Source organism: Clostridium sp. TJA085 (assembly GCF_058310235.1).
This window is the reverse complement of sequence record NZ_JBZEEZ010000001.1, coordinates 57,672-115,342: the sequence shown is the minus strand read 5'-3', so window position 1 is coordinate 115,342 and position 57,671 is coordinate 57,672. Positions and strand designations below refer to the sequence as shown.

Annotated in this window: 52 protein-coding genes (2 of these 52 cut by a window edge); 3 read left to right on the top strand and 49 right to left on the bottom strand. The window is 28.3% G+C overall.

Features of this window, described 5'->3' with window-relative positions; translation table 11 throughout:
* The 13 genes from AC4FQW_RS00570 to gpr form a co-directional block, all read right to left on the bottom strand.
* Positions 1-417: the 5' portion of a 16S rRNA (uracil(1498)-N(3))-methyltransferase gene (locus AC4FQW_RS00570; RefSeq protein ID WP_491146773.1), read on the bottom strand. 333 nt of this gene lie to the left of the window's left edge; only the first 417 of its 750 coding nucleotides appear in the window; its start codon is at positions 415-417; the stop codon falls past the left edge of the window.
* Positions 418-435: 18 nt separating this feature from the next.
* Positions 436-1,377: a 50S ribosomal protein L11 methyltransferase gene (gene prmA, locus AC4FQW_RS00565; protein WP_491146772.1), complete on the bottom strand. Its 942-nt coding sequence runs from the start codon at positions 1,375-1,377 to the stop codon at positions 436-438.
* A gap of 199 nt (positions 1,378-1,576) precedes the next feature.
* Positions 1,577-2,713 (bottom strand): molecular chaperone DnaJ, encoded by a 1,137-nt coding sequence (gene dnaJ, locus AC4FQW_RS00560; protein ID WP_303128464.1) that lies wholly within the window; start codon positions 2,711-2,713, stop codon positions 1,577-1,579.
* Between the two features lie 109 nt (positions 2,714-2,822).
* Positions 2,823-4,679: a molecular chaperone DnaK gene (gene dnaK, locus AC4FQW_RS00555; protein ID WP_491146771.1), complete on the bottom strand. Its 1,857-nt coding sequence runs from the start codon at positions 4,677-4,679 to the stop codon at positions 2,823-2,825.
* A gap of 72 nt (positions 4,680-4,751) precedes the next feature.
* On the bottom strand, positions 4,752-5,363 hold the full coding sequence (gene grpE, locus AC4FQW_RS00550; protein ID WP_303128458.1) for a nucleotide exchange factor GrpE: 612 nt from the start codon (positions 5,361-5,363) through the stop codon (positions 4,752-4,754).
* Between the two features lie 23 nt (positions 5,364-5,386).
* On the bottom strand, positions 5,387-6,418 hold the full coding sequence (gene hrcA / locus AC4FQW_RS00545) for a heat-inducible transcriptional repressor HrcA (protein ID WP_303128456.1): 1,032 nt from the start codon (positions 6,416-6,418) through the stop codon (positions 5,387-5,389).
* Positions 6,419-6,590: 172 nt separating this feature from the next.
* A complete protein-coding gene (hemW, locus tag AC4FQW_RS00540; RefSeq protein WP_303128454.1) occupies positions 6,591-7,715 on the bottom strand; it encodes a radical SAM family heme chaperone HemW in 1,125 nt (374 codons plus the stop codon).
* A gap of 103 nt (positions 7,716-7,818) precedes the next feature.
* Positions 7,819-8,259 (bottom strand): hypothetical protein, encoded by a 441-nt coding sequence (locus AC4FQW_RS00535; RefSeq protein ID WP_303128451.1) that lies wholly within the window; start codon positions 8,257-8,259, stop codon positions 7,819-7,821.
* Positions 8,260-8,341: 82 nt separating this feature from the next.
* Entirely contained in the window at positions 8,342-8,617 is a 276-nt protein-coding gene (locus AC4FQW_RS00530; protein WP_303128448.1) for a hypothetical protein, read from the bottom strand.
* Positions 8,618-8,742: 125 nt separating this feature from the next.
* The gene (lepA, locus tag AC4FQW_RS00525; protein ID WP_491146770.1) at positions 8,743-10,548 is read right to left on the bottom strand and encodes a translation elongation factor 4; all 1,806 of its coding nucleotides are present in this window, start codon (positions 10,546-10,548) and stop codon (positions 8,743-8,745) included.
* 127 nt (positions 10,549-10,675) lie between these two features.
* A complete protein-coding gene (locus tag AC4FQW_RS00520; RefSeq protein ID WP_303128443.1) occupies positions 10,676-11,047 on the bottom strand; it encodes a sporulation-related protein NgaS in 372 nt (123 codons plus the stop codon).
* A 70-nt stretch (positions 11,048-11,117) separates the two neighbouring features.
* Positions 11,118-12,176: a stage II sporulation protein P gene (locus AC4FQW_RS00515; RefSeq protein WP_491146769.1), complete on the bottom strand. Its 1,059-nt coding sequence runs from the start codon at positions 12,174-12,176 to the stop codon at positions 11,118-11,120.
* A gap of 70 nt (positions 12,177-12,246) precedes the next feature.
* Positions 12,247-13,221 (bottom strand): GPR endopeptidase, encoded by a 975-nt coding sequence (gene gpr, locus AC4FQW_RS00510; protein ID WP_303128439.1) that lies wholly within the window; start codon positions 13,219-13,221, stop codon positions 12,247-12,249.
* Positions 13,222-13,394: 173 nt separating this feature from the next.
* Here gpr and rpsT point away from each other — a divergent pair, with 173 nt between their 5' ends.
* Positions 13,395-13,658: a 30S ribosomal protein S20 gene (gene rpsT / locus AC4FQW_RS00505; RefSeq protein ID WP_024615134.1), complete on the top strand. Its 264-nt coding sequence runs from the start codon at positions 13,395-13,397 to the stop codon at positions 13,656-13,658.
* Positions 13,659-13,768: 110 nt separating this feature from the next.
* Here the strand turns inward: rpsT and holA are convergent, their stop codons facing one another.
* From holA to AC4FQW_RS00445, 12 genes are all read right to left on the bottom strand, one after another.
* Positions 13,769-14,803, bottom strand: a complete 1,035-nt coding sequence (gene holA / locus AC4FQW_RS00500) for a DNA polymerase III subunit delta (protein ID WP_491146768.1) — start codon at positions 14,801-14,803, stop codon at positions 13,769-13,771.
* A 23-nt stretch (positions 14,804-14,826) separates the two neighbouring features.
* Entirely contained in the window at positions 14,827-16,521 is a 1,695-nt protein-coding gene (locus AC4FQW_RS00495) for a ComEC/Rec2 family competence protein (protein WP_491146767.1), read from the bottom strand.
* A gap of 55 nt (positions 16,522-16,576) precedes the next feature.
* The gene (gene spoVAE / locus AC4FQW_RS00490) at positions 16,577-16,930 is read right to left on the bottom strand and encodes a stage V sporulation protein AE (RefSeq protein WP_491146766.1); all 354 of its coding nucleotides are present in this window, start codon (positions 16,928-16,930) and stop codon (positions 16,577-16,579) included.
* Positions 16,931-16,949: 19 nt separating this feature from the next.
* Complete coding sequence (gene spoVAD, locus AC4FQW_RS00485) at positions 16,950-17,984, bottom strand: stage V sporulation protein AD (protein ID WP_491146765.1); 1,035 nt, start codon at positions 17,982-17,984, stop codon at positions 16,950-16,952.
* 7 nt (positions 17,985-17,991) lie between these two features.
* Positions 17,992-18,429 carry a stage V sporulation protein AC gene (gene spoVAC / locus AC4FQW_RS00480; protein WP_303128594.1) on the bottom strand — a complete coding sequence of 146 codons (438 nt, stop codon included), beginning with the start codon at positions 18,427-18,429 and terminating at the stop codon, positions 17,992-17,994.
* Positions 18,430-18,566: 137 nt separating this feature from the next.
* Positions 18,567-19,322, bottom strand: coding sequence for an RNA polymerase sporulation sigma factor SigF (sigF, locus tag AC4FQW_RS00475; protein WP_491146764.1), 756 nt, complete (start codon positions 19,320-19,322; stop codon positions 18,567-18,569).
* Positions 19,323-19,331: 9 nt separating this feature from the next.
* Entirely contained in the window at positions 19,332-19,766 is a 435-nt protein-coding gene (gene spoIIAB / locus AC4FQW_RS00470) for an anti-sigma F factor (protein ID WP_491146763.1), read from the bottom strand.
* Positions 19,767-19,781: 15 nt separating this feature from the next.
* Positions 19,782-20,117: an anti-sigma F factor antagonist gene (gene spoIIAA / locus AC4FQW_RS00465; RefSeq protein ID WP_303128591.1), complete on the bottom strand. Its 336-nt coding sequence runs from the start codon at positions 20,115-20,117 to the stop codon at positions 19,782-19,784.
* A 155-nt stretch (positions 20,118-20,272) separates the two neighbouring features.
* Entirely contained in the window at positions 20,273-22,561 is a 2,289-nt protein-coding gene (locus tag AC4FQW_RS00460; protein WP_491146762.1) for an AAA family ATPase, read from the bottom strand.
* A gap of 174 nt (positions 22,562-22,735) precedes the next feature.
* A complete protein-coding gene (gene deoC, locus AC4FQW_RS00455; protein ID WP_303128417.1) occupies positions 22,736-23,410 on the bottom strand; it encodes a deoxyribose-phosphate aldolase in 675 nt (224 codons plus the stop codon).
* A gap of 90 nt (positions 23,411-23,500) precedes the next feature.
* The gene (locus AC4FQW_RS00450) at positions 23,501-24,556 is read right to left on the bottom strand and encodes a DNA polymerase IV (protein ID WP_491146761.1); all 1,056 of its coding nucleotides are present in this window, start codon (positions 24,554-24,556) and stop codon (positions 23,501-23,503) included.
* Between the two features lie 3 nt (positions 24,557-24,559).
* Entirely contained in the window at positions 24,560-25,528 is a 969-nt protein-coding gene (locus tag AC4FQW_RS00445) for a DUF4003 family protein (RefSeq protein ID WP_491146760.1), read from the bottom strand.
* A 320-nt stretch (positions 25,529-25,848) separates the two neighbouring features.
* Here AC4FQW_RS00445 and AC4FQW_RS00440 point away from each other — a divergent pair, with 320 nt between their 5' ends.
* Positions 25,849-26,262: a hypothetical protein gene (locus AC4FQW_RS00440; RefSeq protein ID WP_303128408.1), complete on the top strand. Its 414-nt coding sequence runs from the start codon at positions 25,849-25,851 to the stop codon at positions 26,260-26,262.
* Positions 26,263-26,294: 32 nt separating this feature from the next.
* Here the strand turns inward: AC4FQW_RS00440 and AC4FQW_RS00435 are convergent, their stop codons facing one another.
* Both AC4FQW_RS00435 and AC4FQW_RS00430 read right to left on the bottom strand, forming a co-directional pair.
* Positions 26,295-26,585, bottom strand: a complete 291-nt coding sequence (locus AC4FQW_RS00435) for a Dabb family protein (protein WP_303128407.1) — start codon at positions 26,583-26,585, stop codon at positions 26,295-26,297.
* Between the two features lie 92 nt (positions 26,586-26,677).
* Positions 26,678-29,233, bottom strand: coding sequence for a calcium-translocating P-type ATPase, PMCA-type (locus AC4FQW_RS00430; protein WP_491146759.1), 2,556 nt, complete (start codon positions 29,231-29,233; stop codon positions 26,678-26,680).
* A gap of 153 nt (positions 29,234-29,386) precedes the next feature.
* On the opposite strand from AC4FQW_RS00430, the gene AC4FQW_RS00425 reads away from it, so the two are divergent.
* The gene (locus AC4FQW_RS00425; RefSeq protein WP_303128404.1) at positions 29,387-31,027 is read left to right on the top strand and encodes a putative manganese-dependent inorganic diphosphatase; all 1,641 of its coding nucleotides are present in this window, start codon (positions 29,387-29,389) and stop codon (positions 31,025-31,027) included.
* Positions 31,028-31,070: 43 nt separating this feature from the next.
* Here AC4FQW_RS00425 and AC4FQW_RS00420 read toward each other — a convergent pair whose 3' ends face one another.
* The 22 genes from AC4FQW_RS00420 to mnmH all read right to left on the bottom strand — a co-directional run.
* Complete coding sequence (locus tag AC4FQW_RS00420) at positions 31,071-31,709, bottom strand: HAD-IB family hydrolase (protein ID WP_491146758.1); 639 nt, start codon at positions 31,707-31,709, stop codon at positions 31,071-31,073.
* 123 nt (positions 31,710-31,832) lie between these two features.
* Positions 31,833-33,023, bottom strand: coding sequence for a pyridoxal phosphate-dependent aminotransferase (locus tag AC4FQW_RS00415; protein WP_491146757.1), 1,191 nt, complete (start codon positions 33,021-33,023; stop codon positions 31,833-31,835).
* A 15-nt stretch (positions 33,024-33,038) separates the two neighbouring features.
* Complete coding sequence (locus AC4FQW_RS00410; protein WP_303128400.1) at positions 33,039-33,860, bottom strand: PHP domain-containing protein; 822 nt, start codon at positions 33,858-33,860, stop codon at positions 33,039-33,041.
* A gap of 120 nt (positions 33,861-33,980) precedes the next feature.
* Positions 33,981-34,370, bottom strand: coding sequence for a DUF1292 domain-containing protein (locus AC4FQW_RS00405; protein ID WP_491146756.1), 390 nt, complete (start codon positions 34,368-34,370; stop codon positions 33,981-33,983).
* Positions 34,371-34,512: 142 nt separating this feature from the next.
* Positions 34,513-35,223, bottom strand: a complete 711-nt coding sequence (locus AC4FQW_RS00400) for an MIP/aquaporin family protein (protein WP_303128398.1) — start codon at positions 35,221-35,223, stop codon at positions 34,513-34,515.
* A gap of 89 nt (positions 35,224-35,312) precedes the next feature.
* Complete coding sequence (gene dhaT, locus AC4FQW_RS00395) at positions 35,313-36,470, bottom strand: 1,3-propanediol dehydrogenase (RefSeq protein ID WP_303128397.1); 1,158 nt, start codon at positions 36,468-36,470, stop codon at positions 35,313-35,315.
* Positions 36,471-36,514: 44 nt separating this feature from the next.
* Positions 36,515-36,946, bottom strand: coding sequence for a GlcG/HbpS family heme-binding protein (locus AC4FQW_RS00390; protein WP_491146755.1), 432 nt, complete (start codon positions 36,944-36,946; stop codon positions 36,515-36,517).
* 18 nt (positions 36,947-36,964) lie between these two features.
* A complete protein-coding gene (locus tag AC4FQW_RS00385) occupies positions 36,965-37,480 on the bottom strand; it encodes a cob(I)yrinic acid a,c-diamide adenosyltransferase (protein WP_491146754.1) in 516 nt (171 codons plus the stop codon).
* An 18-nt stretch (positions 37,481-37,498) separates the two neighbouring features.
* Positions 37,499-37,861: a glycerol dehydratase reactivase beta/small subunit family protein gene (locus AC4FQW_RS00380; RefSeq protein WP_303128393.1), complete on the bottom strand. Its 363-nt coding sequence runs from the start codon at positions 37,859-37,861 to the stop codon at positions 37,499-37,501.
* 6 nt (positions 37,862-37,867) lie between these two features.
* The gene (locus AC4FQW_RS00375; RefSeq protein ID WP_303128392.1) at positions 37,868-39,700 is read right to left on the bottom strand and encodes a diol dehydratase reactivase subunit alpha; all 1,833 of its coding nucleotides are present in this window, start codon (positions 39,698-39,700) and stop codon (positions 37,868-37,870) included.
* Between the two features lie 23 nt (positions 39,701-39,723).
* Positions 39,724-40,146: a diol dehydratase small subunit gene (locus AC4FQW_RS00370; RefSeq protein WP_303128391.1), complete on the bottom strand. Its 423-nt coding sequence runs from the start codon at positions 40,144-40,146 to the stop codon at positions 39,724-39,726.
* 21 nt (positions 40,147-40,167) lie between these two features.
* The gene (locus tag AC4FQW_RS00365; protein ID WP_303128387.1) at positions 40,168-40,743 is read right to left on the bottom strand and encodes a propanediol/glycerol family dehydratase medium subunit; all 576 of its coding nucleotides are present in this window, start codon (positions 40,741-40,743) and stop codon (positions 40,168-40,170) included.
* A 17-nt stretch (positions 40,744-40,760) separates the two neighbouring features.
* On the bottom strand, positions 40,761-42,425 hold the full coding sequence (locus AC4FQW_RS00360) for a propanediol/glycerol family dehydratase large subunit (protein ID WP_491146753.1): 1,665 nt from the start codon (positions 42,423-42,425) through the stop codon (positions 40,761-40,763).
* 249 nt (positions 42,426-42,674) lie between these two features.
* Positions 42,675-43,430, bottom strand: a complete 756-nt coding sequence (locus AC4FQW_RS00355) for a response regulator (RefSeq protein WP_491146752.1) — start codon at positions 43,428-43,430, stop codon at positions 42,675-42,677.
* 5 nt (positions 43,431-43,435) lie between these two features.
* Positions 43,436-44,689: a sensor histidine kinase gene (locus AC4FQW_RS00350; protein WP_491146751.1), complete on the bottom strand. Its 1,254-nt coding sequence runs from the start codon at positions 44,687-44,689 to the stop codon at positions 43,436-43,438.
* 177 nt (positions 44,690-44,866) lie between these two features.
* A complete protein-coding gene (nifJ, locus tag AC4FQW_RS00345; protein ID WP_303130911.1) occupies positions 44,867-48,379 on the bottom strand; it encodes a pyruvate:ferredoxin (flavodoxin) oxidoreductase in 3,513 nt (1,170 codons plus the stop codon).
* 297 nt (positions 48,380-48,676) lie between these two features.
* Positions 48,677-49,735 (bottom strand): undecaprenyldiphospho-muramoylpentapeptide beta-N-acetylglucosaminyltransferase, encoded by a 1,059-nt coding sequence (murG, locus tag AC4FQW_RS00340; RefSeq protein WP_491148124.1) that lies wholly within the window; start codon positions 49,733-49,735, stop codon positions 48,677-48,679.
* Between the two features lie 49 nt (positions 49,736-49,784).
* Positions 49,785-51,551 carry a single-stranded-DNA-specific exonuclease RecJ gene (gene recJ, locus AC4FQW_RS00335; RefSeq protein ID WP_491146750.1) on the bottom strand — a complete coding sequence of 589 codons (1,767 nt, stop codon included), beginning with the start codon at positions 51,549-51,551 and terminating at the stop codon, positions 49,785-49,787.
* Between the two features lie 14 nt (positions 51,552-51,565).
* Positions 51,566-52,111, bottom strand: coding sequence for a DJ-1 family glyoxalase III (locus AC4FQW_RS00330; RefSeq protein ID WP_491146749.1), 546 nt, complete (start codon positions 52,109-52,111; stop codon positions 51,566-51,568).
* 28 nt (positions 52,112-52,139) lie between these two features.
* Positions 52,140-55,046: a DNA topoisomerase IV subunit A gene (locus AC4FQW_RS00325; RefSeq protein WP_303128377.1), complete on the bottom strand. Its 2,907-nt coding sequence runs from the start codon at positions 55,044-55,046 to the stop codon at positions 52,140-52,142.
* A gap of 20 nt (positions 55,047-55,066) precedes the next feature.
* Positions 55,067-57,016, bottom strand: coding sequence for a DNA gyrase/topoisomerase IV subunit B (locus AC4FQW_RS00320; protein WP_303128374.1), 1,950 nt, complete (start codon positions 57,014-57,016; stop codon positions 55,067-55,069).
* 13 nt (positions 57,017-57,029) lie between these two features.
* Positions 57,030-57,671 carry the 3' portion of a tRNA 2-selenouridine(34) synthase MnmH gene (gene mnmH / locus AC4FQW_RS00315; RefSeq protein WP_303128372.1) on the bottom strand. 396 nt of this gene lie beyond the right edge of the window, so 642 of the gene's 1,038 nt are visible here — the last part of the coding sequence; its start codon lies off the right edge, out of view; its stop codon occupies positions 57,030-57,032.

Here is a 57,671-nt window from a genome sequence, read left to right as displayed (position 1 = left end):
TTTACTTTGCTTACAAGCCTCAAGTGCTATTCTATTTAATCTATCTAATTTTTTAAAATCGCCTTTTAATTTTACATCAACTCTATCAGTAATTAAAGGAACAAATTTTGTTATTCCAAGTTCTGTTCCTTTTTGAACTATTAAATCCATTTTTTGCGCTTTTGGCATCCCTTGAAATAAAACTATTTCAATATTACTTTCATTATTTAAATCTAACTTTTTAACTATATCTAAAATTACTTCACTTTTTGTAACTTCATTGATTTTAGCTAAATACTCTGTTCCATTACAATCATTTAAGACTACCTCTTCACCTTCTGAAAGTCTTAAAACTTTATATATATGCTTAACATCATCACCTATTATTTTGGCATAATCTCCAAATACATACTCTGATGGTGTAAAAAACTTATGCATTAAATAATCACCTAACCTTTATTTTGATTTTGCAATTATGCAGTTCCATTCTCCGTCTTTGTTAACTTTAATTACTTCAAAACCACTTTCTTCAAGCTTAGATGTAACCATATCAACTCTATCATGAATTATACCTGATGTTATAAATATTCCACCTTCTTTTAAAACTCTCTTAACATCATCTATTAATATACATATTACTTCTGCAATAATATTAGCTACAACTATATCAGCTTTCCCATCTATAACTTCAACTAAGTTTCCATAAAGAACTTCTATATTATCTAAATTATTGTATTCTACATTTTCCTTTGCTGACTCAACTGCAACTGGATCTAAATCTACCCCAATAGCTTTTTTAGCTCCAAGCTTAGCTGCAGCTATTGCAAGAATTCCTGAACCTGTTCCAACATCAAATACTATACTATCTTTTTGAACATATTTTTCAAGTGCTTGTATACACATTCTTGTTGTTTCGTGGTCACCTGTTCCAAATGCCATTCCCGGATCTAATTCTACAACTAATTCTCCATCTTTTTGTTCGTATTCTTCCCATATTGGTTTTACAACTATTTGGTCTCCAACTTTAGATGGTTTATAATACTTTTTCCAATTATTTGCCCAATCTTCTTCATGAGTTTTAGAAACTTCAACTCTTCCTTCTCCAACGTTAAAGCCCATATTTCTTATTTCTTCTACTTTCTCTTTAACATATTTAACAACTTCATCTATGTTGTCTTCTTCTGAAAAATATCCTTTTACAACAGCAAATTTACCTTTATGTTCTAAAACATTTATATCTGCAAAATCCCAAGTTAAAGGACCTTGTTCTCTACCTAATATGTCATTTGGATCTTCAACTGAAACTCCTTTGCAATCTAATATGTAAAAAATCCCTTCTATTGGCTCAAGTGCCTCACTTGTTGTAATAACTTTTATCTCTATCCATGATCCTTCCATGAAAATCATTCCTTTCTAATATGTCACTAATAAACTAATAAATAATTTTAACCTTTTTCTTAAGATTATGTCAAGGTTACTACTACCAATATATAAAATACTTTAAATTACATTTATCAATAGGTTATAAAATATCTTTTTAACAATTTATATATTTATATTACAAAAAAGGCTACTTAAAATAGTAGCCTTTTTAGATTTATTTAAATAAATCTCTTAATCCTTTTTTATGATGCTCTTTTCCATCTACCTTTTCTCCTGATGCTTCCATAAACATCATTAAAGCTTCTTTTTGCTTTTCATTAAGCTTTTTAGGAATATCAACTATTACTTTTACATATTGATCTCCTCTTCCGCCTCCATTAACTCTAGGAACACCTTTTCCTTTTAACCTAAATAATGTTCCAGATTGAGTTCCAGCTGGAACTGTATACTTAACATTTCCATCTACAGTTTCAACAGTTATCTCAGTACCTAAAGCTGCTTTAGCCATAGATACATGAGTATCAACATATATATCTATTCCTTTTCTTTTAAACTTAGAAGATGCTGATACAATTATATTAATATAAAGATCTCCTGCTGGACCTCCATTAGTACCATCCTCACCTTGTCCTCTAAGTGGAATTACATTTCCTGTATCTACACCTGCTGGTATATTAACTTTTATTTTTCTATGCTTTCTAACTTTACCTTTTCCTTTACATGTTTCACATGGTTCTTCTATAATCTTACCTGTTCCATGACATTGATCACATGTTGTTGTGCTTACGAAACTTCCAAGAGGTGTTTGTCTTTGAACTCTAATTTGTCCTGTTCCATGACAAGTTGGACATGTTTTTGGTGTTGTTCCTGCTTTAGCACCTGTTCCATGACAACTTTCACAATTTTCACTTCTTGTAATTGATATTTCTTTTTCTACGCCTTTTATAGCTTCTTCAAATGTTAGTCTTATTGTATATTCAATATCGGCTCCTCTTCTTGGTCCATTATTTCTAGCTGAACTTCCGCCACCGCCTCCAAAGAATGAATCAAATATATCTCCGAAGCCTCCGATATCTGAAAAATCGAAACCTCCGAATCCACCTGCTCCTGCTCCAAATCCACTTCCATCAAAATCAGCTGTTCCAAATTGATCATATCTAGCTTTTTTCTCTGGATCTGAAAGTACTTGATAAGCTTCATTTATTTCCTTAAATTTTTGTTCTGCTTCAGCATTTCCTTGATTTTTATCAGGATGGTATTTTATAGCTAGCTTTCTAAAGGCCTTTTTTATTTCTGCATCACTTGCACCCTTTTGTAAACCAAGAATTTCATAATAGTCTTTTTGCGCCATCTATTTCACCACCATATTATTATAAATTTATATTATTAAACTTTACAAAAGGGAAGACGAGTACTGCCTTCCCCTTTGTTATTATAAAGGTATTGTAGTTTATTTACAACTACTTATCATCTTCTACTTTAAAATCTGCATCTACAACATTATCATCATGTGGTGCTTCTTGAGATCCTTGAGCTCCACCCATGTTATTTGGATCAAATCCTTGAGCTCCACCTTGTGCTCCTGCTTCTTGATATATTTTTGATGAAATTGCATAGAATTCTTTTGTTAATTCATCAACAGCAGTCTTAATAGCTTCTAAATCGTCTCCATCTTTAACTTTCTTAACAGCTTCTAATTTTTCAGTAACCTTTGCTTTATCTTCTGCTGAAACTTTATCTCCAAGTTCTTCTAAAGTTTTTTCTGTTTGATAAACGACTTGATCTGCATTATTTTTAACTTCTATTGTTTCTTTTCTCTTCTTGTCTTCTTCAGCAAATTTTTCAGCTTCTTTAACAGCCTTATCTACTTCATCATCAGTTAAGTTAGTTGATGCTGTTATTGTAATATTTGCTTCTTTACCAGTTCCTTTATCCATAGCTGATACATTAACTATACCGTTAGCATCTATATCAAATGTAACTTCGATTTGAGGAATTCCTCTTGGAGCTGGTGCAATTCCTGATAATGTAAATCTTCCTAAAGTTTTATTATCAGCAGCCATTTGTCTTTCACCTTGAACTACGTGAATTTCAACTGATGTTTGACCATCTGCAGCTGTTGAGAATACTTGACTCTTCTTAGCTGGAATTGTTGTATTTCTTTCTATAAGTGGAGTAGCAACTCCTCCTAAAGTTTCAATTCCTAATGTTAATGGTGTAACATCTAATAATAATACGTCTTTAACTTCCCCTGTTAATACACCTGCTTGAATAGCTGCACCTATTGCAACACATTCATCTGGGTTAACTCCCTTTGAAGGTTCTTTTCCTATAAAGTTTTTAACTGCTTCTTGAACAGCTGGTATTCTTGTTGATCCACCAACTAATAATACTTTATCAATGTCTTTTACTGATAATGATGCATCTTGTAATGCTTTTTTCATTGGTTCAATTGATCTTTGAACTAAATCATGAGTTAATTCATTGAATTTAGCTCTAGTTAAATTCATATCTATATGTTTAGGACCTGTTGCATCTGCTGTTATAAATGGTAAGTTAATATTTGTTTGTGTTGATGATGATAATTCAATTTTAGCTTTTTCAGCTGCTTCTTTTAATCTTTGAAGTGCCATCTTATCTTCTCTTAAATCTATACCATTTTCTGCTTTAAATGTATCTGCAATATAGTCCATTATTTTGTTATCAAAGTCATCTCCACCTAAGTGAGTATCTCCATTTGTTGATAGTACTTCAAATACTCCATCGCCAAGTTCTAGTATAGATACATCAAAAGTACCACCACCTAGGTCATATACTAATACCTTTTCTTCTGCTTCTGTTTTATCTAATCCATAAGCTAAAGCTGCTGCTGTTGGTTCATTTATTATTCTTAACACTTCAAGTCCTGCTATTTTACCAGCATCTTTTGTTGCTTGTCTTTGAGCATCATTAAAGTATGCAGGAACAGTGATAACTGCTTGATTTACTTTTTCTCCTAAGTAACTTTCTGCATCTGCTTTTAATTTTTGAAGTACCATTGCTGATATTTCTTGTGGTGTATAGTTCTTTCCATCTATATCAACCTTATAATCTGTTCCCATATGTCTCTTTATTGAGATTATTGTTTTGTCTGGATTTGTAATCGCTTGTCTTTTAGCAACTTGACCAACTAGTCTTTCTCCATTTGCTTGGAATGAAACAACTGATGGAGTTGTTCTTGCTCCTTCTGAGTTAGTTATAACTACAGGTTCTCCACCTTCCATAACTGCTACACATGAATTTGTAGTTCCTAAGTCAATTCCTATAATTTTTGCCATAATATATTCCTCCTTAACTCAAACTTTCATTTGATTTAAATTCTAAATTTAATATATTTTAAAATGTTATTTTTAGTTTGCAACTTTTACAACAGAGTGTCTTATAACTTTGTCTCCTCTTTTATAACCTTTCATGAAAACTTCAGCTACTTGATTTTCTCCAAAGTTCTCATCTTGAATATGCATTACTGCTTGATGCATATTAGGATCAAAACCTTCTTCTGTTATAATTTCTTCAACACCTAACTTTTCTAGAGATCCTCTAAAACCTTTAAGTGTCATTTCTAATCCTTTTTTCATATCTTCTACACTACCATCAGCTTCGATAGCTCTTTCAAGGTTATCAAGGTTTGGAATTATTTCCTTTAATACATCTACACATGCATCTGTGTAAATTCCTTCTTTTTCTTTTGTTGTTCTTTTTCTATAATTATCATATTCAGCTGTAAGTCTTAAAAGTCTGTCCTTTAAAGTCTCAAGTTCATTTTGTAGCTTTTTATTTTCTTCCTTTGTCTTTTTAAACATTTTTAACTCATCCTCTTCTTTATTATCTTCCACTTGAGACTCTTCTTTTAACTCTTCTTCATTTGATGAATCTAAATTTTCTTTTGTCATTTCTTCTTCAGCTACTATGTTTTCCTCATTTTTAACTTCTTGTTCTTGATTTTCTAAATTTTCTTTCACTTTTTGCCCACACCTCGTCTCTCTTATTTTTTAGACTGTCCTTTAAGAGTTTGATTAAGCTCTTTCATGACTTGTGCCATTATTGCAATTACCTTTGAATAATCAATTCTTCTAGGTCCTATAAGTCCAATAGTACCTTTTGCATTATCTCCTAAAGAATACTCAGCTGATATAACACTACACTCTTTTGCTTCTGGAAGATAATTTTCATCACCAATCTTTATTGTTATATCGCTTTCAGGTTCTATTAGTTCCACAACGCAATCTTTATTATGAAGAAGTGATAATATTCTTTTTGCATTTTCTATGTCATTATACTCAGGAAAGTTGAATATATTAGTTGCACCTTCCATAAAAACTCTTGAAGTATCGTCTTCTTTTAGGCACTGATAAAGTGCTGGAATTATTGCATTAAATACTTCATCTTGACCATCTAAACCTATTTTTAAATGATTTATAACTTCTAAGTTAATTTCATCTATAGATAGATTTACAAGTCGTTTATTTAATACTTCATTCATCTTATTTAATATATTTATTGAAGGTACTTTATCTACTTTTATTATTTGATTTTTTATAAGTCCACCATCAGTAACTATTACTGCTAATAAACTTGAACTATCAACTCTCATAAGTTGAATTGATTTTATACAACTCATACTAAGAGATGGTGTTTTTACAACACATGTAAGATGAGTTAATTCTGAAAGTAAAGTACTTGCATTTTTAACTATCTTATTAACCTCAAGCATTGCTGAGTTTATAACATACTCTCTTATTTTTAAATCTTCTTCTTTACTTAAAATTGGTTTATCCATCAAACTATCTACATATAGTCTATATCCTTTGCTAGATGGAACTCTTCCTGCTGAAGTATGAGGTTGTTCTAAGTACCCCATATCCTCTAAATCTGCCATTTCATTTCTTATTGTTGCAGAACCAACACCCAAATTATAGTTTTTAGCTATTGTTCTAGATCCAACAGGTTCACCAGTCTTAATGTAATCATTGATAATAGCTTCTAATATTTTTATCTTTCTATCATCAATAACCATATCATCACCTCTACTTGTTAGCACTCACTAACAACGAGTGCTAATGACTATATTTAAATAATATTCTCGTTACATATTTTTGTCAACGAGAATATTTGCTTTATTTTAACTTTTAAAGATATTTATATGATATTATATTTATTTTTCTTTTAATTGCTTCATTTTTCTATCACTATTTAATAAATTCACTCATAACGTAATTTGATACTTCTACACCTTTAGAAGTTAAATATATATAGTTATCTTTATCCTCTATTAGTCCTTTTTTTATATTTTTATTTATAACATCACCATATACATCCTCTATATTTTTATCAAACTTTCTCTTAAAATTATTTTTATCTATTCCTTTAATCAATCTAAGCCCTAAAAACATAAATTCTTCCATATCTTCTTTTTTACTATTTTTAATAATAGATTCTTCTACTGCTTCTTTATTATTTATTTTATTTATGTATTCTTTTATATCATCTATATTTTTTATTCTGTTACTATCTATATATGAGCTTGCAGATACACCTACCCCTATATACTCTTCAAGTTTCCAATAAATTTTATTATGCTCGCACTCTTTATTTTCCTTTGAGTAATTTGATATTTCATACTGATGATAACCATTAGATTTTAATATATCCTTTGTTATGTTATACATTTTCCTTTCTTCGTCTTCAGTTGGTAATTTTAATAATCCCTTTTCATTCATATTATAAAAAGGTGTTCCTTGTTCTATTATTAAACTATAACAAGATATATGTTCTGGATTTAATTTTACTATATCTTCTAAACTCTTTTTATAATCTAATACACTTTGATTTGGAAGTCCAAACATTATATCTATATTTATATTATTAAACCCGAATTCTCTTGCCCTATTATAATTTTCCTCAAATTCTTTCATTGTATGTATTCTTCCTATTTTTTTTAATAAATTATTATTTGTAGTTTGAAGTCCCATACTAATTCTATTTATACCATTATCCTTAATTATTTTAAGCTTTTCACTTGTTAAAGTTCCTGGATTACATTCTATGGTTTTTTCTGAACCTTCTTTATACTTTAAACTGTTTAAACATACTAATAAATTATTTAAATTTTCTTCTTTTAGGTATGAAGGAGTTCCTCCCCCTATAAATAAAGTTTTTATAATTTTACCTTTACATTTTAAATTTATTTCTTTAATCAATGAATCTATATAACTATCTTCTAAATTTTCTTTTCCTGCATAAGATGGGAAATCACAATAAAGACATTTCTGCTTACAAAAAGGAATATGCACATATAGTGAAATTTCTTTCATCCTTATCACCTTCTTCTCTATATTTATATATTTTATTTATTATAACAAAAAAGAAGAATCTAATCCTTATTAAATTAGATTCCCCTTTATTTTAAAAATTATTTTATAATAACGCTTCTGCTTGTCTCTTTAAATTTTCAAGTTCTTTGCTTTCAGTTTCTATTACTGAGAAGTCATGTATATCTTTAAAATTATAAAAATAATTTGCAAAGGCAATTTTTTGTGATCTATTAATATCAAGATCAGTTGCTATTTTATCTAAATAATCTACTTCAACTTCACCATAATTACCATCTACTAAAGCTAATCCTACTAATTCAAAATAAACTATTCTTTTTATTCTTTCTTTACTATTTTTTAAAATTTCTAGTGCTTCATCATAAGACACCGCACCAATTTTACTTAAATCTAAATTAAGTTCTTTCAAATAATCTTTTATTAGTCTCTTTTCTTCTCTTGCAAGTACATGATCTATGTTAGCAAACTCATTTACTAAATTTATAAAAGCTATTGCTTCTTTATTGTTTAACTCTTTTAAAAACATTAATAAACCTCCTTTTCCTTTGTTTTATTATACCTTATATTTACTAAAAATTCACTTAACCTTATTATATCTTAAACATATTTTAACATTTCTTTTCCCATATATCTATATTATCTATATTGTGAATAAGAAGATTTTTCTGAACTCTATAAATTTTTGTTACTATTTCTTCTCCATTTAATACTACTTTTAAATCTTCATTGAATCCATTATTTAATATATAAGAATCTATTTTATTTCCTTTTAAACTTATAGGAATTATTTCTCCGTTTATTCTTTTTAGTGTACCTGTTATTATTCCTTCTTTTCTTAACTTTTTACACTTTATATTTACATCTCTTAAATTAATTTCTATCATAATATACACACCTCCGTAATTTCTTATAGTAATGTATATTCAAAAAGATATAAATAATTCCACATATTAAATGTTATTTAAATTAAAAATAAGAGTCTAATACAAAATGTATTAGACTCTATAAATTAATCTACTTTTAATATTGACATAAATGCTTCTTGTGGAACTTCAACTGAACCCACTTGTCTCATTCTCTTCTTACCTTCTTTTTGTTTTTCAAGAAGTTTTCTCTTTCTTGAAATATCTCCGCCATAACATTTAGCTAAAACATCTTTTCTCATAGCCTTTACTGTTTCTCTAGCTATTATCTTTGAACCAATAGCTGCTTGTATTGGAACTTCAAAAAGTTGTCTTGGAATAATTTCTTTAAGCTTTTCAGCTATTCCTCTACCTTTATGATAAGCTCTTTCTTTTGGAACTATCATTGAAAGAGCATCAACTACATCACCATTTAAAAGAATATCAAGCTTACAAAGCTCTGCTTTTTCGTATCCTTTAAATTCATAATCTAATGATGCATAACCTCTAGTTTTTGATTTTAATGTATCAAAAAAATCATAAACTATTTCATTTAGAGGTATATCATAATTAATTACAGCTCTTGTTTCTTCCATATATTGCATATCAATATATGTTCCTCTTCTCTCTTGGCAAAGTTCCATAACAGCTCCTACATATTCAGTTGGAGTAATTATTGAAGCTTTAACAATAGGTTCTTCCATATAATCTACTTCACTCATTTCTGGTAGATTTGTTGGATTTGTTATATCTAAAACTGTTCCATCAGTTTTCTTTATTTTGTATATAACTGATGGTGCTGTTGTAATAATATCAAGATTAAATTCTCTTTCTATTCTCTCTTGAATTATTTCCATATGTAAAAGACCTAAAAATCCACATCTAAATCCAAAACCTAATGCTACTGATGTTTCAGGTTCAAAATTTAAAGCTGCATCATTTATTTGTAACTTTTCAAGTGCTTCTTTAAGTTCTTCATACTTTGCTCCATCTACTGGATATATACCTGAGTATACCATTGGAATTGCTGGTTTATAACCTGGAAGCGCATCTTTAGTTTCTCTTCCACTTTCAGTTATAGTATCACCAACTCTAGCATCCTTTACATTTTTTATAGATGCTGTAATGTATCCAACATCTCCAGCTTTTAATTCATTAACTGGTAAAAAGCCTGGAGTAAATACACCAACTTCAGTTACATCATAAACTTTATTAGTTGCCATAAACTTTATTTTAGTTCCTCTTTTTACAGTACCATCTATAATTCTTACATAACTTACAACACCTTTATATGTATCATAATATGAATCAAAAACTAAAGCTTTAAGCGGAGCTTCTTCATCTCCATTTGGAGCTGGTATATCACGCACAACAGCTTCTAATACTTCTTCTACATTTAATCCTGTTTTTGCAGATATCATTGGAGCATCTTCTGCTGGAATACCTATTACATCTTCTATTTCTTGTTTTATTTCATCAGGTCTTGCTGATGGAAGATCTATTTTATTTATAACAGGTGTTATTTCCAAATCATTGTCTAATGCTAAATAACAATTTGCTAATGTTTGAGCTTGAATACCTTGAGTTGCATCAACAACTAATACAGCCCCTTCACAAGCAGCTAAACTTCTTGATACTTCATATGTAAAGTCTACATGACCTGGAGTGTCTATAAGATTTAATATATACTCTTCTCCATTATCTTTTCTATATATAAGTCTTGCAGCTTGAGACTTTATTGTTATTCCTCTTTCTCTTTCAAGTTCCATATTATCAAGTACTTGTTCTTCCATTTCTCTTTTTGTTAAAGTACCTGTAATTTCTAATAATCTATCTGCTAATGTTGATTTACCATGGTCTATATGTGCTACTATTGAAAAATTTCTAATAAATTTTTGTCTATAATTTTTCATATATAAAATCTGCCCTTCTTATGTAAGAAAGCAGTTATTTCACCCCCATATATTAAAGTCAAGCTAAATTATATCATACTTTCCTTAGGTAGTGTCAATATTTATAGGGTATATAACTGCCTTTATTTTAAGATATTAATTTTTGTATTAAATTTTGTATATTTATTATTACGCTTTTTAAACTATCTGTAACTTTATAAAATTTATCTTTTATAAAGTTAACTAATTCAGATTCTTTCTTAATTCTTAAATTATTATCATTTATATTCAATAAATAATCTCCGTTTTCCTTATTATATATTTTAACATCTGCATTATCTTGAATAAAATTATTAAAATCTTCACCAAACTCTGTATTAACAATTTTTTTATTATCATCAGTGTTACCAACTGGAGATAATGATTTTGTATTTATTATATTTACTTTTATTAAGCTAAAAAAAGCTAATAATACTATAACTACCGAAAATATAATTATTGAGTACTTTTTTAATTTCATAAAGTTCACCTCACTTATTTTAAATAATAGACACTTTATAAAACTTTTATGCAAAAGTACTCATTATTAATTACTTACCGTTTATATATTCTGCTATAACTCTTGCAATATATTTAGCTGACGTCATTGCTTCCTTTGATGTATTTATATTAGACCCAACTTCAAATAATATTGAATTACTTAATATATCTTGATTAAGTAAATTAATTCCCCTGTTCCATGTTTCACTTGTTACAAGACATGGATATAAAGAATTTGCAATATTATATAATTTTTTCCTCATCTTTTCATTAGAACTAAATTTAGAACTTCCTCTTGTATTTAAAAACATTATTCTTGCCATACTTTGCTTATTTATATTTACTGTAAATAAATCTTTAGTTCTATTTGTTGCTTTCTTTTTATCTATACCATCTCTATGAATATCGATTACTAATTTAAAATTATCTCCATATTTATCATAATATTTTTTTACCGTATCTCTTGATCTATTATAACTATCATTATACGAAACATCATGTACAGTTTTATCATGTATTACTGATATACCATAATTTTCTTCTAACTCTTTTGTAATAATTTCTCCAACTCCAACTACATTATGATTACTATCATCAGTAAAGTTCTTTGTTTCTGAATAACCTTCTCCTGTATGAGTATGATAAATTAAAACCTCAGGCTTAGACTGATTTAACTCTTTTTTAAGTTTTGGGTTATATAAATTATTTTTTTCTTCACTTGTATATTTTATTATAGATTCAGAATCAAGTTCAAAAGGACTATATCCTGAATCTTCTTTATTCTCTTTTACATAATCATCTATTTTAAACATTGGAATTTCATTGCTTACTAGCTTTTCTAAACTTAAGTCTGATAAACCAAGTGCCTCTAATGCTATATTTTTTAATGAAAAATTATTTTCATAATAAGCTTCTTCATCATAAACTTGAGTTTTGACTAAAGGCATTGAAAAATTTAGAAGTTCAACGTAAGCTAATCCGCCTCTTTCACTATTATTTTTCATTATATATATACATCTACCAAAAAATATCACTAGGCATACAAGTAAAATCATTATTCCTATATCCATAGAGCTTTTTCGCCTTAAATTATTACTATTTAAACCCACACTCTATCCCCTCCTCACTTTTAAAAGTATATGAGGGAATTTACATAATTATTATATCTTTATTTAATTTTTAATTCATAAATTTATTTATATCTTCCATTTCTAAATTAGGTTGAACTGCAATATTTACACCATTTGCAATTATTTTTGATAAAGAATCTATCACTTGATCTACTTCCTTTGGAGTAACCATTAAATCCCCAACATAAGGATTAAGTAATTCTTTTATAAGCATTCCTTTTTCATATTTATCTACACCTTTTATCATATTATAAAATTCTGATCCTTTTTCTGATTTGCTTATAAGTTCATCTATTACTAAATCTATACTATCATTTGCAATAGTTGCTGCATCAACAACTGTTGGAACTCCTATAGCTATAACCTTAACACCTAATGTCTCTTCATTTATAAGCATTCTATGATTATTAACACCAGCACCTGGTGATATTCCTGTATCGCTTATTTGTATAGTTCTATTTACTCTTTCTATTTTTCTTGAAGCTAATGCATCTATACATATAACCAAATCTGGATGTATTTTTTCCACAAGTGCTTTTATTATTTCTCCTGTTTCTATTCCTGTTATCCCCAAAACCCCAGGTGCAATAGCACAAACAGGTATTATAGAATCATCTATAGACTCTGGAATAACTTCTTTTAAATGTCTTGTTATCATTATCTTCTCTACAACCTTTGGCCCTAAAGCATCTGGAGTTACCTTCCAGTTTCCAAGTCCAACTACTAAAGCTGTCTTTTTTTCATCAATATCAACTAATTTTTTAAGAGTTATACCTACAGTTTCTGAAACATTATCCATTAATTCTCCATCATATATTGTATATTCTGGAATGTCTATAGTTATATATGTTCCTATAGGTTTTTCTAATTTTTTTGCACCTTCATTATTTTTTATTTTTACTGTTGTAATCTTACTATCACTAATTACTTCTTCATTTACAATAACACCATCGATCTCACCTTTATGAGCTTTTGAATAGTTTTCCTTAGCTTCAATTGCAAGGTCTGTTCTAAAATTCAACATAATGTCACCTCTTTAATTTTATACTTTCAAAATTATTTTTCCTTTTTGTTTAAATTTAATACTTGAATATAATAAATTTCAATGCTATAATATGGTTTGTTGAATGTAAACTCGTACGCAGATTCCCCAAAACTGCAGAGAGGCCCTATAAAATTTAGAGGGGGTGAAAAGTAATGGCAAACATAAAATCAGCTAAAAAAAGAATTAAAGTTACTCAAACTAAAACTTTAAGAAATAGAATGGTTAAATCAGCTTTAAAAACTGAAATAAAGAAGTTAGAAGCTGCAATCGCTGCTAATAACGCTGAAGAAGCTAAAGCTGCTTTCGTTCAAGCTACTAAAGCTTTAGACATGGCTGCTTCAAAAGGAGTTCTTCACAAGAACATGGTTGCTAGAAAGAAGTCAAGACTAGCTGCAAAGTTAAACGCTATGGCATAGTAGTAACATAAACCGACCTTTAACGGTCGGTTATTTACTTTCTACAACTTTTATCTTGAATAAATATTTTCAAGAAATAAAAACACCCCAGAAATTTCTGAGGTGTTTTTTTATTTTTTCACCATTGCTATATTTATTAAAAATAATTCTAGCTCTGACTTTTTATCTCCTAAACCACTTTTTAAATTTTTATCTACTTCTACACAAAGCTGTAATATTTTTTCTAATTGTTTTAAAGAAAACTTATTACTTTGTGCTACAAGTTTTTCAACAACAAATTGTGGTATTCTATATTCACTTACAAAATCATTTATTTTTTTTCCTAATGATAATCCAACTTTTATATCATATAATCTTTTAAACTGATTTTGTATAGATGTAATTATTAACATATGTTGATCTGCTTTAAATAATAGTTCATTTAGTATATCAAGAGCTCTTTCTATTTTTTTTTGTGATACTAAATCAACTAAATCAAATACATCATCTTCACTTTTATTAGGTATTAGCATATCAATATCTCTTTTAGTTATTTCTCTTCCTACAGTATAATCAACTAATTTACTTACTTCCTTTTGTGCAATCTCTAAATTCATAGGAATCTTCTCACAAAAATATCTAAGTTCTACTTTATTTATATTTTTTTTATTTGTTTTAAATATATTGTCTACTCTCTTATAAAATCCATCCCTTTTTAACTTATCTATTTGTACAATAGTAGTAATCTTATCAAGAGCCATTATATTTTTATTTTTCTTTAAAGTATCTCTTTTATCTCCGAATACATGGTATAAAACTAATATTGTATGACCTGGCATATCTTTTAAATATTCTTTCATACTATTATAAAAACTTTTATTTGAAGCATCTAATTTTTCTTTTAAAAATGGACATCTATATACAATGACTACTTTTTTTTCAGCCATAAATGGTAATGTTTCACAAGCATTTACTATTTCATCAAATTCACATTGAACCCCATCAAATTTTATTAAATTTAAATCTTTTAAATTTTCATCAATATATGGACTTACAACCTTACCTATGGCTTCTTTTATAAGTTCTTCATCTGGTCCACAAAAAATATAAGAATTTTTTATATTCCCAACCTTTATATCTTTTTCTAACGTTTCATAATTTATCAAGCTAATCACCTTTCAAGTAAAATCTATCTTACTAATATTTTTTCTCCTAATATAACTATACTAGTAACATCATCTTCTTTGAAATTAATTATATCATATTTAATATTGCTTTTATTATTAAAACTCATGTTTAAATAATATTTAGTTTCATTTACATTTAATATATAATCTTTATTAAAAGCTTCTAAAAAGCAATTTTCTTTTATTACTATTCTTTTTGTATTCTTATAATAATTATTAGAAGCATATACAGATTTCATTTTATTTACATCAATATTATCATTAGATAATAAAATTCTTTTTCCTTTATACGAAACTAAAAGTGTATCTTTATATTTATACTCTATTTTAGGATTTATACTATATAAACTAATTGTTATAAAAACTATATATGATAAAGGTAATATAATAATTTTCTTATATCCTCTGTTGTATATAAAAAATGTTATTAAAAGACTAATATAAAAATATCCATAATACTCATTTATATACATCAGATTAGGTGTGATTTCTAAAAATAATTCACTTATATTATCAAAAATTATTATAATATTTTTTAATATAAAACTAATATAATTAAATAGAAAATCTATATTTATAAAAAGTACTGATATTATGCTTATTGTTAATATTAAATTTATTATAGGAATAAGTATTAAATTTCCTATAATAAATCCTATAGATATTTCATTAAAAAATATTATAAGTATTGGTAAAGTAAATAATTGAGCACTTAATGATATACTTAAAGTTTCTCTAATTACCTTAGGTAATTTATAAAATTTTTTATTTAAAGTTTTGTTGTATAATATAATACCAATAGTTGCTCCAAATGATAATAAAAATCCAACTTCAAATATGCAATATGGAGATATTAAAAATATTATTATAGAGCTTAATGCCAAACTACATATATGATTATATCTCCTTTTTAAAATTACTCCCAAGTTTATAATAAACAACATAATAAATGCCCTTACACTTGAAAAAGCCATACCAGTCATAATTACATAAAAAAATGTTATTAAAAGTGCAAATTTTTCTTTAAATAACTTTTTCATAATTAAAAATATAACCCCTATATGAAGCCCTGATACACTTAATGCATGTATAATTCCAAATCTTTTCATATCTTCTTGATCTTCAAAATCTAAAACTTTATCTTTTCCAAAAGTAATTGATGTTATAAGACTTGCCTTTCTAATTCCAATATTATTTTCAAGTTTTTCTTTAAACTTTTCTCTTATATTAGAAAGTTTTGTATTTATATCATTATTATCTATAGTCCATTTTTTTATTTCATAATTTCCTATTCTTCCACGCTTTTTATCTAATTTTCTTTCAAATATTCCTTTGCACTTTATTACTACTCCTTCTTTTAAATTAGATATATCTCCCTTAATAAATACTTCTCTTCCTTTTATATTTCCTATACCACCATAAGAATATAATTTTTCTATTCTTATCTTTTCAATGTTATTTATTTTTAAATTATAAAAATTTATATTTATAGTTATTCCAATTATAAATATAATAATCGTAAATATAAAAAATTCAGCTCCCTCTTTTAATATAACCCATAAAAAGAAAAGGCTAACTATGGTGATAGCTAGCCAAATATCATTATCAAAATATTTATAATATATACTACTAAAAAGTAAAGATACTGCAATATATATAATAGGTAACCTTACTTTTCCTATTTTATTTATGTTCAATTAGCTCACCTCTAATAGTGAGTATAGACAATTAATTATAAAATTTATTCTAAATTTATTTACTTTTAGGCTTAAAAATAATTGCCATTATGTAACCAAAAATTATAGCCGCTGTTATTCCTGCTGCCGCTCCTTTTATACCCCCACTAAAAGCTCCAAAAAATCCTATTTTATCAACTTCTTTTATAGCTGATTTAGCCAAAGAATTTCCAAAGCCAGGCAATGGTATTGTTGCTCCCGCTCCTGCAAAATCTATAAGTTTGTCATATATACCAAAGGCTCCTAATACTGCTCCTATCGTTACAAATAAAACTAAAATTCTTCCTGGTGTAAGTTTAGTTTTATCCATTAAAATTTGAGCTATAACGCATATAATCCCCCCAATTATAAATGCTTTTATGTAATCCATATTTTATTTATCTCCTTCCTTAATCCATCTCTATAGCTACAGCATGTGCTATACCAGGTATACTTTCTCCTTGAAGAGATGATGTTGTACTCATTAAAGCACCTGTTGATATTATAAGAGCACTCTTTATTTCTTTTCTCATTAATTTTTTATATATATATCCACATGTAACTGTTGCTGAACATCCACATCCACTTCCACCAGCCTCTGTGCCTTGAAGTTCATTGTTAAATATTATATCTCCACAATCTACATGATTATTTCTTATATCATATCCATATTCTAATATCAACTTATCACATATTTCCTTACCTACTTTTCCAAGATCTCCTGTTGCTATTATGTCATAATCTTTTGCTGTTCTTTCCGTATCTTTGAAATGATTATATATAGTATCAACAGCAGCTGGCGCCATTGCAGCTCCCATATTGTTAGCATCCTTTATTCCATAATCTTTTACTACTCCAGTAGTAACATATGTTATTTTAGGAAAATTCCCTTCTTTCCCAAGAACCATTGCACCAGATCCTGTTACAGTCCATTGAGCTGTTTTACATCTCTGAGCACCATATTCTAAAGGAAATCTAAATTGTCTTTCAGCAGCACAAAAGTGAGATGAAGTAGCTGCTACTACATAATTTGCAAATCCTCCATCTATTATAAGAGATGCTAGACTTAAGGATTCTGACATGGTTGAACATGCACCATAAAGTCCAAAAAAAGGTATATTTAACTCTCTTGCTGCAAAACTTGATGAAATTATTTGATTTAATAAATCTCCTGAAAACATATAATCTATATCTTCTTCTTTTAAATTTGCTCTTCTTATAGATTCTTTTATTGATGTATACATCATTTCACTTTCAGCTTTTTCATAACTTTCTTTACCATAAGTTTCATCATTTAATACTTGATCAAAATATGATTTTAATGGTCCTTCCCCTTCTTTTGGTCCAACAATTGAAAAAGCTGAAATTATTTTAGGAGGATTTTTTAATTTTACAGTTTGCCCTCCTACTTTTTTTATATTATTCACATTAATGCCTCCATTCATAAGCTAATTAAAATATTTTTATTAAATAGTATATTAATCCAATTATTACAGATGATCCTATTCCATAAACTAATACTGGTCCAGCTATTGTAAATATTTTCGCTGCAACTCCAAAGACAAAACCTTCTGTTTTAAATTCGATAGCTGGTGCAACAACAGCATTTGCAAAACCAGTTATTGGTACAACAGTACCAGCTCCTCCATAATTTGCAATCTTATCATATATACCAACTCCCGTTAATAAAGCTCCTAAAAATACCATTATTATTGCTGTTATACTTGATACTTCATCTTTTGAATATCCAATTCTTAAAAATATATCTGATACTAACTGACCAACATCACAAATTAATCCTCCAACTATAAAAGCTCTTATACAATGTCTTGTAAGCTGAGGTTTAGGTTCAGTTTCTTTAGTTATTTTTTTAAATTTTTCTTTTACCATATTTTCTTTATTATTTTTTCTTTTCAAACCTATTCTCTCCTTTCAAAAATATATATCATTATTATTTGTAAAATAATTAATCTAATTCTTATAATTAATATTTTCATAAAAAAAGAATGAGATTTTAAAATCTCATTCTAATCTGACAATTTTTCTTTCATTTTAGATAATACTTTTTTTTCTATTCTAGATACCTGAACTTGACTTATACCTAACATTTTTGCTACTTGTACCTGGGTTTTATCTTTAAAATATCTAAGTATTATAATTTGTCTTGACTTTACATCTAATGTTCCCATAGCTTCTTTAAGCGCTATTCTTTCTATCATTTCAGAATCTTCTTCAGCATTTTCACTTATTTTATCTATAAGAAGTACTGGTGCACCATCATCTTGATGTATAGTATCATACAAATATTGCATGCTTGATGATGACTCTAATGCAATTATAATCTCTTCCTTATCTATAGATGAATACTCTGATAATTCATCTATAGTAGGTTCTCTATTTAACTTTTTGGTAAGCTCTTCTTTAGCATAATGTAATTTTCTCGCTAATGTTTTTACATTTCTACTTACCTTTATAATTCCATCATCTCTTAAAAATCTTTTTATTTCTCCTATAATCATAGGAACTGCATATGTTGAAAATTTAACATTAAATGATTCATCAAAATTTTTTATAGCTTTTACAAGACCTATCGAGCCAATTTGATATATATCTTCATAATCGTATCCTCTATTAGAAAACTTTTTGCTTATAGATGATACCAACGGTAAATTCATTTCAATTAATCTGTCTAATGCCTTTTTATCACCATTTTTAGCTAAAGGCAACAATTCAGAATTGTCATCATAATTAAATTCCTCTCTTTTATAATTCTCAATACTCATATTTTTCCCCTAATCTATTTCAGTATCAATATTTTTCTTCATAACAACCCTTGTACCTTTTCCTTTTTCACTATATACTTCCAAACTATCCATAAAACTTTCCATAACCGTAAATCCCATTCCTGATCTTTCAAGATCCGGTCTTGAAGTGTATAAAGGTTCTTTTGCCTTTTCAACATTTTCTATTCCTACACCAAAATCTGATATTATTATTTCAACTAAAGTTCCAGAAATTGAGGCATCAATTCTTACATTACCATCTTCCTTATTTTCATATCCGTGAATAATAGAATTAGTTACACCTTCTGAAACAGCTGTTTTAATATCTGTAAGCTCCTCTATTGTGGGATCTAATTGAGAAACAAAAGCTGATACTGCAACTCTTGCGAAACCTTCGTTTTCAGATTTGCTTAAAAATTCAATACTTATTTTATTATCGTACATTATAAAACCCCTCCATTAAATGCACCTTACTGCCTCATCTACAGTATTAAAGTTTTTTATAATTTTAAATAATCCAGATAATTCAAAAACTCTATTTACACTTTTACTTACATTAGCAACGCAAATATTACCTCCATTTGCAGAAACCTTTTTATATCGTCCTACAACAACACCAATTCCTGAACTATCCATAAATGTTACTTTACTAAAATCTAATATAACATTTGTTATGTTATCTCTGTCTATTCTATCATCAATTTTAACTCTAACTTCTTGAGAACTATGGTGATCTAACTCGCCAATAAGATGAGCAATCAACTTGTTTTCTATAATATTAAATTTAAGATACATACATAATACCCTAAAGTTCCCTTTAGAGTAATTCACCTCCTCATCACCCTTTTCTTCCATATTTTAACATATAACTTTCTTTCAAGTCAATTACTTTACATATTTTATATATTTTTAAAAAATAAGGAGCAGTTTTTGCTCCTTATAACAATCTATTAATTATTATATTTTTCTATTTCTTTATTTATTTTTTTATAAAAATCTTCTACAGTTTCATCATTATCTAATATTAATGTTTCTATTGCATCATTTATTGTTTCCATTTCGTATATATGAAAGTCCCCATTTTTTATAGCTTGTTCAACTTCCTTATTTAATACTAATTCGTCTTTATTAGTAGATGGTATTAAAACCCCTTTTCCTTTAATACCTGTAGTTCTTTTACATACATTAAAAAATCCCTCTATTTTTTCATTTACTCCACCTATAGGCTGTACTTCTCCAAATTGATTTAAAGATCCTGTAACAGCTATACGTTGATCTACTCCAATTTTACTTATAGCAGATAACATAGCTATCATTTCTGCAACTGAAGCACTATCGCCTTCTATAAGTCCGTAGCTTTGTTCAAAACTTAAATGAAGATTTATAGGTAACTTTTTATATGGTGATACTAAACTATATAATAACCCTGTTAATATTTTTATTGATTTTTCATGAATTTTACCACTTAACTTTGATTCTTTATGAATATCAATAACATTACCTTCACCTTTTAATGCTAAGCATGTTATTCTTAAAGGCTTTCCGAAACTAAAAATTCCAGTATCTAATACAGCAAGTCCATTTACATTCCCTATACATCTTCCATCTGTCTTTATAAAGATTTTATTTTCTTTATACATATCAGCATATTCATCAATTATGCTGTCTTTCTCATATATTACTTCTTCTATAAATTCTTTTAATATTTTATTTTCCTTCTTTATTCTTGCTATATTATCTGCTCTTACTAATATAGTATCTATTTTAAATTCATCTATATTTATCTTTTCTCTATTTGAAGCTGTTCTTGTTAAATACCTTAATAAAACTTTTATTCCTTCATTATCTAAATCTAGTAATTCTTTTTTCTTAATTCTATCTTTTATAAATTCTACTAATTCATTAATTATATTTTTTACATTCCCAATTTCAGTTTTTATTTCACATTTTAACGGAAATAAACTTTTGAATTCTTCATCATGATTATATAAAATTGAATAACTTTCATAATCTCCTATGATTATAACTTTTACATCTATAGGTATTGCCTTAGGCTTTAATCCATTTATAGATAGTAATTCTAAATAATTTCTATTACTATCTAAGTTCACTTTTCCAGACATCAATGAATTTTTAAGTTGATAATAACTATTACCATTTTGAATAAGTTTATTAAGTCTTATTATTAAACAGCCTTCATTTGCCTTAAGAAGTGAACCTGCAGTTATTAGTGAAAGATCTGTGGTATAATTACCATTTTGACTTTCATATTCTATATTCCCTATAAGGTTCGCTATATTTGGATCATCTTCATATATTACTAAAGGATGATTATTTTTTGAATTATCTACAATAACTTCAATATTGTATTTTGACAAAATCTTTTCAACTGTTTCATCCTCATCTTCTAAATCTATACTGTAATTTTCTATAAGTTCGTCTTCTATACTTTCATATAAAGCTATTAAATAATTATATACATCGTCATCTCCTATAAAATCTAAAAGAAGATCATCCTTTAAGTTTTCCATTCGTTCATTTATATATTCCCTAAATATAACTTTTATCCTTTCCATTGAATTAACTTCTAAATCTTTTAAATCATCTAATATAATTTCTGCTCTTTCTTTAAGTTTGCTAGCTTTTTGAATTATTATATCTTTATCTTTAATATCTAGTTCATCATACTCCTTCTCTGTCATTACTTCTCCTTCGTTTAATGGAATGAATGCAAACCCTCCTGAAGTTGCTTTAACATCAAATCCATCTTGCTTTGCAACCTCAACTAATTCCCCTATATATTTATTTCTTTTAAGATGTATATTTTCTACAATTTCATCTTTCTCATCATCTGATGACATATTGAAAAATTCTAAAAAATTTATCATATACTCTTCTTTTAATTTTTTTATTTCTTTTTTTAAGCTTTTCCCCTTTCCATTAGAAACAAATATAGGAAATGGACTTTTTATATCTTTAATAGTTGCATAGCATATATCTGAAGGAGGCTTTAAAGACTTATATTCATTATCTATGAAATTAACTAACCCATCTATCTTATCTTTTGAAAATGAATCTATAATATACAAGTTATATCCTTGCCTCCTTATATTAAGGGCAGCCTTTATTTCATTGTAAGGAGTATTTATTTCTGGAATATCCTTAATAGTTACCCCATCCCCTTCGTTAACATATTCCAAATCATAAATTATTTCTTTTAGAGTTAATTCTTTCTTCATACTAATGCTTTTACTAAATTCACCTTTAGTAAATTTAGATAATTCCTCCTTATTTTATATTTGTATATTATATTAATATTCTAGTTATTTCATTTTAGATATAATTTTTGAAAATAAAAAAAATCCTTAAGAATTTTTTCTTAAGGATTTTAAAACGTTTTAAATTAATACGTATTAATACGTACTATCTGACTCTGTTCCTTCACATATTGCTATTGAAGCAGAAGCTCCTATTCTTGTAGCTCCATTTTCAATCATAACTAAAGCATCTTCTAATGATCTTACACCACCTGATGCTTTAACTCCCATATTCTCTCCTACAGTTTCTCTCATAAGCTTAATATCTTCTCCTGTAGCTCCACCTGTTGAGAATCCAGTTGAAGTTTTAACAAAATCAGCTCCAGCTTCCTTTGATAATTTACAAGCTATAACTTTTTCTTCATCTGTTAAAAGACAAGTTTCAATTATAACTTTAGTTAAAGCCTTTCCTTTAGCAGCTTCTACTACAGCTTTTATATCTTCTTTTACAAAATCATAATCTTTATCTTTAAGTCTTCCAACATTTATAACCATATCTACTTCAGTTGCTCCATTTTGGATAGCATCTTTTGTTTCAAAAACTTTTACTTCAGTAGTTGTAGCTCCTAAAGGGAATCCTATAACTGTACATACTTTAACTTCACTATTTTTAACTATTTCATATGCTTCTTTTACTCTTCCTGGATTAACACATACAGATGCAAAATTATATTTTACTGCTTCTTCACATAGCTTCTTAATTCCTTCACTTGTTGCTTCAGGTTTCAATAATGTATGGTCTATCATTTTTGCTAATTCTTTTTTATTCATTTTTTGCACTCCTTTACATAATTACTCTAATGTGATTATAGAACTTTTTCGACAATATTGTCAATAATATATCATTTTAAAAAAAGCACACTAAAATAATGATATTTGTTCTTCTAAACTTTCTTTAAAGTAAGATACACTAAGCCCTATTAATCTTATATCTTCTTTAAGACTCTCTTCTATTAAAATTTCTTTTGCTATTTTAAATATATCATCAAAACTTCTAATGTAATCTTTTAATGTTTTACTTCTTGTATGATTTTTAAAGGAACTAGTTTTATATTTTAAAGTAACAGTTTTTATAAATTTATCTTCTTTTATAAGTATGTCTGATATATTTCTTGAAAAAAACTCCAAATATTTAATAAGTTCTTTTTTATCTTTAGTATCTCTTTTAAGAGTTCTTTCTTTTCCAATAGATTTCCTATCTCTAATTATAGTTACTTTTCTCTTATCAATCCCTCTTATTCTATAAAATACTTCTACACCTTGCTTTCCTAAATATTCAAATAAAAATTCTTTAGAAAGAGGATATAAATCTTCAACTTTAAAAAATCCCATATTGTTAAGTTTACTTACAGACTTACTCCCAAGCCCATATATTTTAGATATTGATAAAGGAAATAAAACTTCTGGCACCATATCCTTACTTATTATCTTTATTCCATTTGGTTTATTCCAATCTGATGCAAGTTTAGCTAAAAATTTATTATAAGAAATTCCTATAGATAAAGTTAATCCTAATTCCTTATAAACCCTTTCTTTTATATATCTTGCTACATTTTCTCCTTTTTCTATAGTACCACTCATCAAATCTAAGTAAGCTTCATCTATTGATAATGGTTCAACTAAATTTGTAACTTCTCTAAATATTTCAAAGACTCTTCTTGATATTTCTTTGTACCTTGAATGTCTTACATTTAAAAATACTCCTGTAGGGCATAGTTGCCTTGCTATAAACAAAGGCATTGCTGAGTGAACACCATATTTTCTTGCTTCATAAGAGCATGTAGATACAACTCCTCTTTCACTAACTCCACCTACTATTACAGGTTTTCCTATTAACTTTTTATTATCAATTTGTTCAACTGATGCAAAAAACGCATCCATATCAACATGAAGTATTATATTTTCATAAAGCTCCATTTACTAGGCTAAAACCTCCTCAAAAATCCCTTGTTTTTTACTAACAAGAAATGAATATACTGAAAAACATATTAATTCATTTAAAAATTCATTTTTCGTTGAATTTTTAAATAACTCATAAAACTCTACTATAACTATAGAAATTAAAGTTCTAAATGTTTTATCCATATAAAAAGCATATTCCCCATCTTCATCACATAAATACTGATTTACTTCATTTATTTTTTCTAAATAACTATTTATATTTTCTTCCCTTTCAATAATTCCAATTAAAGGTAGTACTTCATCACTAATTTTCATATTATTTTTATTAAATGCATTTATTAATGCTTTAATTTCATAGGGTGCTGAGGCTTTATCATTTAAAACTATACTACTTGCAATTCCTTGAAGATCATTTTTAGAATAGTGCTCTAAATCTAAAAGATGTTTGAACATACTATCTATATATTCATGAATATTTTTGGCTTCACCTTTATTTTTATTGTTTTTTATTGCAAGAAGAGCACACACTAAATAATCTTCCTCATCAGTAAATCCTTTATAATTTTCTTTTAAAGAATTATAAATTATTTTCATATCTTTTATTGTGCTATCGATGTTATTAAATTCTATATGTTTTGCTATTGTATAAGCTGATAATACTAAAAAATCATTTTCTTTAAAATCATTTTCTTCTAATATATCATTTATATTTATTACTTTGTCTGAAAACTCTTTATAATTTTCCTCTTTACTTATGAGTATTGATATCATATATAACATATCGCCTCTAAAGCTTGACATTTTATTTGTATTTGTTTTTATATACTTTCTTATTTCTTTTATTTTATCTATATCAATATTATAATCCTCTGCAAATATTAATGATGCAAAATGATTTATATATTCTCCATCAAATCTTAATTTATGCTTTACTAATTTATAATTTTCAATAACCTTATTTGTAATAGAGTATAAAATATTATTCATTATTTAACCATCCCCATTTCTTAATAACAAATATATTATACATTAAAATTCATAATAATCTTTTAATTATTAATTAAAATCAATTTAATTATACTATATTTTTATGTCATTAATATGACTAAAAGTTATTAAATTAACTTCTAGAAGTTAATTTAATAAAATATAAATAGCTTTATTTTTAATTAAACATATTTATATTTACGGTATTTTCTTATACTAACTTTTTATTTTATTAATTTTTCATTTATGTTATAATACTACTTGTTATAATGGATTTATCCAATTGACACGGACTTATATTTAAAAAGGAGAATTTGTTTATGGGATTAAGAGATAAATTTGATAAATATTTTAGAGACTCTTACTTTGAAAAATATGGAGATAGAATAACAAGTGCTTCTGGTACTGTAATTTCAGTTAAAACTGAAAAGAAAAATTATATTATTTTTCATAAATTAATTGTTGATATGATAATCAAACCTGAAGTAGGTAGAGCTGCTATTAAATGTAGATATAAGAAAAGTAGATGGTTTAAAGAACCTGACTTTATTCAATTAAATAAAGGTCATAAAGTAATGATTATGGGACTTAAAGGCGTTAAAGGAAAGAAAGACTCAGAAATTCTTCAAGTTCAAAATATCTTAAATCTAACTACAAAGAAAGATTTAATACCAATAGATCATTCTCAAATAAAAAAAGCTAGACAAACAGCTTCAAGAATGAGACAAAGATAATAAAAGCTACGTATAAACGTAGCTTTTATTATTTATATTTCATAATCTACAACTTTTCTATCTGTTGCAATTTCTTTAACGAATTCTTTAACCTTTAAATGCTTTGGATGATTTTGATAAATATCTAAATCATCTAAATTGTTAAATACTGAATATAAAATTACATCCATACTAGCATTACTATTATTCAAATTTATTCCGACTTCAATTTCGTTTATTTCTTTTATATCTTTTTTTAAATCTTCTAATAATACTTTTAACTTCTTTGCATTTTTCATTCTATTTTCTTCTTTTAAGTTCCACATAACTATATGTTTAATCATAAATATCACCTCTTAATAATTATCTTATAAAATAAATTTAAAATAAATAATTTTTCTAAAAAATACTCTTAAATTTAATTTTATAATTTTAATTATTTTGATTTAATATATAAATAAACACTATTTATAAATGCTATTACTCCAGAGAATACTAATACTATCATCCAATGATTAAGCATAAGTGGTACTGTATGGAATATAGAGCTTAAAAATGGTACATATAAAATTGAAAGTAACATTATTACTGATACTAAAACCGCTCCAACTAAATATGGATTTGTAAATAATTTTATCTCAAATATTGAATGTCTCTCTGATCTACACTCAAATACATGAAATAACTGTGACATTATCAAAGTTGAAAGTGCTATTGTTCTACAAGTTTCAAGATCCATTCTATAAAATCTTCCAATCATAAAAGCTAAAAGTGTACAAACACCTATAAGGGTTCCTCTTATAATTATCTTTTCTGTAAGTCCTCTTGCAAATACACTCTCTTTCTTTTCCCTAGGCTGTTGTCTCATTATATCACTATCTGCTGGATCTACACCAAGCGCAATAGCTGGAAGTCCATCAGTCGCTAAATTTACAAATAAAATTTGAATTGGTGTAAGAGGATTTGGCAACATAAATATTGTTGCTAAAAACATTGTTAAAACTTCACCTAAATTACATGATAAAAGATATCTTATAAATTTTCTAATATTATCATATATATTTCGTCCTTCTTCAACAGCAGCAACTATAGTACTAAAATTATCATCCATAAGTATCATTGATGAAGCCTCTTTAGTAACATCAGTTCCTGAAAGTCCCATAGAAATACCAATATCAGCTTCTTTTATGGCTGGAGCATCATTTACCCCATCACCTGTCATTGCAACAATATTTCCTTTCGATTTAAATGCCTTAACTATTCTAAGCTTATGACTTGGAGATACTCTTGCAAATACTCTAACTGAATCTATTTTGCTGTAGAGCTCTCTATCAGTCATTTTTTCTAAATCCTCTCCAGTTAACACTTGACTTTCATTTTTGCATATGTTTAAAGATTTTGCTATAGCAAAAGCTGTTTTTTGATGGTCACCTGTAATCATTACTGGTTTTATTCCTGCAAGCTTACATTTTAATACAGCATCTCTTGCTTCACTTCTTGGGGGATCTATGCTTCCAGCAAGTCCTATAAAGATTAAATCACTTTCAAGTTTTTCACTTTTCATTAAATTATCAGCTTTATAAGCTGCTGCAATACATCTTAAAGCTCTAGAAGACATAGCTTCAATTGAATTAGTAATCATCTTCTTTCTTTGATAAGTAAGTGGTTTTACTATTCCATCTTCATATATATAATTACTCTTTTCTAATATTCTCTCTGGAGCACCTTTTACATAACATATTTCTTTTCCATTTTCCTCAACTATTACAGACATCATTTTTCTAGTTGAATCAAAGGGAATATCAAACACTCTTTTTACATCCTTAGTAAAATTTTTTAAATCATCTACATTTTTAAAGAACATTCTAACTAATGCTGTTTCTGTTGGATCTCCAAATAATGCTCTATCTATTTTTTTACTCTTTTTATCAATCTGACAATCGTTACAATGTACTAATGCAGATTTTAACTTTAATATACCTCTAACATTATTTATATCTTCTTTTTCTAATTCGATTATTTTTCCATTTAAATATACTTCTTTTACTGTCATTTTATTTTGAGTAAGAGTTCCTGTTTTATCAGAACATATTACAGACGTACAACCTAATGTTTCAACAGCTGGTAGTTTTCTAACAAGGGCATTTCTTTTAAGCATTTTAGATACACCAAGCGCTAAAGCAACAGTAACTATTGCTGCAAGTCCTTCTGGTATTGCAGCTACAGCTAATGAAACTCCAAGTAAGAACATTTCTCTAACTTCATTTCCTCTTATAATTCCAAGTACAGTAACTATTATACATATAGCTAAACAAATAACTACTAATATTTTACCTAGCGAATCTAGCTTTTCTTTAAGAGGTGATTTATCTTCTTCTATATTTTGTAGCAGATTTGCTATTTTACCCATCTCTGTCTTCATTCCAATTTCTACTACCTTAAAAAGTCCTTTTCCTTTTAAAACATTTGTTCCCATAAATCCTAAATTATTTCCTTTGTTACAATCTTTATTAATTCCTACTGATTCTCCTGTTAGCAAAGATTCATCAACTACTATTCCAGAAGCTTCTAAAAATTCTCCATCTGCTGGTATTCTATCACCAGATTCTAATATAACTATGTCACCTATTGTTAAATATTTAGAATTAATAACCTTTATTCTTCCATCTCTATAAACTTTACAAGTAGGTGCCGCCATATCTTTTAAAGCTTCTAAGGATTTTTCAGTTTTAAATTCTTGAAAAAATCCAAGTAATGCATTAACTATAACTATAATAAGTATTGTTATTGCATCTGCCGTATCTCCCATAAAGCCTGATATAATAGTTGCACCTATAAGAACCCAAACCATAAAATCATTAAATTGAGATAATAATATTTTTATAGGAGATGATTTACCTTTTTGTTCTAATTCATTTAATCCAAAGTTTTTAATTCGCTTCTCTGCTTCTTTTGTTGTAAGCCCTGGAATTATATTTTGTTCCTGTATCACCTTAAGAATTCCTCCTTATTTAAGCATTCTTATATATATATATTTAAAATTTATTAACTTATGAAAAGTTTTAATTAAAGTTACTGCTTTACTTTTTGTTATTTAGGTCGTACAATTATACTGTAAATTCATAAGATAAAGGAGGTAATGTCTTTGAAGAACGTAGTATATGTTACTGGACACAAAAATCCAGATTCAGATTCAATATGTGCTGCCATCTCTTACGCAGAGCTTAAAAATAAAACTGGTAATATTCCAGCTATTCCTGTAAGACTTGGAAATGTTAGTAGAGAAACTCAATTTATTTTAGACTATTTTAATGTTGAAGCACCTGAATTTTTAGAGACAGTTAAATTAAAAGTTGAAGATTTAAAAATAGATAATATCAGCCCTATATCACCTGATATATCTTTAAAAATGGCTTGGAATATAATGAGAGATAAAAATATTAAATCTATTCCTGTAGGTGACCATAAAGACCACCTTATAGGTTTATTATCAATTTCAAACCTTACATCTTCTTACATGGACATATGGGATAACAAAATATTAAGCAAGAGCGAGACAAGTATTGATAATATAATTGATACTTTATCTGCAAAAGCTTTATACATAAATGAAAATGTTAAAGTATTTCCAGGTAAAATCTGCGTTGCTGCTATGCAACCAAATTCAATGAAAGAACATGTAGATGAAGGTGATATAGTAATTGTTGGCGATAGACCTGAAATTCATGAAGAAGTAATTAACGAAAAAGTTTCTTTAATGATTTTAATAGGATCAAGTTCATTAAGTGATGAACTTTTAGCTAAAGCTAAAGAAGCTGGAATAACAGTTATTTCTACTCCACATGATTCATTTACAGCTTCAAGACTTATAATTCAAAGTATCCCAGTAAGATACGTTATGGTTAAAGATGATATCGTATCCTTCTCTACTGATGATTTAGTTGAAGATGTTAAAGAAACAATGCTTGAAACTAGATATAGAAGCTATCCTGTAGTTGATTCTGAAGGAAAAGTTATTGGTACTATTTCAAGATACCACTTAATCTCAAACTTCAAGAAAAAGGTTATTCAAGTTGACCATAACGAAAGAGGTCAATCAGTACCTGGTCTTGAAGAAGCAGATGTTCTTGAAATAATAGACCACCATAGAGTTGCTGATATCCAAACAAGTAACCCTATATTCTTCAGAAACGAGCCTATAGGAAGTACATCTTCTATAGTTGCTAAATGTTATTTTGAAAATGGAATAAGACCATCAAGAGAAATTGCTGGATTATTATGTGGTGCTATAATTTCTGATACATTATTATTCAGAAGCCCAACTTGCACAGAACAAGATAAATATATTTGTAATAAACTTGCTGAAATAGCAGGAATAAATTTAGAAGAATTTGCAAAAGAAATGTTTAAAGCCGGTACTTCACTACAAGGTAAAACAGTTGAACAAATATTCAACCAAGACTTCAAACCATTTACTATTGGAGATACTAAAATTGGTGTAGCTCAAGTTAATACAATGGATATTGAAGGATTTATGCCTTTAAAAGATGATATGTTATCATACATGAGCAAAAAAGCTGAAGAAGGCGGATTTGATATGCTTATGTTATTATTAACTGACATATTAACTGAAGGATCACAAATACTTGTTGCAGGAAAACAACCTGAAATAGTTGAAAAAGCATTTAAAGTAGAACTTAAAGATTCTATGGCATTTTTACCAGGAGTTCTTTCAAGAAAGAAACAAGTAATACCACCACTTACAAATTCAATAATAAATTCATAAAAATAAAACCATGCTATTTTTAGCATGGCTTTATTTTTTTCTCTTATTTCCATTTAAGTATTTCTATATTATTCTTTTTCTTAAAATTTATAAGATATGGATGTCCGACTAAATCTAAAAGAGGTTTATCTGATAAAGAATCAGAAAACATATATGAATCTTTAAAATCAACTTCTATATTATCTTTCTTTAATTCTTCCATTAATCTTCTAACTTTTTCTTCACCCTTACAATTATATCCGTCCATCTCTCTTATGAATTTTCCATCTTTAAATTTAAACTTAGTTCCAATAATCTTGTCTACCTCTTTGAAACTATAAAACTCATTTAAATAAAATTCTGGTGATGCTGATATTAAATAAATTTTATAACCTTTTGATTTTAATTCTCTCATCATTTTTATAGCATCTTCATACAATATATTGCTAAGTACGTCACTATAAAACTCTTTAACTATATATGATAATTCCTTTTCGTCTATACCATCTATAAATTTAAGAAAAGTTTCTTTAACTTTCTTTTCATCATATATTCCTATACCATACATAATACCTGAAAATATTGCTCTTGGAAGAAATTTAATATTTTTCTTATCCTTATGTATCATATATTTAAAAAATTGCATTAATGTTTCTTTTTTTGTTATTGTAAAATCAACATCGAATATTCCTAGCTTTACCATATGTTCCTCCAAATATTTTTTCTATATATATTATATACTATTTATTAAACTTATTTAATTAAAAAATAAAATTTATAAAAAATGATTAGCTTTCAATTTTTAAAGCTAATCATTTTCAAATATTTATAGAGAATTAATAAAACCTTCTATTCTGTCTAATCCTTCTTTAATATTTTCTATTGAAGTTGCATATGAAAGTCTTATATATTTATCAAGTCCAAATGCAATTCCAGGAACTACTGCAACACTCTTCTCTTTAAGCAATTCTCTTGAAAAACTAATAGAATCAGTTATCTTTTCTCCATTAACTTCTTTTCCATAAGTACTTGATACATTTACCATTATATAAAACGCACCTTTTGGTATTATATAATCTATTCCTTTTATTTTATTTAATCTCTCAACCATATATAATCTTCTCTTATCAAACTCTTTAACCATTTCCTCAACTGATTCTAAAGAATTTTTAAGAGCTTCTATAGAAGCATATTGTGTTATTGAATTAATGTTTGATGTCATATGACTTTGTATACTAACCATATGCTTAATAACTTCTCTATTTGAAGCAGCATATCCAACTCTCCATCCAGTCATAGCTGATGATTTTGAAAGTCCATTTATTACTATTGTATTTTCATACGCATATTCTGAAAGAGAAGCTATACTTATATGCTTTTCTCCATCATATATTAACTTCTCATATATTTCATCTGATATTATTATCAAATCATTTTCTTCTGCAAATTTTGCAATTTCTAATAGTTCTTCTTTAGAATAAACAGCACCACTTGGATTATTAGGACTATTTATAATTAAAGCTTTTGTTTTATCTGTTAAAACTTCTTTTAGGCAATTTTCAGTATATTTATAACTATTGTTTTCGTTAGTATTTACTAAAACAGGAACACCACCTGAAAGCTTAATAAGTTCTGGATAACTAACCCAATAAGGCATTGGTACTATAACCTCATCTCCTGGATTTAATATCGCCATAAAAGCATTTGCCAAACATTGTTTTGCTCCATTACTTACTATTATTTGATCTATTTTATAATCTAAATTATTTTCTTTTTTTAGTTTTTTACATATCTCTTCTCTAAGATTTTTTACTCCAGCAACTTCTGTATATTTAGTCTTTCCTTCTATCATAGCACAATTAGCTGCTTTTAATATATTTTCTGGAGTATTAAAATCTGGCTCTCCAACTCCAAAACTAATTACATCAACACCACCTTCTTTTAATTCTTTAGCCTTTGCTGTAATTTCTAAAGTTATTGATGCTGAAATTCCTTTTGCTCTTTGTGATAATTTCATTTAACTTCCCCTTTTCTACTTATTGCCTTTATTATTAATTAACTTATTTAATAAATTTTCATCTATACCTTCATAGCCTATGCAAATTTCTTTATTATATCCTCCGTGAAAATCACTTCCACCTGTTATGGATAACTTATATTTTTTACTTAAATTATAAAATAAATTTACTTGATCCTTTGAATGACTTGGATGGTAAACTTCGATTCCATTTAATCCATAACATTTTAATTCTTTTATAATTTTTTCTACTGCCATACTTTTATATATTTTGCCTGGATGTGCTAAAACTGCTATTCCACCAGCCTCTTTTATAACCTTAATAGCATCTTTATAATTTAATTTTTCACCTGAAACATATGCCGGCTTTCCTTTTAAAAGATATTTTAAAAACGCCCCTTTAAAATTCTCCTCATATCCCTTTTTAACAATTTCATTTGCAATATGAGCTCTTCCAATAGATAAATTATCTTTTATAATATCATCAATATTTAAATATATTCCTTCATTTTCAAGTTTATCTATTATACTTTTTGCTCTTTTTATTCTAGATTTTTTTAAATTATTTACTACATCATTTAAATTTTTATTATCTATATCTATAAAATATCCTAATATATGAATTTCAAATTCATATATTTCACTACTAAACTCTATACCAGGTATAACATTAATTCCATCATTATTTCCTCTAGTTATATATTGTGAATCAATAGAATCATGATCTGTTATAGAAATATACTTAACTCCATTGTTTTTAGATACTTCTAATATTTGTTCTGGTGTTAGTTTGCCATCAGAAAAGGTGGAATGTAAATGTAAATCTGCGTACTTCATATAATTACACCATCCTTATCTATATAATGACTATACCACTTTTAAATTTATATGTAAATTAATAAAATCTTATAAATATTTCAAAAAAAGAGTGGCAAAATACCACTCTATCTTTTAATATTAGTCTTCTGCTAATACTTCCTCATAATAAGCTCTAACTTTATCAAACTCAGCTTCATCAGGTACTATTAGTTCTTCATTTTCTTCTGAAACTCTAAATAAATATACTGAATCATCATCCATATTTTTAGCTAAAACATATTCATTTTCTTCAAATTGAAAAGCATCTATAATTGGACATGATACTGTATTTCCTTCATCATCTACTAAATCTACTACAAAATGATCGTGATGGTCTTCTCCACATCCACATCCTTCTCCATACTCATGGTGATGTCCGTGTCCTCCACAACATTCATGGTTTTCATCGTGATGATGTCCTCCACAACACTCATGTTCTCCTTCATGATTGTGATTTCCACATCCGCATTTATTTAATTCTTTATCCATTTTCATTCCTCCTTATAATTAAGATACATTACTTAACATTATATTTTAATTGTAACCTTATTTAAGTTAAAATAAAAGCTAAATTTAAAACTTTTCTATTTGTATAATATATACTATAAAAAAAGTGGTTTAAAAAACCACTTTAAAATATAATTCCATATACTATAGCAGATACTATAGCTCCTAATATAGGTGCTACAACTGGTATCCAAGCATACTTCCAATCTGATCCACCCTTACCTGGTACAGGTAATATAAAATGAGCTAATCTTGGTCCAAAATCTCTTATAGGATTTATTGCGTATCCTGTTGGACCTCCTAAACATAATCCTATAGCCCATATAAGTATTCCTATAGCTAAAGGTTGAAGCCCATCAACAAAAGGACTTGATGATATACCTAATATTCCAAACATTAATAAAAATGTACCTATAAATTCAGTTATAAAATTCCACTTTGGATTTCTTATTTCTGGAGCTGTACAAAATACTCCAAGTTTTGTAGCTTTATCTTCTGTAGCCTCAAAATGATTATAGTATGATAATAGAACTAATGTAGCTCCTATAAAGGCTCCTATAAATTGAGCTAATATATACATTGGCACTTGACTCCAAGCAAAGTTACCAGTAACAGCTAAAGCTAAAGTTACTGCTGGATTAAAATGTGCTCCACTTATAGTTCCAAACATAAATACTGGAACAGCAACAGCAAACGCCCAACCTGATGCAATAACCATCCATCCTGAATTAAAACCTTTAGATTTCTTTAAAACAACGTTTGCAACTACTCCATCACCTAATAATACTAATATAGCAGTTCCTATAAGTTCAGCCATAAATGTTCCTAAATTCATTAAAAACTCCTCCTGTTGTAATAAATTATGTCATTAAAATAGCCCCTTTATTTATTAAAGCTAAAGGGGCTTTATGTTATAACTTATAATTAGTATGCAGCTTTAAAGATATTGATTATATCTTGCTTATTTCCTTTTCTTGGGTTTGAGAAAGCATTTCCATCTTTTAAAGCCATTTCAGCCATGTATTCGAAATCTTCTTCTTTTATTCCCATATCTCTTAATCTAGCTGGAATTCCGATATCAGTTGAAAGCTTGAACATAGCATCTATTGCTTTTTGTGCAGCATCCATTACTGATAATCCTTCAATATTTTCTCCCATGAATTCAGCTATATCAGCGAATTTTTGAGGGTTTGAAATTAAGTTATATTTTTCAACGTGTGGTAAAAGCATTGCATTTGCTACACCGTGAGGCATATCATATAATCCACCTAATTGGTGAGCCATAGCATGTACATATCCTAAGTTAGCATTATTAAATGCCATACCAGCTAATAATGAACCGTAAGCCATGTTTTCTCTAGCTACTAAGTTTTCTCCTAAAGCAACTGCTTGTCTTAAGTTATTTGATATTAATTTTATAGCTTGGATTGCAGCAGCATCTGTTACAGGATTAGCATCCTTTGATACATATGCTTCTACAGCATGAGTTAATGCATCCATTCCTGTTGCAGCTGTAAGTCCTGCTGGCTTACCAACCATTAACATTGGGTCATTGATTGAAACTAATGGTAAGTTTCTCCAGCTTACGATAACGAACTTAACTTTTGTTTTTGTGTTAGTTATAACACAGTGTCTTGTAACTTCACTAGCTGTTCCTGCTGTTGTATTAACTGCAACTATTGGAGGAAGTGCATTTGTTAATGTTTCAATTCCTGCATAGTCATAAAGATCTCCTTCATGAGTTGCTGCTATACCGATACCTTTACCACAGTCATGTGAGCTTCCTCCACCAACTGTAACTATCATATCACACTTTTCATCTTGGAATATTTTTAATCCATCTTTAACGTTTGTATCCTTTGGATTTGGTTCAACTCCATCGTAATAAGCAACTTCTATTCCTGCTTCTCTTAGGTATTTTTCAGTTAATTCAACTGCTCCACCTTTTAATCCTCTTAAAAATTTATCTGTAACTATTAAAGCTTTCTTTCCACCTAATATTTTACATCTTTCACCAACTACTGTTATTGAGTTAGCTCCCATAAAGTTTACGCTTGGTACTAAATAATCGTACATTCTCATCTTTAAATTCCTCCTAGATTTGTTTATATATTAATTTTAAAATATTAATATTCTTTACTAAAAGCATCAACTGCAGCTTGTGCAATGGCCATATCTTCTTCGACAGTTCCACCACTTACTCCAACTGCTCCAACAACTTGTCCATCAACTATTATTGGGAATCCACCACCAAATGGTACGATTCTTTGATTGTTTGTAAGTTGTAATCCGTAAAGGCTATCTCCTGGTTTTACAACATCTGCAATTTCATGACTTCCTTGTTTTAAACAAGCTGCTGTATAAGCTTTATTTATAGCTATATCAATGCTTGTTATGAATGCATCTTCCATTCTGTGCATTAACATTAAGTTTGCACCCTTATCTACTGCAGCAAATATAACTGGAACATTCATTTCAGTTGCTTTTGCTTCAGCTGCTTTTGCCATTTCCTTTACTATTTCTAAACTTAACTCTTTAACTTCATTTAACTTTTTCATAGTAATCAATATCCTCCTTTACATTTCTTCAAAATATCTTGCTATTGCAAAAAGTGTATCTGATAAACGATTTATATATTTTGAAACTTCTTCCCTTAAAGATTCTTCTCTCTTTAAAGTTATTATTCTTCTTTCAGCTCTTCTACATACCGTTCTTGCTATATGTAAGCTTGCTGATATTTCATTTTTTCCTGGTATAACAAATTCTCTTAAAGGACCTGTTATTTCCATATATTTATCTGTTAGTTTTTCTAAAGTCTCTATATCTTCTTTAGTAACTATTTCTTTTAAATATTTAATTCCGTTTTCATCACTTGCAAGTTCAGCACCTAAATTAAATAATTTTTTTTGTATATTTCTAAGCTCTTCTCTTTGTTCTGTTAATTGAATTTTTGAGTAAGCAAAACCTATTGATGATATTAATTCGTCTACAGTTCCATATGCTTCAACCTTTAGACTATCTTTATCAACTCTGCTTCCTCCAAATAGTGCTGTAGTTCCTTTATCACCTGTTTTTGTGTAGATTTTATACATATTAATTACTCCTTAATATTATTTAAAAGCTATACCTTTAACTAATCTTCCTGCATTAGAACCTAGATCTCTTAATTTACTGTTATCATCATCTAAGTTCATAGTAAATAAAGGTTTATCTTTTTCTAACTTATTTAGTGTTAAAGTTATTTTGCCCTTACTATCAATTCCTATACCAACTAAAAGTTTAGATTGCATTGATGCTAAATGACTAAGTTCTTCAGAAGTATTACATTCTTTAGCTTTTAAATCAAAAGGTATTCCTTCTTCTTCTATTCCCCATAATACTTCATCTAATCTACTTAAATCTTTTAAATCATTTGAATAATATACATATATACTAGGAACTTCATACTCATAAGCTTTCATTACCATTGCCATACTAAATTACTCCATTTCATTGCAAGATAATATAAGTCCAGTAGCAACAGCATTTCTTGGTCCCTCTGTTCCTCTTATGTTTCCACGACCTGCTACTACACCATATTGTGATAATGAATCTGTAACTAATTGAGGAGTTTCAAAGTCTAATGATGATCCACCAACTAATACTACAAATTCAATGTCTCTTATATTTCCAGTTGGTGAAACTATACTTAAAGCTCTTAGGCAATTTGTTACAAATACCTTTTCCTTAGCTCCTCTTCTTATAGTTCTTATTTTTTCTATAGAAGTTTGTCCATCTATCGGAACTAAAGTTCCATCTTTTATTATTACAACTTTTGAAAATACTGATGGATCTAAAGGTTCTTTAAAGAATTCAACTGTTCCATCCTCATGTCTTATATGGAAAAGACTTTCAACTTTAGCTAATGGATATTTTTTTATATCTTCTGCTAAATTAAATGAATCAAGTCCTAATTCTGATTTAATAAGCATAGTTACCATATTTCCAGCACCAGCTAAATGTATTGATGAAATTTTTCCTTCTTTATTTATAATTGATGCATCAGTAGATCCTGCCCCCATATCTAATATAGCAAGCGGTGTACTACTTCCTGGAGTTGTAAGTGCTCCACGAATAGCCATGTCAGCTTCTACTCCACCAACTTCTACTGGTACATTAAGTTCTTCTCTTAGCTTATCTGCTATCATTTGCATTTGTAGTTTATCTGCTTTAACCATAGCAGCTATTCCAACTGCATTTTCAAGTGAAAACTCCTCTGCAAGACCACCCTTTACTTTTTGTGGGATAAAAGTATCAACTGCTAAAAGGTCTTGTATTTTTATATCTGATATTTTTTGCTTAGTAAGATTAGCCATAACTTGTCTTACTCTTTCAAGCATTCCACCAGCATTTGTACCAGCTTCTCCCTTTACATCTTGTATTGGTACACAAGCTCTTACAGCATCCATTATTTTTTCTGCACCGTGTTCTACATCTACACTTTCTTTACGATTTAACCCATCTATATTTATACATCCTGCTGGTATTTTCTTTTCTTGAACATCTCCCTTTGGAGTTTTAATTACTACGGCTGATCTGTTTCCTATAAGAGCTCTTGATATTGGAACTATCATTTTTGTTTCTTCAGCTGTTAAATTAAATACTGTTGCTATACCATAAGGATTAGCTAGACTTTCAACTACTTCTCCTTGACCGGCAACTTCTACAGCAGCCTTCATATTAACTGGCACTTTTTCAAGTAACATAACTTCATCTACAATAGGAATAGTATTATCTAATCTATTGTTTATAAGTACTCCATCATCTCTTTGAACTATTGCTGCTGTAATTTTTATGCCTCTTCTTGTAGCATGATTTATTCTAGCTGCTGCTTCTAGGAAATTTATTTTGCTTAATATAAGTGGTATAAATGCATCATCTTCTGATAATTCATTTTCATTTATATTTTCTAGGTCTTCTATATATATAGTTTTTCCTGTTCCAATTCCTATTCCACCTGGTGTTTGTGGGTTATGTCCTATCATTGTTGACTCTGTTATTATAGTTTCAGTTATAGTTTCCATAGCAACATCACCTATAACTGGAGCTGCTTCATTTATTCTAACTAAATCTAAATTATCAAGAGTTAAAGATACTTTTTTTAATGCTTGTTTTAGGGAATCAAATACACCTTCTATATTTTCTTCAGTACCTTTTATACCTGTTGTAGGAACTATACCGCTTGAAAGAAATTCTATTTTTCCATCTTCTATTTTTGATAATGCTGTTTCCGTAGTAGCATTACCAATATCAACACCTGCTACTATTTTCATACTTTCCTCCTGAAAGAAATAAATTATTCTTGTCTTAATTTATTTCTCTTTTCGTATACTTCTACTGCTTCTCTTACGAAATCTGCATTAACTTTTGCTCCATATACATTTTCAAGTTCATCTGCAATCTTTAAAAGATCTTCTTTAGTTGAACGAAATGGTCTTAACGCATTGTACATTTCAAGTATTCTATCATCTGGAACTTTTATAAGTTCAGCAGCTCTTCTAAGGTTTCTTGCTATTGCAGCTCTATTCATACCTTCAGCTATTTGAGCTTGCATTTCTAATGTTTCAGGTGATATTCTAACGTCTTCTGGTTTAATATCTCCATTTAATATATTTTCTAATGTTATATCATTTAAATTTTTTCCAGTTGGTGTGCTTATATCCTCTGGTCTTTTAGTTGCTAAAGGGTAATCTTTAGGTCCCATTTTTTTCGCTTCCATTAAGTCTCTCTCCTTATCCTTTTAGAATTTAACTTCTATTTGTACTGGTTTTGCTCCATTTACTACATGCTTAGTTTCTTTTATATGGTATAATGCTGCTATTGCCATAAATTTTGGTCTAGCCATTTGGTCATTTTTTGTAGGTACTGGAGTTGGTGATTCTCCTTTTGCATATTTAGCTGCATTTTTACCGATTAATCTAAAAGTTTCTAATGTTAATAATGGTGCTTGTGGGAATAATTCTAAGTTATTTAAAGGAAGTAAGTCTTTTTGGTGAATTACTGTTGTTCCTTTAGATTGAATTCCTATACCAATTCCTGATCCACTTAATTTTGCTGCATCATTTGCTATAAATGAAACATCTGATGTTCTTAATATTCTAACAACTCTAGCATGTAATCCTTCTTCTTCAATACCTGCTATAAGTTCTCTTAAAATATCTTTGTGATCTATATTAACTAATGTATGATGTTGAAATTTTTCAAATGCTGGGGCAAGTCCAATCACAACCTCATCCGCTCTTGTTCCAACTTTTGCTTCTCCTACTTCTGTAAGAGTAAGCTCTGGCATAACAAATTTATTTGCTCCATTTTCCATATGTATACCACCTTTTCTTATTCAATATCTTCTGGTTTTATTACGTTAGGAATATTTTTAATTTCTTCCCATCTTTCTTTACTTAATCTGTATCCTGTTCCTGGTCCTTTATAGTCATTTACATCATTAACAGCACTTATTACATCAAAATCTCTATCAAGTATTGCTGATGTTTGAAGATAATCTCCAGTAACTCTTTGCTTAAGCATATTTAATATATTGTTTGCTACATCTTCAAATCCATTTGAACCTAAAGCTTTAACAATATCTAATCCTGTTATTCTCTTCTTAAGCATTTCTTCTGCAGCCTTTAAATCTTCAACTACATTTCTTTCTGGCATATCTTTACTTCCATGTGCATAAGTTGCAGCTATAACTTCTTCATCAGTTATTTTAGGGAATCCAAGTTCTCTAAATACTACTTGAATAGCTTTTGCAGCTTTATTTCTTATTGCAATTGTTTCTTCTTCTGATACTGGTCTTAATCCACCATCTACCATTAAGTCTCTTTGAAGTACATTATAATCATCAAAATCTTCCGCATCAAAGTTTGAACCTGCAAACATGTTATCATAGTTTGGAACTGCACTATATCCTGAGAATATAAAATCTGTTCCTGGAAGCATTTGCATTAATGTTCTAGCTGTTCTTCTTATATCTGAATGTGAGAATGTTTGGTCATTAGCTGATGCTACTTCTATATCAAGCATTGAAGCTATTAAGTTTTCAGCAAGTACTGCTCTTATTCCTGATGGAACTGCTCCTGTCATACCTATACAACTAACTGCTCCATTTTGAAGTCCTTGAACTCCAGCTCCTTTAGTTATGTAAATACATCTTGATTCTAAGTAAAGCATTGATTTACCTTCTGCATATCCCATTAATGCTTCTGAACCAGTTCCTGATGTATATCTCATTTTAAGTCCTCTTGAAGCATAAGCTGATGCTAAAAATGCTTTTGACCATGGAGTATCATCTCCATCTGTAAATACTGACTCTGTTCCATATACTGAAACTGTTTCTGCATAACTTGTAAGTCCTCTCATTCCAAGGTCAAGTTCTGTAGCTTCCTCAACTGAACATTGAGTTAATACTCCAGGACGACCAACTTGTGAACCTATAAGTATTGCTAATGCATTAAATGGTGCATATCTTACTATACCAACTGTAGTTTCTTGTTCTGAGAAACCTCTTATACCAGCTTCTGCTGCATCTGCTGCAATTTGTACTGGATTATCTTTAAGGTTTGTAACGTGACATTGGTTTGATGGTGTTTTTCTAGCTCTCATCTTTTGAAGTGCCATCATCATCTCAACAACATTCATATGAGTCATAACTTCAACAGCCTTAGCTGGAGTTATTGCTGTAGTTATTTTAACTATTTCATCTCTACCAACATTTATATCTACTAATTTTCTAGCTATTTCAACTGAATCTAATTTCATAGCTTCTTCTGCATTTTCTAAATTTATTGCATAGTCAGCTATGAATCTGTCTATCATATCAAAATCTTCTCTTTTTTTACTATCTAATTCTACTACTATTCCATTTTCTATTTTTATAGATGACTTTGGATCATTAGGACTTTCCATTGCTATTAGACCTTCATCAGCCCATTCTCCAATTAAACCATCTTGATTTACAGGACGTTTTGCTAAAGCTTCAAATCTTTTTGATTTCACTGTAAAATTCCTCCCTCAGAATATAATTACGTTATATAATTGCATTTGTTATTTTTTTATCGATGTATACATTTTAATATAATTAAAATAAAAATCCATTAAAATTTATTGTCTTCTTCTATGACTATATTGTTTACTTTTTATCAACGAAAATAGTACTTTTTTGTCTTTTAGAAAAACTAGAACTTTTTTGCTATTCATATAACAATAAAAGGGAATGTATAAAATTTTATACATTCCCTTTTATTGTTATATTATTTCTCTATATCTTTTAGGCGTTAAGCCTTCACTTTTTTTAAAGACCTTTATAAAATAACCGCAATCCTCAAACCCCAAGTCTAAAGCAATATTAAGAATAGGAGTGTCCGTTGTCTTCAATACTTCCTTTGCATATTCTATTTTCTTATTATTTAAATATGTATTAAAATTTATTCCCATTTCTTTTTTGAATAACTTACTAAAATAACATGGACTCAAATTACAAATAGATGCTATTTTATCTAAAGTTATGTTTTCTTTAAAGTTATTCTTTATGTAATCTATTGCTGTCCTAATCTGATTATTATTAGAATTTGAAGTTTTATTATTACCTTCTTTATTTTGAACAGTATTATTTAATTCATTATAATCGTTAATTTTATAATTAACAATTATCTTTTCAATTATATCACATATTTTTTTAGGATTTATTGGTTTTAATATATAATCATCAACTCCAAAGCTTACTGCTTTTCTAACTATACTTAAATCATCATGAGCAGTTACCATTATTATTATCTTATCTTTATTGTATGCTTTTATTATTTCAGTAGCTTTACATCCATCTATACCTGGCATTTTTACATCCATTATTATTAAATCAGGATTATATTTTTTATCTAAATCAATTGCTTCCCTGCCATTTGATGCTTCTGCAACTATACTTAAATTATCTATTGATCCTAATATTACTCTTAATGCTTCCTTTTCTAAACTTTCGTCATCAACTATCATCACTTTTAACATTTTTATCAACTCCAGCTAAAACTTCTATCAAAAAACTTTATTTTTATAATAGTTCCTTCCCTAACTTTACTAATTATATCTATTTTATAATCTTCACCATAATAGTTAGCCATTCTTTTATTTACATTATTAATTCCTATTTTATCTAAATTATTATCATATTTAGTTTCTAATTCCTTTTGTACTTCATATAATCTTTCTTCTGTCATTCCAACACCATTATCCTTTATAATAATACTAAAACCATCTTCTTCTTTTTCAGAATATAATAAGATTTTTCCACCTTCTTCTTTATTTTCAATTCCATGAACTATAGAATTCTCTACAAATGTTTGTATAGTCATAAATGGAACTTTTTTTTCTATAAATTCATTATCAACTTTAATATCATAATCTAATCTTTTTCCAAATCTCACCTTCTGAAGACTTAAATAGGACTTTATATATTCTAGTTCTTCTTCTAAAGAAACTATCTTATCAGATTTTTTTAAAGTGTATCTTAACATGTTTGATAAATTATAAATTACTTCTTGTGTTCTAGTTGCATTTTCAATTATAGCTAAAGATGAAATGCTATTTAAAACATTAAATAAAAAATGTGGATTTATTTGAGATTGAAGCGCTTTAAGTCTACATGCTTCATATTCTTTTTCTAATTCAGCTTTTTCTCTCTTTGCTTCTATTATTTTTATATTTTTATCATTCAATTCCTTTTGAGCCATTTTAAGTACAGCTTCTTCAACTATATAGTTGCTTATATGAAACATCATATTTGCTGTAGCTTTTATTTTTTCAAACTCAACTATCGGTAATTTTCTATAAGCCTCTAAAAATTTTTTATTTTCTTCATTATCTAAGTCATTTAATTTATTTTTAGTTGATACTATATCTTCTAATTCTAAATTATCTTCTTTTGCTAATACTTGTCCTGCCATTACGGAACCTAAATATTGTCCGTCAACTATTATAGGTGTAGCAAAATCAATTAGACCTTTATGACATTTATATATATATGGTTTTTCAAGCCTTGCTGCTTCAAGCCCTCCTCTTGAATCACACCTTTCACATAATTCCGAATATGATTTTTCTTGTCTCATAAGATTACAGAAATCACTACATTTACTATGTTTCGTCGCGGGTTTGCCTTTATAATCTACTGTTATTATTGATATTCCTGTTGCTTCTGCAATATCATCTTGAATTTTTTGAAATATATCTATATCTATGACATCATTCAAATGTAGAATTTTTTTACCCATATTAATCTCCTATTACAAATAAACTTATTTAATAAATTTATTTTTTAAGCTTTTAAATTTTATTAAATACTTATTTATTATACTTTGCAATAACGATAAATTTCAATATATTTTTTAATCTTAATAAAAAAGACTAGATAAGAATTAACTTATCTAGTCTTTATATTTAATAAGCTATTATTTTCCAGCTAATTTCTTGTAGCCTTCTAATCTTTCCATAGCGTCATTATAAGTCTTTTCAAATAAAGCATCAGCAGCTTCTGGGAATGCCTTAGCAAGTGAAGCATATCTAACTTCTCCCATTAAGAATTCTTTGAAATCTCCCTTTGGCTCTTTTGAATCTAATGTGAATGGGTTCTTATCAGTTCCCTTTAATTGTGGGTTATATCTGTACATAGCCCAGTATCCACATTCAACAGCTCTTTGAGCTTCTAATTGGCTGTTACCCATACCAATCTTAATTCCGTGGTTAATACATGGTGCATAACCAATGATTAATGATGGTCCTGGATATGCTTCAGCCTCAGCTATAGCTTTAAGAGTTTGGTTCTTGTCAGCTCCCATTGCTATTTGAGCAACATATACATATCCGTAGCTCATTGCTATCATACCAAGATCTTTCTTCTTAGTTTTCTTACCTGATGCAGCAAATTTAGCTATTGCAGCAGTTGGAGTTGATTTTGATGATTGACCACCAGTGTTTGAGTAAACTTCTGTATCAAATACAAATATGTTTACATCTTCTCCTGATGCTAATACGTGGTCTACTCCACCAAATCCGATATCGTATGACCATCCGTCTCCTCCGAAGATCCATTGTGATGGTTTTACTAAGAAGTCTTTTTCTTTTAAGATTTCTTTAGCAAATTCATTATCTAATCCTTCTAAAGCAGCGATAACTCTATCAGCTCTATCTCTAGTTCCTTCTCCGATTTCAACTTTTTCAACCCAAGCTTTAAGAGCTTCTTTAGCTTCTCCTTCTTCTAATGATTCGATAGCTAAGTTAGCTTTTTCAACTAATCTTTCTCTTATAGCTTTTGCTCCTAAGAACATACCTAATCCGAATTCAGCATTGTCTTCGAATAATGAGTTAGCCCAAGCTGGACCGTATCCTTTATGGTTAGTTGTGTATGGAGTTGAAGGTGCTGATCCTCCCCAGATTGATGAACATCCAGTAGCATTTGCTATCATCATTCTGTCTCCGAATAATTGAGTTATAAGTTTAGCGTAAGCAGTTTCTCCACAACCTGCACAAGCTCCTGAGAACTCGAATAATGGTTGTTCAAATTGGCTACCCTTAACTGTATTTTTATTCATTGGGTTCTTCTTAACTGATACTTCATGTGTTACGTAATCCCAATTAGCAGCTTCTCCTTCTTGAGTGTTAGCTGGCTTCATAACTAAAGCTTTTCCTGGAGCTGGACAAACTTGTGCACAGTTTCCACATCCTGTACAATCAAGTGGTGAAATAGCCATTGTGTAGTTCATTGGCTCTTCTGTCTTTAATGCTCTAGCAGCAACAATCTTTAATCCTTCTGGAGCGTTGTTGCTTTCTTCTTCAGTTAATAAGAATGGTCTAATTACAGCATGTGGACATACATATGAACATTGGTTACATTGGATACATTTATCCTTATCCCATTCAGGTACATTTATAGCTATACCTCTCTTTTCAAATGCAGCAGTACCTTGTTCAAAAGTACCATCTTCCATTCCATCGAATGCTGATACTGGAAGTTCAAATCCTTCTTGTCTATTCATTGGATCAACAATGTTTTTAACGAATTCTGGTCTTGGTCTTCCTTCTTCTTTAACTTCATCTTTAGCATCTTTCCATGTTGCTGGAACATTAATTTCAACAATTGATTCAATTCCTTTATCAATAGCTGCATTGTTCATATCAACAACTTTTTGACCTTTTTTACCGTATGAAGTTACAACGGCATCTTTAAGATATTTAACAGCGTCTTCTACAGGGATAATGTTAGCTAACTTGAAGAAAGCTGATTGCATTATCATGTTAATTCTTCCACCTAATCCGATTTCTTGAGCTATCTTAACAGCATTTAAAGTGTAGAACTTAATGTTGTTTTCAGCAATATATCTCTTATATGAAGCTGGTAGATGTTCTTCTACTTCTTCTGGGCTCCAGATAGTATTTAATAAGAATGTTCCATTCTTCTTTAATCCTTCTAGAACATTATATTTGAATACATATGATTGGTTGTGACAAGCTACGAAATCAGCTTTATTTATTAAGTAAGGTGATTTAATTGCTTTCTTACCAAATCTTAAGTGTGATACAGTTATACCACCTGATTTTTTTGAGTCATATGAGAAATATCCTTGAGCATACATATCTGTATGGTCTCCGATGATTTTTATAGCACTCTTATTAGCACCAACAGTACCGTCTGATCCTAATCCCCAGAACTTACAAGCTGTAGTTCCTTCTGGAGTAGCATCGATATCTTCATGAACTTCTAATGAAGTGTTAGTTACATCGTCAACTATTCCTATAGTGAATCCATTCTTTGGTTCATCTTTAGTTAAGTTTTCATATACTGCAGCGATATGACCTGGGTTTGGATCTTTTGATCCTAATCCGTATCTTCCACCAACTATTACAGGTGCATTTTCTACTCCGTAGTATGCGCTCATAACGTCTAAGTATAATGGTTCTCCATTACATCCTGGCTCTTTAGTCTTATCTAAAACAGCAATTTTCTTAACTGAAGCAGGAATAACTTTCTTTAATCTTTCAACGTCGAATGGTCTGTAAAGTCTTACTTTAACAACCCCAACTTTATTTCCGTTAGCATTTAAGTAATCAACTGTTTCTTCACATACATCTGTACATGATCCCATTGCTACGATAATTCTATCTGCATCAGCAGCTCCATAGTAATCGAAACAGTGATATTCTCTTCCTGTTAACTTAGTGATTTCAGCCATATATCCTTCAACGATATCTGGAACAGCATCGTAGAATTTATTAACAGCTTCTCTTTCTTGGAAGTAGATATCAGGGTTTTGAGCAGTACCTCTAGTTACTGGGTGATTTGGGTTTAATGCTCTATCTCTGAATGCTTGTAATGCTTCCATATCAACTAATGGTTTTAATTCTTCTTGATCTAAAACTTCAATTTTTTGTATTTCATGTGAAGTTCTGAATCCATCGAAGAAGTTACAGAATGGAACTCTTGATTTAATAGCTGATAAATGTGCTACAGCTGATAAATCCATTACTTCTTGAACTGATCCTTCTGCAAGCATAGCAAATCCAGTTTGTCTTGCAGCCATAACGTCTTGGTGATCTCCAAAGATGTTTAATGCTGAAGTAGCTAATGCTCTAGCTGATACATGGAATACTCCTGGAAGTAATTCTCCAGAAATTTTGTACATGTTAGGAATCATTAATAATAATCCTTGTGATGCAGTATAAGTAGTTGTTAATGCACCAGCTTGTAATGATCCGTGAACTGCTCCTGCAGCTCCAGCCTCTGATTGCATTTCCATAACCTTAACTGGTTGACCGAAAATATTTTTTCTTCCTTGCGCTACCCACTCATCAACGTGCTCTGCCATTGGTGATGATGGTGTTATTGGATAGATAGCTGCAACTTCTGTGAATGCGTAAGATATATGAGCAGCAGCTGTATTACCATCCATAGTTTTCATTTTTCTCATCGCGTGACCCCTCTTTCTGAAAATAAAAATCAACTTTTTAAATTCTTTTGTGTATCAATAAAAAGCTAGGAACTTCTTATTAATCTTATATAAAATAAAATTATATATTATAGCAATAATAAATGCATAAAATACAATTTTATTTAATATCTGTTTAAGTTTAATGTTAAATTAATAAATAAATTAACTTAACACAAACTTTCTCTTTTATTATATAACACTATTTTAAATTTGCAAGAGTGTCATAAGCTTTAATACACTAAATTTTAGTGTTAATTTTTTAACTTTTATTTTTTCTTATCTCTTAGCTGTAATACTACTTTTTATCACATTTATAATCTCTTTAACTCCGTCATTCATCTTACTATTTTCCATATTTTTAATAAGTTCTTGTTCATTTTCTTTTAACATTTTTATTCCCTTTAAAATTCCGTCCTTTTGAACTTCCTCTTCTTGCATAACAATTGAAAATCCTTCTTTCTTAAATGAGTTTGCATTCAAGATTTGGTCTCCCCTACTTGCATTTTTTGAAAGTGGAATTAATAGTGTTGGTTTTCTAAGAGCTAAAAATTCAAATATTGAGTTTGCTCCTGCTCTTGAAATTATATAATCTGCATAACTCATTAAATGGCTTAACTCCTCGCTTACATACTCAAACTGTTTATAACCTTCAATATTCTTCATGCTGTCACATATATTACCTTTACCACAAATATGAATAATATTATTAAATTTCAGAATATTATCTATATTCTCTCTTATGGCGTCATTGATTACTTTTGAGCCCAAACTCCCCCCCATTATTAATATTACGTCTTTTTCATTTTTAAAGGAACAAATCTCTTTCCCTTTTAACTTTGAACCATTTAAAATTTCTTTTCTTATAGGACTACCAGTCAATACCCCTTTATTATTTTTAACAAACTGTAAACTCTCCCTAAATGTTACACATAATTTATCACAAAATGGTGATGCAAGCTTATTTGCAAGACCTGGTGTAATATCTGATTCATGAGAAACTACTGGTATTTTAAGCATAGAAGCAGCTATAACAACAGGAACTGTAACAAATCCCCCTTTTGAAAATATAACATCTGGTTTCTCTTTAGATAATATTTTTCTAGCTTGAACTATTCCTTTTAATACTTTAAAGGGATCTGTAAAATTTTTAACATCAAAATATCTTCTAAGCTTTCCTGAAGATATTCCGTAATAAGGTATATTGTTTGATGTTATTATTTCTTTTTCTATACCATCTGTACTTCCTATGTATTTTATTTCAAATCCTTCTTCTTTTAATGATGGAACTAATGCTAAATTTGGAGTAACATGACCTGCTGTTCCCCCACCAGTCATTATTATTTTATATTTACTCAAAAAATATCCTCTCCTTATTTTATATTTATTATATTCTAAAACTCTTTATAGATAATTGAATATTTCTATTTCCATTAAATTCATTTACTTCTGGATAGTATAATATATCCATCTTAAAGTTACAATATCCTACATCTTGAAGCTTTAAAAATTGTTCTTTTCCATATTTATTTTCATACAACTCTTTAAAGTAATCATATTTATTAAAATTTACACCATCTATCATTTTGCCATCTTTCATTTGAATTTTGAATCTTAAAAATTTCTTTTCTTTTCCCATAAATATTACTCTTTTTATAAGTATATCTTTTACAGCAAATATAGGACTATTATTTCCTTTCCCAAAAGGTCTCATATCATTAATCTTTTCTATTATATTAAAATCTATATATTCTAATGATAAAGGAGAATCTATAATAACCTTTGGTATTATGTCATCTTCTGTCAATGTACAATTTTTATTTAAAGTTTCCTTAAGTAATTGTATATTTTTTTCTTCAACTGATAAACCTGCTGCCATTGGATGACCACCAAACTTAAATATAAGTTCTTTGCATTTAACCAATTCTTCAAACATATTGTATTCTTCAATGGATCTTCCTGATCCTTTTGGCATATCTTTTCCTCTAGTCATAACTATACTAGGTAGATTATACTTCTCTCTAATTCTTCCGGCTACTATTCCAGCAATACTTTCATGTATATCCTCTTGATATACTAATATTACCTTTTCTGATTCTTTTTTAGTAGCTTCTATTTGTTCTATTACCTTTTCAGTGCTTTCAACTGTTAATTCTTGTCTAGTTTCATTTAAATCATTAAGTTTAATCGCTAATTCTTTAGCTCTTTCATCATCTTCTGTTATTAAAAGTTCTAAAGATATATCTGCAATTTCTAGTCTACCAGTAGCATTTATACAAGGGCCTATAACAAATCCAAAATGATATTCTGATATTTCTTTACCTGAAAGTTTTTTAACTTTTATAAGCTCTTTTATACCTTTTTTATTTGTATTATTTATAAGTTCCAAACCTTTTTTTACTATTATTCTATTTTCATCTAAAATATCTACTACATCACAAACTGTTGCAATAGCTGCATATTCTAAAAGTTCTATAATTTCTTCCTCATCTTTGTTAAAAGCTTTATATAATCCTTGAACAAATTTATATACAACACCTGCACCACAAAGACTTTTAAATGGATAACTACAATATTCTCTTTTAGGATTTATAACAGCATCTGCATTTGGCATAATATTTCTTTTAATTCCATCTTCTTCTATAAAAGGTATGTCGTGATGATCTGTTATTACAACTGATAAACCTAATTCTTTTGCATACTTAACTTCTTCAATAGCTGATATTCCATTATCACATGTTAATAAAATTTCAGTTCCTTCATCCTTTAAAATTTTGATTCTATTTGAGTTCATACCATAACCTTCGTTTTCCCTATTAGGTATATGATAATCAAAGTTTGCATTTAAATTTTTAAGTGCTTTATAAAGTATGGCGGTGCTACAAACTCCATCACAGTCATAGTCCCCATATATTACTATCTTCTTCCCTTTTTCTATGGCATCTTTTATTATATTAACTCCTTTTTCTAAGTCCTTCATTAAAAAGCTATCATACATATCAGAAATTGTACCACTAAGAAAAAGAGAAGCGGATTTTTTATCAGAAATTCCTCTATTAGCTAATAACCTTAATATAAGACTATTTTCATTAAATTCTTTAGCTAAATTTTGAAATTCTGATTTTTTATTTCTTACTAGCCACTTCTCTTTCATTCTAATTCACCTTTTTATTTCAATAAATTATATAACATTTCTTCTCTTAAAATTTCAGCTTTATCTGAACCTAATTCTTTTAATATTGTATAAGCAAATTCTAATGCAGTTGCAGGACCTCTACTTGTTATTATATTTCCACTTACAACAACTAAATCTTCTTTGTAATTTGCTCCTTTTAATTCATTCTCGAAACCGGGATAAGATGTAACGCATTCCCCATCTATTACAGAAGCTTTTTCTAAAACAATTGGAGCTGCACATATAGCTGCAACCTTTTTATTATTTTCTAATAAATTCTTTATTAAATTTATAACTCTAGAATCATCTCTTAAATTAGTAGCTCCTGGCATTCCACCTGGAAGTATTAACATATCTACATTTTTTATATCATCAATTAAAACATCAGCTTTGACTGTTATATTATGTGCTCCAGTAACATATTCTTTTTCAATTGATACAAGTTCACATTCTATATTAGCTCTTCTTAAAACATCAACAACTGTTAATGCTTCAATTTCTTCAAAACCATTTGCTAGTAATACACAAACTTTTTTCATAAATACTCATCCTTTCTAAAATTAATATTTAATTATATTGTATAGTTTTTATTTCATCATCTAAAGAAACTATCATAATATCAGTTCCTCTACCTGCTCTATTTTGTAATTTTATATCAGTTAAGTTTATTTCTTTAGTATCTTTATTAGATGTTATTAATGTAAAAGTCTTATCAAAATCAGTGGTAATTGCTATTTCATCATTATTAATATCAATAACTTTAGCATATATAACTTCATCATCTTCTTTTAAACTTATTCCAGTTACTCCTGATGCAATTTTACCCATAGTATTTATATTAGATGATAAGAAACGAATTGCCATTCCTTTTTTAGTTATAAGTACTATTTGACCATTATTTACTTTACTTATTTGAACAGATACAACTTCATCATCTTCATGCTTTAATTTATAATATTGAGTTTCTGAAAAATTATTATTAAACTCATTTAATAATGTCTTTTTTATAAGACCACTATTTATAGTTGCATAAACTGCTAAATCATCACTATATTCTTTTAAAGAAACTATTTTAATAATTTTCTCACCTTTTAATAAACCATCAATTACTTTATTTAATTCAATATCATTTTTAGTAACACTATCTATTATAAATGATTTTACTTTAAATGATTTACCTTTATTTGTGAATAATAATATATCACTTAAAGTATCAGTATAAGTTTTTAAATCATCATTTTTATTCATTCTTGAAAATACTTTTAAAGTATTTTTATTAGTTACACCGACTATAAACTCTTTAACTTCTAATTTATCTACATATTTACATTCTATAACCTTATCTTTATCTACAAGTTTAAATAATTCACTTCCTAATACATTTCTAGGAGTTTCTATTATTTCTTTAAGTTCTAAATTAAACTCTAATCCAAGTTTAGTTTTTACTTTTAAGAACTCTTTATTTTCTTCTTCATTTAATACAATTACATTTATAACATTTTCTTCATTTTTAAGTTTTAAAGCTTGAAGCTTAGTATATGAAGTTTGGAATTTATCTAATGATGTTTTCTTTATTATTCCTCTATCTGTTATAAATTGAACATATTTATTAGGACTAAATGTAGTTTGAGATGTTACAAATAATATTTCCTCTTCCTCTAAATTAATAGTCTTAATTAAAGTATCTAACTTTTCACCTTTATCTTTCCATTTACCCTCCGGAATATTTATACCTTTAATTTGATACATATTACCTTTATTGGTAAATAGTAATATGTTGTCTCTTGTATTTGATTCAAATAAAAACTTAAGTTTATCTCCTTCTCTATACTCAATAAGATTTACATCTTGATTTGATCTTATATAATTTTTAGTTGGGATTCTCTTTATAAATCCATCCTTTGATAATGTAACCATTACGTCTTCAATAACTATAAGTTCTTCAACATCTATTTTTGCTTCACTATCATCTTCTATAATTTTAGTCCTTCTATCATTTTTATATTTATCAGTAACCTCTTTAAGTTCTTTTTTTATTACTTTTAAAAGTTCTTTTTCTTCTGATAATATTTTCTTTAATTTTTTTATTAATTTTAAAAGTTCCTCATACTCTTTTTTAAATACTTTTATTTCAAGACCAGTAAGTCTGTAAAGCATAAGTTCAAGTATTGCACCAGATTGTATTTCTGTAAATCCAAAATTATTAATTAGATTTTCTGATGCATCTTTTTTAGATTTTGAAGCCCTAATTGTTTTTATAACTTCATCCATAATATCTATAGCTTTTATAAAACCTTCGACTATATGAAATCTCTTTTCCGCTATTTCAAGCTCTTTTTTAGTTCTCCTAGTAACTATCTCTTTTTGATGGTTAACGTAATGACTTATTATAGTCTTAAGTCCCATAGTTTCTGGTTTTCCATTAGCTAATGCAACCATATTAAAACTTATATTACATTGAAGATCTGTTCTTTTAAATAAATATTTTAAAACTTTTTCTACTTCAACTTCTGTAAATGCTTTTTTAAATTCTATAACGGCTCTAATCCCATTTCTATCCGATTCATCTCTTATATCTGTTATTCCCTCTAAAACTTTAGCATGCTTTTTATCAGCTGTCATTTCTGAAATTACTTGAAGAAGTTTTGATTTATTTCTTCTATATGGGAATTCAGTAATTACAATACCTAACCTTCCATTTTCTAATGTTTCTATAGATGTCTTAGCTCTACAAGTTACCTTTCCTTCACCTGTTGCATAAGCAGATTTTAATGAATTTTTACCAATTAATACTCCACCAGTTGGAAGGTCTGGACCTTTTATGTATTCCATAAGCCCTTCTGTTGTTATTTCAGGATTATCAATATATGCTAATACTCCTTCTGTAACTTCTCCTAAATTATGTGGAGGTATATTGGTTGCAAGTCCAACCGCTATCCCAAAGGTTCCATTAACTAAAAGATTTGGATATCTACTTGGAAGCACCGTTGGTTCCATTTCACTATCTGAATAGTTTGGAACCATATCAACAGTATCTTTATCTATATCTCTTATCATTTCCATTGCAATAGGAGCAAGTCTTGCTTCTGTATATCTCATAGCAGCAGCTCCATCTCCATCTATTGAACCCCAGTTACCATGACCATCTATTAGAGGTTCTCTAGTTGAAAAATTTTGCGCAAGTATTACCATAGCATCATATACTGATGAATCCCCATGGGGATGAAATTTACCCAAAATATCTCCAACTATTCTTGCTGATTTATAATAAGGTCTATCTGGAAATGCCTTTAAAAGATAAGCTCCATAAAGAATTCTTCTATGAACTGGTTTAAGCCCATCTCTTACATCTGGAAGTGCTCTATCTTTTGCAACTTCTATAGCATAAGGCAAATAATTATCTGGCATAGCTTCTTCAAGTGGAACTCTTATTATATTTCTATCTATCGGTATATTATTAACTTTTTTAGCCATAACATTACTCCATTTCTATTTTAAAATTCTCCATATTTGTACATATACTTTCTTCTAGGCTCAACTATATCTCCCATAAGAAGTGATACCATTTTTTCAGCTTTTGCTGCATCTTCTATTGTAACTTGAAGTAAAGTTCTAGTTTCTGGATTTAAAGTTGTATCCCATAGTTGATCAGGATTCATTTCCCCAAGTCCTTTATATCTTTGAATAAGAGCACCTTTTCCTATTTCCTTTTTAACATCTTCAAGTTCTTCATCTGAATAAGCATATTTGCTTACTTCCTTGCCTTTAACCTTTTTATAAACTTTATAAAGAGGTGGCATAGCTAAATATAAATGACCATTTGCAATTAATGGTCTCATATATTTATATATATAAGTCATCCATAAAGTTCTTATATGGTATCCATCTACGTCAGCATCACTCATAATAATTATTTTGTTATATTTTAAATCATCTTCACTATAATTATCTAAAGTTCCTGTACCTATAGCTGTATTAAATATTTTTAACTCTTCTGAAGCTAGTACATTTTCAAGTTTTTGCTTTTCTGTATTCATTATTTTACCTTTTGATGGCATTATACTTTGAAATCTTCTATCTCTAGCTTGCTTTACTGAACCTCCAGCTGAATCTCCTTCCACAACTATAAATTCATTGTATTCTTTAGATCTTCCTGTACAAACTGCTACTTTACCAGCAAGTGGAGCAGTTCCCTTTCCTATTTTTTTCTTTTCAGCTTCATTTATTTTTTTAATTTTCTCTCTTCTTTGAGCTGCTGATAATGCATTATTTATTATTTTAGATGCTAAATCTTTATTATCTTCTATCCATTCTGAAAGCTTAGTATATGCAAGTTCATTCATCATAGTATATGCTTCTGCATTTCCAAGCTTAGTTTTAGTTTGCCCTTCAAAAACTGGATTTGAAACTTTTATTCTAACTATGGCAGTCATACCTTCTCTTAAATCATCGCCCTCAAACTCTTTATCCTTTTCTTTAACAAGCCCAAGTTTTTTAGACCATTCTTTAAAAGCTCTAGTCATACCTGTCTTAAATCCAGTTTCATGAGTACCAGCTTCAGTTGTTGGTATATTATTAACATAACTTGCTATATTATCAGTTGTTGAATCTGTAAATTGTATACAAACTTCTCCTGACATAAATATACCACCAATTTCTTTATCACCTTCAAATAATATTGGATCTTTGTGAAGTGGTATCTTACTTTCATTTAAATATTCTATAAAATCTAAAAGACCTCTTTCTGAATAATATTCTTTTTTAACTTCCTCATCTTTTCTATTATCTATAAGCTCTAGTTTCATTCCTTTATTTTGAAATGCTAATTCTTGAAGTCTTTCATCTATTATGTCAAACTTAAATTCAGTTGTTGAAAATATATCTTTATCAGGCAAAAAAGTAACCTTAGTACCTGTATCTTTACATTTTCCAATGACTTCTAAAGAAGTTACAGGAGTTCCTGGCATATCTTTTTTAAGTTCTTTATCATAAGCATATTCAAATCTTTGCTTATAAATATTACCGTTTTGATGAACTTCTACTTCTACCCATTTAGATAGAGCATTTACAACAGCAGCTCCAACTCCATGTAATCCACCTGAAGTTTTGTAATTTTTATTATTAAATTTACCACCAGTATGAAGTTCAGTATAAACCATCTCAACTCCACTCTTTTTTTTAATAGGATGTATCCCTGTTGGTATTCCTCTTCCATCATCAATTATAGTTACACTTTTATTTTTATTTAAAATAATAGTTGCTTTACTTCCATAACCATTTGATATTTCATCTATAGAGTTATCCAATATTTCCCAAACGCAATGATGTAAACCCTTGCTTCCTGTAGAACCTATATACATTCCTGGTCTTATCCTTACTGGTTCTAATTTTTCTAAAGACGTTAAATCAGTAACATCATATGATACTTTACTTTCCTTTACCATCATTACCTCCATGCTAAGAATTTTTATTATATATATCAATTAATTTATTTATCGTATCTTCTTTATTTTCATTAATTATAGTTTCATAAAACTCCTTTACCTTAAACCCATTTAAATAGAGAGGATCATAATATTTAACCATAAGTTCTTCACATACAGTTTTATAATCTCCTTTTTCTAATAAACTTTTATATTCGTCTATTCTTTTTCCACTTATATATTTCTTTAAATTATTTAAAGCATTAATAAGCTCTTTTACACTATCTTCACCATTTATGTATTCATTTATCAATAATTTACTTCTATTTTCTATAGAATCTTCTATGCATACTCTTATACTATTATTATTCATTGAGTTCCATATAAAATCTGGAATTATTACATTACCTATTCTTTTACTTTCGCCTTCAACAAATACTAAGTTGGTTTTTCTATTTTTAAGTGTTTCAAAAATTTCTGTTTCAAATTTTTTTTGAGAATTACATCCACCAAGAGCTACTGCACCTAAAAATGAACCTCTATGATTAGCTGCACCTTCAAGATCTAAAATATCATATCCTCTTTCTTTTAAAGCCTTTAAATATTCAGTTTTTCCAACTCCTGTTTTACCATGTAATACTATATATTTAACATCTTCATTTATTTTTTCAAAGTT

What these genes read in the sequence shown, in the direction of transcription:
- AC4FQW_RS00450 (WP_491146761.1), bottom strand. Translation starts at nt 24,556, where the DNA reads ATGGAGCTTTATGAAAATATAATACTTCATGTTGATATGGATGCGTTT.
- AC4FQW_RS00410 (WP_303128400.1), bottom strand. Translation starts at nt 33,860, where the DNA reads ATGAAGTACGCAGATTTACATTTACATTCCACCTTTTCTGATGGCAAA.
- AC4FQW_RS00320 (WP_303128374.1), bottom strand. Translation starts at nt 57,016, where the DNA reads ATGGTAAAGGAAAGTAAAGTATCATATGATGTTACTGATTTAACGTCT.
- AC4FQW_RS00325 (WP_303128377.1), bottom strand. Translation starts at nt 55,046, where the DNA reads ATGGCTAAAAAAGTTAATAATATACCGATAGATAGAAATATAATAAGA.
- AC4FQW_RS00415 (WP_491146757.1), bottom strand. Translation starts at nt 33,023, where the DNA reads ATGAAATTATCACAAAGAGCAAAAGGAATTTCAGCATCAATAACTTTA.
- deoC (WP_303128417.1), bottom strand. Translation starts at nt 23,410, where the DNA reads ATGAATAAAAAAGAATTAGCAAAAATGATAGACCATACATTATTGAAA.
- murG (WP_491148124.1), bottom strand. Translation starts at nt 49,735, where the DNA reads ATGACTGGTGGGGGAACAGCAGGTCATGTTACTCCAAATTTAGCATTA.
- AC4FQW_RS00380 (WP_303128393.1), bottom strand. Translation starts at nt 37,861, where the DNA reads ATGGCAATGGTAATGAAAGCTTATGAGTATGAAGTTCCTAGTATATAT.
- hemW (WP_303128454.1), bottom strand. Translation starts at nt 7,715, where the DNA reads ATGAAAGAAATTTCACTATATGTGCATATTCCTTTTTGTAAGCAGAAA.
- spoIIAA (WP_303128591.1), bottom strand. Translation starts at nt 20,117, where the DNA reads ATGTATCTTAAATTTAATATTATAGAAAACAAGTTGATTGCTCATCTT.
- dhaT (WP_303128397.1), bottom strand. Translation starts at nt 36,470, where the DNA reads ATGAGAATGTACGATTATTTAGTACCAAGCGTAAACTTTATGGGAGCT.
- AC4FQW_RS00460 (WP_491146762.1), bottom strand. Translation starts at nt 22,561, where the DNA reads ATGAAGAAAGAATTAACTCTAAAAGAAATAATTTATGATTTGGAATAT.
- AC4FQW_RS00330 (WP_491146749.1), bottom strand. Translation starts at nt 52,111, where the DNA reads ATGAAAAAAGTTTGTGTATTACTAGCAAATGGTTTTGAAGAAATTGAA.
- AC4FQW_RS00530 (WP_303128448.1), bottom strand. Translation starts at nt 8,617, where the DNA reads ATGATAGAAATTAATTTAAGAGATGTAAATATAAAGTGTAAAAAGTTA.
- spoVAE (WP_491146766.1), bottom strand. Translation starts at nt 16,930, where the DNA reads ATGGATTACATAAAAGCATTTATAATTGGGGGGATTATATGCGTTATA.
- AC4FQW_RS00350 (WP_491146751.1), bottom strand. Translation starts at nt 44,689, where the DNA reads ATGGGTAAAAAAATTCTACATTTGAATGATGTCATAGATATAGATATA.
- rpsT (WP_024615134.1), top strand. Translation starts at nt 13,395, where the DNA reads ATGGCAAACATAAAATCAGCTAAAAAAAGAATTAAAGTTACTCAAACT.
- AC4FQW_RS00370 (WP_303128391.1), bottom strand. Translation starts at nt 40,146, where the DNA reads ATGGAAGCGAAAAAAATGGGACCTAAAGATTACCCTTTAGCAACTAAA.
- AC4FQW_RS00405 (WP_491146756.1), bottom strand. Translation starts at nt 34,370, where the DNA reads ATGGATAAAGAATTAAATAAATGCGGATGTGGAAATCACAATCATGAA.
- AC4FQW_RS00355 (WP_491146752.1), bottom strand. Translation starts at nt 43,430, where the DNA reads ATGTTAAAAGTGATGATAGTTGATGACGAAAGTTTAGAAAAGGAAGCA.
- nifJ (WP_303130911.1), bottom strand. Translation starts at nt 48,379, where the DNA reads ATGAGAAAAATGAAAACTATGGATGGTAATACAGCTGCTGCTCATATA.
- spoVAD (WP_491146765.1), bottom strand. Translation starts at nt 17,984, where the DNA reads ATGAATGGAGGCATTAATGTGAATAATATAAAAAAAGTAGGAGGGCAA.
- AC4FQW_RS00390 (WP_491146755.1), bottom strand. Translation starts at nt 36,946, where the DNA reads ATGAAAAAGTTAAATGAAGTTAAAGAGTTAAGTTTAGAAATAGTAAAG.
- prmA (WP_491146772.1), bottom strand. Translation starts at nt 1,377, where the DNA reads ATGGAAGGATCATGGATAGAGATAAAAGTTATTACAACAAGTGAGGCA.
- AC4FQW_RS00535 (WP_303128451.1), bottom strand. Translation starts at nt 8,259, where the DNA reads ATGTTTTTAAAAGAGTTAAACAATAAAGAAGCAATAGCTTTTATAAAT.
- AC4FQW_RS00400 (WP_303128398.1), bottom strand. Translation starts at nt 35,223, where the DNA reads ATGAATTTAGGAACATTTATGGCTGAACTTATAGGAACTGCTATATTA.
- lepA (WP_491146770.1), bottom strand. Translation starts at nt 10,548, where the DNA reads ATGAAAAATTATAGACAAAAATTTATTAGAAATTTTTCAATAGTAGCA.
- AC4FQW_RS00365 (WP_303128387.1), bottom strand. Translation starts at nt 40,743, where the DNA reads ATGGAAAATGGAGCAAATAAATTTGTTATGCCAGAGCTTACTCTTACA.
- sigF (WP_491146764.1), bottom strand. Translation starts at nt 19,322, where the DNA reads ATGAGTATTGAGAATTATAAAAGAGAGGAATTTAATTATGATGACAAT.
- spoIIAB (WP_491146763.1), bottom strand. Translation starts at nt 19,766, where the DNA reads ATGTACGATAATAAAATAAGTATTGAATTTTTAAGCAAATCTGAAAAC.
- gpr (WP_303128439.1), bottom strand. Translation starts at nt 13,221, where the DNA reads ATGTTGAATTTTAGAACAGACCTTGCAATTGAAGCTAAGGAAAACTAT.
- AC4FQW_RS00375 (WP_303128392.1), bottom strand. Translation starts at nt 39,700, where the DNA reads ATGAAAATAGTAGCAGGTGTTGATATTGGTAATGCTACTACGGAAACA.
- dnaJ (WP_303128464.1), bottom strand. Translation starts at nt 2,713, where the DNA reads ATGGCGCAAAAAGACTATTATGAAATTCTTGGTTTACAAAAGGGTGCA.
- AC4FQW_RS00435 (WP_303128407.1), bottom strand. Translation starts at nt 26,585, where the DNA reads ATGATTAAACATATAGTTATGTGGAACTTAAAAGAAGAAAATAGAATG.
- AC4FQW_RS00440 (WP_303128408.1), top strand. Translation starts at nt 25,849, where the DNA reads ATGGGATTAAGAGATAAATTTGATAAATATTTTAGAGACTCTTACTTT.
- recJ (WP_491146750.1), bottom strand. Translation starts at nt 51,551, where the DNA reads ATGAAAGAGAAGTGGCTAGTAAGAAATAAAAAATCAGAATTTCAAAAT.
- dnaK (WP_491146771.1), bottom strand. Translation starts at nt 4,679, where the DNA reads ATGGCAAAAATTATAGGAATTGACTTAGGAACTACAAATTCATGTGTA.
- hrcA (WP_303128456.1), bottom strand. Translation starts at nt 6,418, where the DNA reads ATGGTTATTGATGATAGAAAGATAAAAATATTAGAAGCTATTATCAAT.
- AC4FQW_RS00445 (WP_491146760.1), bottom strand. Translation starts at nt 25,528, where the DNA reads ATGAATAATATTTTATACTCTATTACAAATAAGGTTATTGAAAATTAT.
- AC4FQW_RS00385 (WP_491146754.1), bottom strand. Translation starts at nt 37,480, where the DNA reads ATGTATAAAATCTACACAAAAACAGGTGATAAAGGAACTACAGCACTA.
- spoVAC (WP_303128594.1), bottom strand. Translation starts at nt 18,429, where the DNA reads ATGGTAAAAGAAAAATTTAAAAAAATAACTAAAGAAACTGAACCTAAA.
- AC4FQW_RS00520 (WP_303128443.1), bottom strand. Translation starts at nt 11,047, where the DNA reads ATGAAATTAAAAAAGTACTCAATAATTATATTTTCGGTAGTTATAGTA.
- AC4FQW_RS00420 (WP_491146758.1), bottom strand. Translation starts at nt 31,709, where the DNA reads ATGGTAAAGCTAGGAATATTCGATGTTGATTTTACAATAACAAAAAAA.